Annotated in this window: 60 protein-coding genes, 1 pseudogene and 1 riboswitch (1 of these 62 running past the window's edge); of the genes and pseudogenes, 53 read left to right on the plus strand and 8 right to left on the minus strand. The window is 63.7% G+C overall.

The window, feature by feature from the left end:
- The 32 genes from ACFPTO_RS21040 to dsbD all read left to right on the plus strand — a co-directional run.
- On the plus strand, positions 1 to 87 hold an 87-nt coding region (locus ACFPTO_RS21040), incomplete at its 5' end, for an EF-Tu C-terminal domain-related protein (RefSeq protein WP_080361398.1).
- A gap of 183 nt (positions 88 to 270) precedes the next feature.
- A complete protein-coding gene (gene rpsJ, locus ACFPTO_RS21045; RefSeq protein WP_017777154.1) occupies positions 271 to 582 on the plus strand; it encodes a 30S ribosomal protein S10 in 312 nt (103 codons plus the stop codon).
- A 233-nt stretch (positions 583 to 815) separates the two neighbouring features.
- Entirely contained in the window at positions 816 to 1475 is a 660-nt protein-coding gene (gene rplC, locus ACFPTO_RS21050) for a 50S ribosomal protein L3 (protein WP_296662010.1), read from the plus strand.
- Positions 1475 to 2095 carry a 50S ribosomal protein L4 gene (gene rplD, locus ACFPTO_RS21055; RefSeq protein WP_377714409.1) on the plus strand — a complete coding sequence of 207 codons (621 nt, stop codon included), beginning with the start codon at positions 1475 to 1477 and terminating at the stop codon, positions 2093 to 2095. Before rplC ends, rplD begins: the two co-directional genes overlap by 1 nt.
- Positions 2092 to 2406 (plus strand): 50S ribosomal protein L23, encoded by a 315-nt coding sequence (gene rplW / locus ACFPTO_RS21060; RefSeq protein WP_377714411.1) that lies wholly within the window; start codon positions 2092 to 2094, stop codon positions 2404 to 2406. Before rplD ends, rplW begins: the two co-directional genes overlap by 4 nt.
- A gap of 2 nt (positions 2407 to 2408) precedes the next feature.
- Positions 2409 to 3236, plus strand: a complete 828-nt coding sequence (rplB, locus tag ACFPTO_RS21065) for a 50S ribosomal protein L2 (RefSeq protein ID WP_377714413.1) — start codon at positions 2409 to 2411, stop codon at positions 3234 to 3236.
- 10 nt (positions 3237 to 3246) lie between these two features.
- Positions 3247 to 3522 (plus strand): 30S ribosomal protein S19, encoded by a 276-nt coding sequence (gene rpsS / locus ACFPTO_RS21070; RefSeq protein WP_027797286.1) that lies wholly within the window; start codon positions 3247 to 3249, stop codon positions 3520 to 3522.
- Positions 3523 to 3534: 12 nt separating this feature from the next.
- On the plus strand, positions 3535 to 3864 hold the full coding sequence (gene rplV / locus ACFPTO_RS21075; RefSeq protein WP_090541985.1) for a 50S ribosomal protein L22: 330 nt from the start codon (positions 3535 to 3537) through the stop codon (positions 3862 to 3864).
- 11 nt (positions 3865 to 3875) lie between these two features.
- Positions 3876 to 4670 (plus strand): 30S ribosomal protein S3, encoded by a 795-nt coding sequence (rpsC, locus tag ACFPTO_RS21080; RefSeq protein ID WP_028213348.1) that lies wholly within the window; start codon positions 3876 to 3878, stop codon positions 4668 to 4670.
- Between the two features lie 2 nt (positions 4671 to 4672).
- Entirely contained in the window at positions 4673 to 5089 is a 417-nt protein-coding gene (gene rplP, locus ACFPTO_RS21085) for a 50S ribosomal protein L16 (RefSeq protein ID WP_293038889.1), read from the plus strand.
- Positions 5090 to 5099: 10 nt separating this feature from the next.
- Positions 5100 to 5294 (plus strand): 50S ribosomal protein L29, encoded by a 195-nt coding sequence (gene rpmC / locus ACFPTO_RS21090; RefSeq protein ID WP_028228156.1) that lies wholly within the window; start codon positions 5100 to 5102, stop codon positions 5292 to 5294.
- Positions 5291 to 5563, plus strand: coding sequence for a 30S ribosomal protein S17 (rpsQ, locus tag ACFPTO_RS21095; protein ID WP_293038886.1), 273 nt, complete (start codon positions 5291 to 5293; stop codon positions 5561 to 5563). The genes rpmC and rpsQ overlap by 4 nt, the downstream gene beginning before the upstream one ends.
- Positions 5564 to 5941: 378 nt before the next feature.
- On the plus strand, positions 5942 to 6310 hold the full coding sequence (gene rplN, locus ACFPTO_RS21100) for a 50S ribosomal protein L14 (protein ID WP_124152989.1): 369 nt from the start codon (positions 5942 to 5944) through the stop codon (positions 6308 to 6310).
- Between the two features lie 9 nt (positions 6311 to 6319).
- Positions 6320 to 6628 carry a 50S ribosomal protein L24 gene (rplX, locus tag ACFPTO_RS21105; RefSeq protein WP_293038882.1) on the plus strand — a complete coding sequence of 103 codons (309 nt, stop codon included), beginning with the start codon at positions 6320 to 6322 and terminating at the stop codon, positions 6626 to 6628.
- A gap of 16 nt (positions 6629 to 6644) precedes the next feature.
- A complete protein-coding gene (gene rplE / locus ACFPTO_RS21110; protein WP_293045914.1) occupies positions 6645 to 7184 on the plus strand; it encodes a 50S ribosomal protein L5 in 540 nt (179 codons plus the stop codon).
- 7 nt (positions 7185 to 7191) lie between these two features.
- A complete protein-coding gene (gene rpsN, locus ACFPTO_RS21115; protein WP_293039551.1) occupies positions 7192 to 7497 on the plus strand; it encodes a 30S ribosomal protein S14 in 306 nt (101 codons plus the stop codon).
- A 14-nt stretch (positions 7498 to 7511) separates the two neighbouring features.
- Entirely contained in the window at positions 7512 to 7907 is a 396-nt protein-coding gene (gene rpsH / locus ACFPTO_RS21120; RefSeq protein WP_293039549.1) for a 30S ribosomal protein S8, read from the plus strand.
- 18 nt (positions 7908 to 7925) lie between these two features.
- Positions 7926 to 8456, plus strand: coding sequence for a 50S ribosomal protein L6 (gene rplF / locus ACFPTO_RS21125; RefSeq protein WP_296662016.1), 531 nt, complete (start codon positions 7926 to 7928; stop codon positions 8454 to 8456).
- Between the two features lie 12 nt (positions 8457 to 8468).
- Complete coding sequence (gene rplR, locus ACFPTO_RS21130) at positions 8469 to 8834, plus strand: 50S ribosomal protein L18 (RefSeq protein WP_028228149.1); 366 nt, start codon at positions 8469 to 8471, stop codon at positions 8832 to 8834.
- Between the two features lie 14 nt (positions 8835 to 8848).
- Positions 8849 to 9367, plus strand: a complete 519-nt coding sequence (rpsE, locus tag ACFPTO_RS21135) for a 30S ribosomal protein S5 (protein WP_010092941.1) — start codon at positions 8849 to 8851, stop codon at positions 9365 to 9367.
- Between the two features lie 11 nt (positions 9368 to 9378).
- A complete protein-coding gene (gene rpmD, locus ACFPTO_RS21140; protein WP_004202755.1) occupies positions 9379 to 9561 on the plus strand; it encodes a 50S ribosomal protein L30 in 183 nt (60 codons plus the stop codon).
- A gap of 30 nt (positions 9562 to 9591) precedes the next feature.
- Positions 9592 to 10026 carry a 50S ribosomal protein L15 gene (gene rplO / locus ACFPTO_RS21145; protein ID WP_296662197.1) on the plus strand — a complete coding sequence of 145 codons (435 nt, stop codon included), beginning with the start codon at positions 9592 to 9594 and terminating at the stop codon, positions 10024 to 10026.
- A 59-nt stretch (positions 10027 to 10085) separates the two neighbouring features.
- Positions 10086 to 11432 carry a preprotein translocase subunit SecY gene (gene secY, locus ACFPTO_RS21150; protein WP_296662199.1) on the plus strand — a complete coding sequence of 449 codons (1347 nt, stop codon included), beginning with the start codon at positions 10086 to 10088 and terminating at the stop codon, positions 11430 to 11432.
- Between the two features lie 8 nt (positions 11433 to 11440).
- The gene (gene infA, locus ACFPTO_RS21155) at positions 11441 to 11659 is read left to right on the plus strand and encodes a translation initiation factor IF-1 (RefSeq protein ID WP_004521905.1); all 219 of its coding nucleotides are present in this window, start codon (positions 11441 to 11443) and stop codon (positions 11657 to 11659) included.
- A gap of 20 nt (positions 11660 to 11679) precedes the next feature.
- A complete protein-coding gene (gene rpmJ, locus ACFPTO_RS21160; RefSeq protein ID WP_027819338.1) occupies positions 11680 to 11796 on the plus strand; it encodes a 50S ribosomal protein L36 in 117 nt (38 codons plus the stop codon).
- A 35-nt stretch (positions 11797 to 11831) separates the two neighbouring features.
- Positions 11832 to 12197 carry a 30S ribosomal protein S13 gene (gene rpsM / locus ACFPTO_RS21165; protein ID WP_028228144.1) on the plus strand — a complete coding sequence of 122 codons (366 nt, stop codon included), beginning with the start codon at positions 11832 to 11834 and terminating at the stop codon, positions 12195 to 12197.
- A gap of 28 nt (positions 12198 to 12225) precedes the next feature.
- A complete protein-coding gene (gene rpsK / locus ACFPTO_RS21170; RefSeq protein WP_017777173.1) occupies positions 12226 to 12630 on the plus strand; it encodes a 30S ribosomal protein S11 in 405 nt (134 codons plus the stop codon).
- Between the two features lie 163 nt (positions 12631 to 12793).
- A complete protein-coding gene (gene rpsD / locus ACFPTO_RS21175) occupies positions 12794 to 13417 on the plus strand; it encodes a 30S ribosomal protein S4 (protein WP_296662563.1) in 624 nt (207 codons plus the stop codon).
- A gap of 126 nt (positions 13418 to 13543) precedes the next feature.
- Positions 13544 to 14521 carry a DNA-directed RNA polymerase subunit alpha gene (locus ACFPTO_RS21180; RefSeq protein WP_293039530.1) on the plus strand — a complete coding sequence of 326 codons (978 nt, stop codon included), beginning with the start codon at positions 13544 to 13546 and terminating at the stop codon, positions 14519 to 14521.
- 141 nt (positions 14522 to 14662) lie between these two features.
- The gene (gene rplQ / locus ACFPTO_RS21185) at positions 14663 to 15058 is read left to right on the plus strand and encodes a 50S ribosomal protein L17 (protein WP_377714420.1); all 396 of its coding nucleotides are present in this window, start codon (positions 14663 to 14665) and stop codon (positions 15056 to 15058) included.
- 225 nt (positions 15059 to 15283) lie between these two features.
- Positions 15284 to 15595 (plus strand): divalent-cation tolerance protein CutA, encoded by a 312-nt coding sequence (cutA, locus tag ACFPTO_RS21190; protein ID WP_377714530.1) that lies wholly within the window; start codon positions 15284 to 15286, stop codon positions 15593 to 15595.
- Entirely contained in the window at positions 15588 to 17507 is a 1920-nt protein-coding gene (dsbD, locus tag ACFPTO_RS21195) for a protein-disulfide reductase DsbD (protein WP_377714532.1), read from the plus strand. Before cutA ends, dsbD begins: the two co-directional genes overlap by 8 nt.
- Positions 17508 to 17599: 92 nt before the next feature.
- Here dsbD and hemB read toward each other — a convergent pair whose 3' ends face one another.
- Positions 17600 to 18598 (minus strand): porphobilinogen synthase, encoded by a 999-nt coding sequence (hemB, locus tag ACFPTO_RS21200; RefSeq protein WP_377714422.1) that lies wholly within the window; start codon positions 18596 to 18598, stop codon positions 17600 to 17602.
- A 321-nt stretch (positions 18599 to 18919) separates the two neighbouring features.
- Positions 18920 to 19591 carry a ribosome biogenesis GTP-binding protein YihA/YsxC gene (gene yihA, locus ACFPTO_RS21205; RefSeq protein ID WP_377714423.1) on the minus strand — a complete coding sequence of 224 codons (672 nt, stop codon included), beginning with the start codon at positions 19589 to 19591 and terminating at the stop codon, positions 18920 to 18922.
- A gap of 246 nt (positions 19592 to 19837) precedes the next feature.
- Between yihA and ACFPTO_RS21210 the strand changes: the two genes are divergently transcribed.
- From ACFPTO_RS21210 to msrQ, 5 genes are all read left to right on the plus strand, one after another.
- Positions 19838 to 20506, plus strand: coding sequence for a c-type cytochrome (locus ACFPTO_RS21210; protein ID WP_377714425.1), 669 nt, complete (start codon positions 19838 to 19840; stop codon positions 20504 to 20506).
- 131 nt (positions 20507 to 20637) lie between these two features.
- Positions 20638 to 22899, plus strand: a complete 2262-nt coding sequence (locus ACFPTO_RS21215) for a cytochrome c biogenesis protein ResB (protein ID WP_377714427.1) — start codon at positions 20638 to 20640, stop codon at positions 22897 to 22899.
- A 14-nt stretch (positions 22900 to 22913) separates the two neighbouring features.
- Complete coding sequence (gene ccsB / locus ACFPTO_RS21220; RefSeq protein ID WP_377714429.1) at positions 22914 to 24152, plus strand: c-type cytochrome biogenesis protein CcsB; 1239 nt, start codon at positions 22914 to 22916, stop codon at positions 24150 to 24152.
- Between the two features lie 209 nt (positions 24153 to 24361).
- A complete protein-coding gene (msrP, locus tag ACFPTO_RS21225; protein WP_377714431.1) occupies positions 24362 to 25363 on the plus strand; it encodes a protein-methionine-sulfoxide reductase catalytic subunit MsrP in 1002 nt (333 codons plus the stop codon).
- A 14-nt stretch (positions 25364 to 25377) separates the two neighbouring features.
- A complete protein-coding gene (gene msrQ / locus ACFPTO_RS21230; protein ID WP_377714433.1) occupies positions 25378 to 26124 on the plus strand; it encodes a protein-methionine-sulfoxide reductase heme-binding subunit MsrQ in 747 nt (248 codons plus the stop codon).
- Positions 26125 to 26271: 147 nt separating this feature from the next.
- On the opposite strand, the gene lysA is transcribed toward msrQ, so the two are convergent.
- Together lysA and lptM are read right to left on the minus strand one after the other, a co-directional pair.
- On the minus strand, positions 26272 to 27531 hold the full coding sequence (gene lysA / locus ACFPTO_RS21235) for a diaminopimelate decarboxylase (RefSeq protein WP_377714435.1): 1260 nt from the start codon (positions 27529 to 27531) through the stop codon (positions 26272 to 26274).
- A gap of 9 nt (positions 27532 to 27540) precedes the next feature.
- Entirely contained in the window at positions 27541 to 27888 is a 348-nt protein-coding gene (gene lptM / locus ACFPTO_RS21240) for an LPS translocon maturation chaperone LptM (protein WP_377714437.1), read from the minus strand.
- A gap of 35 nt (positions 27889 to 27923) precedes the next feature.
- Here lptM and cyaY point away from each other — a divergent pair, with 35 nt between their 5' ends.
- Positions 27924 to 28241: an iron donor protein CyaY gene (gene cyaY, locus ACFPTO_RS21245; RefSeq protein WP_293033882.1), complete on the plus strand. Its 318-nt coding sequence runs from the start codon at positions 27924 to 27926 to the stop codon at positions 28239 to 28241.
- 98 nt (positions 28242 to 28339) lie between these two features.
- Here cyaY and ACFPTO_RS21250 read toward each other — a convergent pair whose 3' ends face one another.
- Positions 28340 to 30781, minus strand: coding sequence for a penicillin-binding protein 1A (locus tag ACFPTO_RS21250; protein WP_377714439.1), 2442 nt, complete (start codon positions 30779 to 30781; stop codon positions 28340 to 28342).
- A gap of 249 nt (positions 30782 to 31030) precedes the next feature.
- Between ACFPTO_RS21250 and pilM the strand changes: the two genes are divergently transcribed.
- From pilM to ugpQ, 8 genes are all read left to right on the plus strand, one after another.
- Positions 31031 to 32029: a type IV pilus biogenesis protein PilM gene (pilM, locus tag ACFPTO_RS21255; RefSeq protein WP_377714534.1), complete on the plus strand. Its 999-nt coding sequence runs from the start codon at positions 31031 to 31033 to the stop codon at positions 32027 to 32029.
- Positions 32030 to 32187: 158 nt separating this feature from the next.
- Complete coding sequence (locus tag ACFPTO_RS21260; RefSeq protein WP_377714441.1) at positions 32188 to 32685, plus strand: hypothetical protein; 498 nt, start codon at positions 32188 to 32190, stop codon at positions 32683 to 32685.
- A complete protein-coding gene (locus ACFPTO_RS21265; RefSeq protein WP_377714443.1) occupies positions 32682 to 33557 on the plus strand; it encodes a hypothetical protein in 876 nt (291 codons plus the stop codon). The genes ACFPTO_RS21260 and ACFPTO_RS21265 overlap by 4 nt, the downstream gene beginning before the upstream one ends.
- A gap of 14 nt (positions 33558 to 33571) precedes the next feature.
- Positions 33572 to 35224 (plus strand): type IV pilus secretin PilQ, encoded by a 1653-nt coding sequence (locus tag ACFPTO_RS21270; protein ID WP_377714536.1) that lies wholly within the window; start codon positions 33572 to 33574, stop codon positions 35222 to 35224.
- A 164-nt stretch (positions 35225 to 35388) separates the two neighbouring features.
- Positions 35389 to 35919, plus strand: a complete 531-nt coding sequence (locus tag ACFPTO_RS21275; protein ID WP_377714537.1) for a shikimate kinase — start codon at positions 35389 to 35391, stop codon at positions 35917 to 35919.
- A gap of 1 nt (position 35920) precedes the next feature.
- A complete protein-coding gene (gene aroB / locus ACFPTO_RS21280; protein WP_465262960.1) occupies positions 35921 to 37003 on the plus strand; it encodes a 3-dehydroquinate synthase in 1083 nt (360 codons plus the stop codon).
- Positions 37004 to 37048: 45 nt separating this feature from the next.
- The gene (locus ACFPTO_RS21285; protein WP_377714539.1) at positions 37049 to 38248 is read left to right on the plus strand and encodes a deoxyguanosinetriphosphate triphosphohydrolase; all 1200 of its coding nucleotides are present in this window, start codon (positions 37049 to 37051) and stop codon (positions 38246 to 38248) included.
- A gap of 83 nt (positions 38249 to 38331) precedes the next feature.
- Positions 38332 to 39078, plus strand: a complete 747-nt coding sequence (gene ugpQ / locus ACFPTO_RS21290) for a glycerophosphodiester phosphodiesterase (RefSeq protein ID WP_377714447.1) — start codon at positions 38332 to 38334, stop codon at positions 39076 to 39078.
- 38 nt (positions 39079 to 39116) lie between these two features.
- Here the strand turns inward: ugpQ and ACFPTO_RS21295 are convergent, their stop codons facing one another.
- Positions 39117 to 39503, minus strand: coding sequence for an ElaB/YgaM/YqjD family protein (locus ACFPTO_RS21295; RefSeq protein WP_377714449.1), 387 nt, complete (start codon positions 39501 to 39503; stop codon positions 39117 to 39119).
- A gap of 333 nt (positions 39504 to 39836) precedes the next feature.
- Positions 39837 to 40598: an OmpW/AlkL family protein gene (locus ACFPTO_RS21300; protein ID WP_377714451.1), complete on the minus strand. Its 762-nt coding sequence runs from the start codon at positions 40596 to 40598 to the stop codon at positions 39837 to 39839.
- A 189-nt stretch (positions 40599 to 40787) separates the two neighbouring features.
- Here ACFPTO_RS21300 and ACFPTO_RS21305 point away from each other — a divergent pair.
- The 4 genes and pseudogenes from ACFPTO_RS21305 to thpR all read left to right on the plus strand — a co-directional run.
- Positions 40788 to 41489, plus strand: a pseudogene (locus ACFPTO_RS21305) (transposase); the annotation flags it as partial.
- Between the two features lie 576 nt (positions 41490 to 42065).
- On the plus strand, positions 42066 to 46763 hold the full coding sequence (locus tag ACFPTO_RS21310; protein ID WP_377714452.1) for a glutamate synthase-related protein: 4698 nt from the start codon (positions 42066 to 42068) through the stop codon (positions 46761 to 46763).
- Positions 46764 to 46892: 129 nt separating this feature from the next.
- Positions 46893 to 48359: a glutamate synthase subunit beta gene (locus ACFPTO_RS21315; RefSeq protein ID WP_377714454.1), complete on the plus strand. Its 1467-nt coding sequence runs from the start codon at positions 46893 to 46895 to the stop codon at positions 48357 to 48359.
- Positions 48360 to 48653: 294 nt separating this feature from the next.
- Positions 48654 to 49208, plus strand: a complete 555-nt coding sequence (gene thpR / locus ACFPTO_RS21320; protein ID WP_377714456.1) for an RNA 2',3'-cyclic phosphodiesterase — start codon at positions 48654 to 48656, stop codon at positions 49206 to 49208.
- Between the two features lie 12 nt (positions 49209 to 49220).
- On the opposite strand, the gene ACFPTO_RS21325 is transcribed toward thpR, so the two are convergent.
- Positions 49221 to 50972: an ABC transporter ATP-binding protein/permease gene (locus tag ACFPTO_RS21325; RefSeq protein ID WP_377714458.1), complete on the minus strand. Its 1752-nt coding sequence runs from the start codon at positions 50970 to 50972 to the stop codon at positions 49221 to 49223.
- A 361-nt stretch (positions 50973 to 51333) separates the two neighbouring features.
- Positions 51334 to 51438: riboswitch (TPP riboswitch) on the plus strand.
- Positions 51439 to 51683: 245 nt separating this feature from the next.
- Between ACFPTO_RS21325 and ACFPTO_RS21330 the strand changes: the two genes are divergently transcribed.
- The 3 genes from ACFPTO_RS21330 to ACFPTO_RS21340 form a co-directional block, all read left to right on the plus strand.
- Positions 51684 to 52826 carry an FAD-dependent oxidoreductase gene (locus ACFPTO_RS21330; RefSeq protein ID WP_377714460.1) on the plus strand — a complete coding sequence of 381 codons (1143 nt, stop codon included), beginning with the start codon at positions 51684 to 51686 and terminating at the stop codon, positions 52824 to 52826.
- A 56-nt stretch (positions 52827 to 52882) separates the two neighbouring features.
- Positions 52883 to 53080, plus strand: a complete 198-nt coding sequence (thiS, locus tag ACFPTO_RS21335) for a sulfur carrier protein ThiS (protein ID WP_377714462.1) — start codon at positions 52883 to 52885, stop codon at positions 53078 to 53080.
- An 89-nt stretch (positions 53081 to 53169) separates the two neighbouring features.
- On the plus strand, positions 53170 to 53825 hold the 5' portion of the coding sequence (locus ACFPTO_RS21340) for a thiazole synthase (protein ID WP_377714464.1). Its footprint extends 160 nt past the window's final position; only the first 656 of its 816 coding nucleotides appear in the window; the start codon lies at positions 53170 to 53172; its stop codon lies beyond the right edge, outside the window.

A 53825-nucleotide genomic window follows, 5' to 3' on the forward strand; every position in this document is an offset into this window, starting at 1 on the left:
ATCGCCATGGAAGAAGGTCTGCGCTTCGCAATCCGCGAAGGCGGCCGTACCGTCGGCGCCGGTGTTGTTGCCAAGATCATCGAGTAAAATCGCTGGTTTGCTGTAACAGCAGTAGAAGTTGAAGTCGATGTATCCGGGATCGGGCCGCGGCTCTCCGCCGGTCGACGGGAATTGGCGCTTGAAGCGCCGGCTCCCGCCGCATGGCCCGCTCCTTTGCTCTTTATCTAGTCTGGCGGCGCAAGTCCGCCTCGCTCTTTTCAAGGAATCGTCATGCAGAACCAGAAAATCCGTATTCGCCTGAAGGCTTTCGACTATCGCCTGATCGACCAGTCGGCTGCCGAGATCGTCGACACGGCGAAGCGGACCGGTGCAATCGTCCGTGGCCCGGTGCCGCTGCCGACGCGCATCCAGCGTTTCGACATCCTGCGTTCGCCGCACGTGAACAAGACGTCGCGCGACCAGCTCGAAATCCGTACCCACCTCCGCCTGATGGACATCGTCGACCCGACGGACAAGACCGTCGACGCGCTGATGAAGCTCGATCTGCCGGCCGGTGTGGACGTCGAAATCAAGCTGCAGTAAGGGTCTCAGGCGCTGCCCGGATCGCCGGGCGGCGCTAAGTCTTTGATTGCTTGCGGAAAACGAGAGAGGGCGTTATACTCGACGTCTTTTCGCGCATTTGCGCAAAAAGCTGGTGTGTCCCTTTCACGTGTTATGCACGAAATAACGCGCAGAAGCACGTGAAATGGCGGCGAACAAGCACCGGCACTTTGTAAATTAGCCCCGACCAATCGCAGTCGGGAATGGAGAAAACGATGAGCCTTGGACTCGTAGGTCGCAAGGTTGGCATGACCCGTATCTTCACGGCCGATGGGGACTCGATTCCCGTTACCGTGCTGGACGTGTCCGACAACCGCGTGACGCAGATCAAGACTGTTGAAACCGACGGCTACACGGCCGTTCAGGTTGCGTTTGGTACGCGCCGTGCATCGCGCGTGACGAAGCCGCTCGCAGGTCATCTCGCCAAAGCCGGCGTTCAAGCCGGTGAAATCCTCAAGGAATTCCAGATCGACGCCGCCAAGGCTGCCGAACTGTCCGCTGGCGGCGTGATCGGTGTGGATCTCTTCGCAGAAGGCCAGAAGGTCGACGTGCAAGGCGTGTCGATCGGTAAGGGCTACGCCGGTACCATCAAGCGTTACAACTTCGCTTCGGGCCGTGCTTCGCACGGTAACTCGCGCTCGCACAATGTGCCGGGCTCGATCGGTATGGCGCAGGATCCGGGCCGCGTGTTCCCGGGTAAGCGCATGACCGGTCACATGGGTGACGAAACCGTAACGGTGCAAAACCTCGAAATCGCACGTATCGACGCAGAGCGCAAGCTGCTGCTCGTGAAGGGTGCCGTTCCGGGCGCCAAGGGCGGCAAGGTTTTCGTGACGCCGGCGGTCAAGGCCCGCGTGAAGAAAGGAGCGCAATAATGGAACTGAAGCTCCTGAATGCCAATGGTCAGGAAGGTGCTGCGGTCAACGCGTCGGACGTCGTGTTCGGCCGTGACTACAACGAAGCCCTGATCCACCAGATCGTCGTCGCCTACCAGGCGAACGCACGTAGCGGCGACCGCGCTCAGAAGGATCGCGAGCAGGTCAAGCACACCACCAAGAAGCCGTGGCGCCAGAAGGGTACGGGCCGTGCTCGTGCCGGTATGTCGTCGAGCCCGCTGTGGCGCGGCGGTGGTCGCATCTTCCCGAATTCACCGGAAGAAAACTTCTCGCACAAGGTCAACAAGAAGATGCATCGCGCAGGTCTCTGCTCGATCTTCTCGCAGCTGGCCCGCGAAGGCCGCATCTCGGTCGTCGAGGATCTCTCCCTCGAAGCGCCGAAGACGAAGCTGCTGGCCGAAAAGTTCAAGGCCATGGGTCTCGAATCCGTGCTGGTCATCACCGACACGGTCGACGAGAACCTGTATCTCGCGTCGCGCAACCTGCCCCACGTGGCAGTCGTTGAGCCGCGTTACGCCGACCCGCTCTCGCTGATCTACTTCAAGAAGATTCTGATCACGAAGGCTGCGGTCGCCCAGATCGAGGAGTTGCTGTCATGAGCGAGATTCGCAAGAACGATCATCGTTTGATGCAGGTCCTGCTCGCGCCGGTGATCTCCGAAAAGGCGACGCTGGTGGCGGAGAAAAACGAACAGGTAGTGTTCGAAGTCGCGCCGGACGCGACCAAGCAGGAAGTCAAGGCTGCTGTCGAGCTGATGTTCAAGGTGGAAGTCGATTCCGTCAACGTGCTGGTCCAGAAGGGCAAAAACAAGCGTTTTGGCCGTTTCGTGGGTCGTCGCAAGGACGTGAAGAAGGCGTACGTCTGCCTGAAGCCCGGCCAGGAAATCAACTTTGAAGCGGAGGCCAAGTAATCATGGCAATCGTGAAAGTTAAGCCGACTTCGCCGGGTCGCCGCGCGATGGTGAAGATCGTCAACAAGGATCTTCACACGGGTGCACCGTACGCGCCGCTGCTCGAGAAGCAATTCTCGAAGGCCGGCCGCAACAACAACGGTCACGTGACGACGCGTCACCAGGGTGGCGGTCACAAGCATCACTACCGCGTGATCGATTTCCGTCGCAACAAGGACGGCATTCCGGCAAAGATCGAACGTCTCGAGTACGACCCGAACCGTAGCGCGAACATCGCGCTGGTTCTGTACGCAGACGGCGAGCGCCGCTACATCATCGCTCCGAAGGGTGCGACGGTTGGCCAGCAACTGATGTCGGGTTCGGAAGCTCCGATCCGCGCAGGCAACACGCTGCCGATCCGCAACATCCCGGTCGGTACGACGATCCACTGCATCGAGATGCTGCCGGGCAAGGGCGCGCAAATGGCGCGTTCGGCTGGCACGTCCGCCATGCTGCTCGCACGCGAAGGCGTGTACGCGCAGGTTCGTCTGCGTTCGGGCGAAATCCGCCGCGTGCACGTCGAGTGCCGCGCGACGATCGGTGAAGTCGGCAACGAAGAGCACAGCCTGCGCCAGATCGGCAAGGCCGGCGCGAACCGCTGGCGCGGTATCCGCCCGACGGTGCGCGGCGTTGCAATGAACCCGGTCGATCACCCGCACGGTGGTGGTGAAGGCCGCACGGCTGCAGGTCGCGATCCGGTGAGCCCGTGGGGCACGCCGACGAAGGGCTATCGCACCCGCAGCACCAAGCGCACGACGAGCATGATCGTCCAGCGCCGTCACAAGCGTTAAGGAGTAGGCAATGGCACGTTCTATCAAGAAAGGTCCGTTCTGCGACGCCCATTTGCTGAAGAAGGTTGAGGCGGCTGCAGCTACACGCGACAAGAAACCGATCAAGACCTGGTCGCGTCGTTCGACGATCCTGCCGGACTTCATCGGCCTGACGATCGCCGTTCACAACGGCCGTCAACACGTTCCCGTGTATGTCACGGAAAACATGGTCGGCCACAAGCTTGGCGAGTTCGCACTGACCCGTACGTTCAAGGGTCACGCGGCCGACAAGAAGGCCAAGAAATAAGGGGCAATCAAGATGGAAGTGAAGGCAATTCATCGCGGTGCCCGCATCTCGGCGCAGAAAACGCGTCTTGTGGCTGACCAGATCCGCGGTCTGCCGGTCGACAAGGCACTGAACGTTCTGACGTTCTCGCCGAAGAAAGCGGCTGGCATCGTGAAAAAGGTTGTGCTCTCGGCGATCGCCAATGCTGAGCACAACGAAGGCGCCGATATCGACGAGCTGCGCATCAAGAGCATCTATGTCGACAAGGCTGCTTCGCTGAAGCGTTTCACCGCACGCGCTAAGGGTCGCGGTAACCGCATCGAGAAGCAATCCTGTCACATCACTGTGACGGTCGGGAATTAAGGAGCCATACGATGGGACAGAAAATTCATCCGACTGGCTTCCGTTTGGCCGTCAGCCGCAATTGGGCGTCGCGCTGGTACGCGAACAACAACAATTTCGCGGCGATGTTGAAGGAAGACATCGGTGTTCGTGAATACCTGAAGAAGAAGCTGAAGAACGCTTCGGTGGGCCGTGTTGTGATCGAGCGTCCGGCAAAGAACGCGCGTATCACGATTTACAGCTCGCGTCCGGGTGTGGTGATCGGCAAGAAGGGCGAGGACATCGAACTCCTCAAGGCCGAACTGCAAAAGCGCATGGGCGTGCCCGTTCACGTCAACATCGAAGAAATCCGCAAGCCGGAAACCGATGCGCAACTGATCGCCGATTCGATCACGCAACAGCTCGAGCGCCGGATCATGTTCCGCCGGGCGATGAAGCGCGCGATGCAGAACGCGATGCGTCTGGGTGCCCAGGGCATCAAGATCATGAGCGCCGGCCGTCTGAACGGTATCGAAATCGCGCGTACCGAGTGGTACCGCGAAGGTCGCGTGCCGCTTCATACGCTGCGTGCCGACATCGACTACGCAACCTCGGAAGCGAAGACGACGTACGGCATCATCGGCGTGAAGGTTTGGGTCTACAAGGGCGACACGCTCGGCCGCAACGACGCACCGGTGGTGGAAGAAGTCGCCGAAGAAAAGCGTCCGCGCCGCAACGCGCGCCCGGGCGATCGTCGCCCGCGTCGTGATGGTGAAGGCGCACCGGGCGCCCGTCGTGGCGCACCGCGCCGTGGCGCGGCTGGCGGTGACGGCAAGAGTGGAGAATAACGATGCTGCAACCGAAACGCAGGAAGTACCGCAAAGAGCAGAAGGGTCGTAACACCGGCGTCGCAACGCGCGGCAACGCAGTTTCGTTCGGTGAATACGGTCTGAAGGCTATCGGTCGCGGCCGCCTGACCGCGCGTCAAATCGAAGCGGCGCGTCGTGCAATGACGCGTCACATCAAGCGCGGCGGCCGCATCTGGATCCGCATTTTCCCGGACAAGCCGATCTCGCAAAAGCCGGCTGAAGTACGTATGGGTAACGGTAAGGGTAACCCGGAGTACTACGTCGCCGAGATCCAACCGGGCAAGATGCTGTATGAAATGGATGGTGTGACCGAGGAACTGGCCCGTGAAGCCTTCCGTCTGGCTGCAGCGAAGCTGCCGCTGAAGACGGTCTTCATGGTTCGCCAGCTCGGCTCCTAAGGAGTGAATGATGAAGGCTTCTGAACTTCACCAGAAAGACAAGGCCGCGCTCAACCAGGAGCTGTCGGACCTCTTGAAGGCGCAATTCGGCCTGCGCATGCAACTCGCGACCCAGCAGCTCACGAACACGAGCCAGCTGAAGAAGGTCCGTCGCGACATCGCACGTGTGCGGACCGTCCTGACTGAGAAGGCGAACCAGAAATGAACGATAGCGTGAAAACCTCGCTTAAGCGGACGCTGGTCGGCAAGGTCGTCAGCAACAAGATGGACAAGACGGTCACCGTCCTGGTCGAGCGCCGCGTCAAGCACCCGATCTACGGCAAGTACGTCGTGCAGTCGAAGAAGTACCACGCGCACGACGAGTCGAACACGTACAACGAGGGTGACCTCGTCGAAATCCAGGAAACCCGTCCGCTGTCGAAGACGAAGGCCTGGACCGTGTCGAAGCTGGTCGAAGCTGCTCGCATCATCTAAGGGAGCAATCCCTTCGAAGCGCCTCATCCGGGGCTTCATGCCCCGGCCTGATGCGCGGTAGTAGAAGTTGTTGAAATCGCTACAGATTTCGCTTGCAAGTCCAAGATTGTCTCGATACAATCTTGGACTTCCCTCTTTATGGGTTTGCTGTTGGCAAAGCAGCAGGCGAAAGTAGGTGGGAATCTGTAAAACGCGGGTGCGGGCGCCAGTCCGGATCTGCAAGATTCACCGGAATGCGATGGCCGGTTTCGTTTGCCGTCGCTGCTGTTCTTACCCAAGCAGCTGAGCGGTCGTTCTAGTGGCGGCGCGGCTGACGGGACCAAGACTGACCGGGTGTGCCATGGTGGCGCAGCCGGATTAAGTTGGGAAAGATAAACCATGATCCAGACCGAATCTCGGCTTGAAGTGGCCGACAACACGGGTGCGCGTGAAGTCATGTGCATCAAGGTGCTCGGCGGCTCGAAGCGTCGTTATGCCAGCATTGGCGACATCATCAAGGTGACCGTCAAGGAAGCAACGCCGCGCGGGCGCGTGAAGAAGGGCGAAATCTACAACGCTGTTGTGGTTCGTACCGCCAAGGGCGTGCGCCGTCAAGACGGCTCGCTGATCAAGTTCGATGGCAACGCCGCCGTGCTTTTGAACACCAAGCTTGAGCCGATCGGCACCCGTATTTTCGGGCCGGTCACGCGTGAGCTGCGTAGCGAGCGATTCATGAAGATCGTTTCGCTCGCGCCGGAAGTGCTGTAAGGAGTCGCGATGAACAAGATTCGCAAGGGTGACGAAGTCATCGTCATCACCGGCAAGGACAAGGGCAAGCGCGGTGTCGTGCTGGCCGTTGGTGAAGAGCGCGTGACCGTCGAAGGCCTCAACATCGCTAAAAAGCATGTGAAGCCGAACCCCATGAAGGGTACGACTGGTGGCGTGGAAGCCAAGGCGATGCCGCTGCACATTTCGAACGTCGCACTCGTCGACGCGAATGGCAAGGCTTCGCGTGTCGGCATCAAGGTCGAAGGGGACAAGAAGGTTCGGTTCCTGAAGACGACCGGTGCTGTCCTGAGCGCCTGACGCTGCGGAGTAAAAAATGGCACGTTTGCAAGAATTTTATAAAGAGAAGGTCGTTCCGGGCCTGATCGAGAAGTTCGGTTACAAGTCGATCATGGAAGTGCCGCGCCTCACCAAGATCACCCTGAACATGGGTGTTGGTGAAGCCGTCGCCGACAAGAAGGTCCTCGATCACGCTGTTGGCGATCTCACGAAGATTGCTGGCCAGAAGCCCGTCGTGACGAAGTCGCGCAAGGCAATCGCCGGTTTCAAGATCCGCGAAAGCTATCCGATCGGCACGATGGTCACGCTGCGTGGCCAGGCCATGTACGAATTCCTCGACCGTTTCGTGACGGTTGCGCTGCCCCGCGTGCGCGACTTCCGTGGCGTTTCGGGCAAGGCGTTCGACGGCCGCGGCAACTACAACATCGGTGTGAAAGAGCAGATCATTTTCCCCGAAATCGACTACGACAAGATCGACGCGCTGCGTGGGCTGAACATCAGCATCACGACGACTGCGAAGACCGACGAAGAAGCAAAGGCACTGCTCGCCGGCTTCAAGTTCCCGTTCAGAAACTGAGGTTACCGTGGCTAAACTGGCACTGATCGAACGTGAAAAGAAGCGCGCCCGTCTGGCGGCGAAGTATGCACCGAAGCGCGCAGCGCTGAAGGCAGTCATCGACGACCAAAGCAAGTCGGACGAAGAGCGTTACGCAGCTCGCCTCGAACTGCAACAACTGCCGCGCAACTCGAGCCTGACCCGCAAGCGTAACCGCTGCGCGCTGACGGGCCGTCCGCGTGGCACGTTCCGCAAATTTGGTCTCGCACGCAACAAGATTCGTGAAATCGCGTTCCGTGGTGAGATCCCTGGCGTCACCAAGGCGAGCTGGTAATAGGAGAAACATAAATGAGCATGAGTGATCCTATCGCCGATATGCTGACTCGCATCCGCAATGCGCAGATGGTCGAGAAGGTTTCGGTGCAAATGCCCTCGTCGAAAGTCAAGATTGCGATCGCGCAGGTCCTGAAGGACGAAGGTTATATCGACGACTTCGCAGTGAAGAGCGAAGGCGCAAAGTCGGAATTGAACATCGCGTTGAAGTACTACGCTGGCCGTCCGGTCATCGAGCGCCTTGAGCGCGTCTCGAAGCCTGGCCTGCGCGTGTACCGCGGCCGCAACGACATCCCGCAGGTCATGAATGGCCTCGGCGTTGCGATCGTGTCGACGCCGAAGGGTGTGATGACGGACCGCAAGGCTCGCGCCAATGGCGTGGGCGGCGAAGTCATCTGCTACGTCGCTTAACGCCGAAGGAGAAGAAACATGTCTCGAGTAGGTAAGAGCCCGATCGCGCTGCAAGGCGCAGAGGCGACGCTCAGCGACGAGAAGATTACCGTCAAGGGCCCGCTGGGTACGATTTCGCAGGCTGCGAACAGCCTCGTCAAGGTGGTGAACGACAACGGCACGTTGAAGTTCGAGCCGACCGACGAAAGCCGCGAAGCCAATGCGATGTCGGGCACGATGCGCGCGATCGTCGCGAACATGGTGCAAGGCGTGACGAAGGGTTTCGAGCGCAAGCTGACGCTGGTTGGCGTCGGCTACCGTGCTCAGGCGCAAGGCGACAAGCTGAACCTGTCGCTGGGTTTCTCGCACCCGGTGGTGCATCAGATGCCCGAAGGCGTGAAGGCCGAAACCCCGTCGCAAACGGAAATCGTGATCAAGGGGATCGACAAGCAGAAAGTCGGCCAAACCGCTGCCGAAGTGCGCGGTTATCGCCCGCCTGAGCCCTATAAGGGCAAGGGTGTGCGTTACGCCGACGAGGTTGTGATCCTCAAAGAAACGAAGAAGAAGTAAGGGTGCGCAATCATGGATAAGACTCAATCTCGCCTGCGCCGCGCTCGTCAGACGCGTCTCAAGATCGCTGAGCTGCAGGTCGCGCGTCTGGCCGTGCATCGCACGAACACGCACATCTATGCGCAAGTGTTCTCGCCGTGCGGCACCAAGGTGCTCGCCAGCGCGTCGACGCTCGAAGCCGAAGTGCGTGCGCAACTGGCTGACCAATCGGGCAAGGGCGGCAACGTCGCCGCTGCCACGCTGATCGGCAAGCGTATCGCAGAAAAGGCCAAGGCCGCCGGCATCGAATCCGTCGCCTTTGACCGCTCGGGTTTCCGCTACCACGGCCGCGTCAAGGCGCTGGCTGAGGCTGCGCGCGAAGCCGGGCTCAAGTTCTAAGGAAGGAATTCGTCATGGCAAAGATGCAAGCGAAAGTTCAGGCTGACGAGCGCGACGACGGCCTTCGCGAAAAAATGATTTCGGTCAATCGCGTGACCAAGGTCGTGAAGGGTGGCCGTATTCTCGGCTTCGCCGCACTGACCGTGGTTGGCGATGGTGATGGCCGCATCGGTATGGGCAAGGGCAAGGCGAAGGAAGTGCCGGTCGCTGTCCAGAAGGCAATGGAGCAGGCTCGCCGCAACATGTTCAAGGTGCCGTTGAAGAACGGCACGCTGCAACACGAAGTGCACGGCAAGCACGGCGCGTCGGCAGTCCTCCTCGCTCCGGCGAAGGACGGTACTGGCGTGATCGCCGGCGGCCCGATGCGCGCAGTGTTCGACGTGATGGGCGTGCAGAACGTCGTGGCGAAGAGCCACGGTTCGACGAACCCGTACAACCTCGTTCGTGCGACGCTGGACGGCCTGCGCAAGCAGTCGACCCCGGCTGACATCGCGGCGAAGCGCGGCAAGTCCGTCGAAGAAATTCTGGGCTAAGGGTGGGCACCATGTCTGAAAAAACTGTCAAGGTTCAGCTCGTCAAGAGCCTGATTGGGACCCGCGAATCGCACCGCGCCACCGTGCGCGGCCTCGGCCTGCGCCGCCTGAACTCGGTCTCCGAGCTGCAGGACACGCCGGCCGTGCGCGGCATGATCAACAAGGTCTCGTACCTCGTTAAGGTCATCGGCTAAGCGGTCGACCAAAGTCTCCAGGAGTTGAAAATGGAATTGAATAACCTGAAGCCGGCAGAAGGCGCGAAGCACGCAAAGCGTCGCGTCGGTCGCGGCATCGGCTCCGGCCTCGGCAAGACCGCTGGCCGTGGTCACAAGGGTCAGAAATCGCGTTCGGGCGGTTTCCACAAGGTCGGTTTCGAAGGCGGTCAAATGCCGCTGCAGCGTCGTCTGCCGAAGCGTGGCTTCACGTCGCTCACGAAGGAATTCGTGGGTGAAGTGCGCCTCTCCGACCTGGAAACGCTGCCGGTCGACGAAATCGATCTGTTGGCGCTGAAGCAGGCTGGCCTCGTGGGCGAACTGACCCGCAGCGCGAAGATCATCGCCACCGGCGAGATCAAGCGCAAGGTCGTCGTGAAGGGTCTGGGTGCGACGAAGGGTGCGCGTGCTGCGATCGAAGCAGCAGGCGGCTCTTTTGCCGAGTGATTGTGAGTGGTGCGTGCGGGCTTGCCCGCCGTCCCTAGCATCTGCATCGGAGAAGCTACTTGGCTAACAGTCCGAGTCTCGCAAAAACCGGTCGCAGCGCACCGAAGTTCGGCGACCTGCGTCGGCGTGCAGTGTTCCTGCTGCTGGCGCTGGTCGTTTATCGCATCGGCGCGCATATTCCGGTTCCGGGCATCGACCCGGAGCAGCTGGCGAAGCTCTTCCAGAGCCAGTCGGGCGGCATCCTTGGTATGTTCAACATGTTCTCGGGTGGCGCACTGCAGCGGTTCACGATTTTCGCGCTGGGTGTGATGCCGTATATCTCGGCGTCGATCATCCTGCAGCTGATGGCGATCGTCTCGCCGCAGCTGGAAGCGCTGAAGAAGGAAGGGCAGGCTGGACAACGCAAGATCACGCAGTACACGCGGATCTTCACGGTGGTACTGGCGACGTTCCAGGCATTCGGTATCGCGATTGCACTGGAAAACCAGCCGGGCCTCGTGATCGATCCGGGCATGGTGTTCCGCCTGACGACGGTCGTGACGCTCGTGACCGGCACGATGTTCCTGATGTGGCTCGGTGAGCAGATCACGGAACGCGGCCTTGGCAACGGCATCTCGATCATCATCTTCGGCGGCATCGCGGCGGGCTTCCCGAATGCGGTGAGCGGGCTGTTCTCGCTGGTCCAGACCGGTTCGATGGGACCGTTCTCCGCGATCCTGGTCGTTGTGCTGATCGCTGCGGTGACTTACCTGGTGGTGTTCATCGAACGCGGCCAGCGCAAGATCCTCGTGAACTATGCGAAGCGTCAGGTCGGCAACAAGATTTACGGCGGGCAGTCGTCCCACCTGCCGCTGAAGTTGAACATGTCGGGCGTGATTCCGCCGATCTTCGCATCGTCGATCATCCTGTTCCCGGCAACCATCCTGAACTGGTTCAGTTCGGGGTCGCGATCCAGCTGGTTCGCAGACACGCTGCACAACGTGGCCGAAGCTCTCAAGCCCGGTCAACCCGTGTATGTGTTGCTGTACGCGTTGGCGATTGTGTTCTTCTGCTTCTTCTACACCGCACTGGTGTTCAACAGCAGGGAAACGGCCGACAACCTGAAGAAGAGTGGCGCGTTCGTGCCGGGCATCCGCCCTGGCGACCAGACGGCACGCTATATCGACCGCATCCTCACGCGTCTGACGCTGGCCGGTGCGCTCTATATCGTGTTTGTTTGTCTGCTACCGGAATTCTTGGTGCTGCGCTGGAATGTGCCGTTTTATTTTGGTGGAACGTCGCTGCTGATCATTGTCGTCGTCACAATGGATTTCATGGCGCAGGTGCAGTCGTACGTGATGTCGCAACAATATGAATCGCTGCTCAAGAAGGCAAACTTCAAGGGCGGCGGCGTCCCGATGCGTTGAAAGGACCTATGGCCAAAGACGATGTAATCCAGATGCAGGGCGAGGTGATCGAAAACCTCCCCAACGCGACCTTCCGGGTGAAGCTGGAGAACGGCCATGTCGTGCTGGGTCATATTTCCGGAAAGATGCGGATGCACTACATCCGCATTCTTCCGGGCGACAAGGTGACGGTTGAATTGACGCCTTACGATCTGTCGCGTGCGCGGATCGTGTTCCGGGCGAAGTGATTTAGAAAAAGGGTAATATCATGAAAGTGATGGCATCGGTAAAGCGCATTTGCCGCAACTGCAAAATCATCAAGCGCAACGGCGTCGTTCGCGTGATCTGCAGCTCGGACCCGCGCCACAAGCAGCGTCAAGGCTGATCAGCGCGCTTGCGCTTTTTGTTTGAGGAAAAACAATGGCTCGTATCGCAGGGGTTAACATCCCGAACCACCAGCACACCGAAATCGGCCTGACCGCAATTTTCGGTATCGGCCGCACGCGTTCGCGCAACATCTGCGTGTCCGCTGGTGTGCCGTTTGACAAGAAGGTCAAGGACCTGAACGACGCGGATCTGGAAAAGCTGCGTGAGGAAGTGGGCAAGTTTGTCGTCGAAGGCGATCTGCGCCGTGAAGTGACGATGAACATCAAGCGCCTGATGGACCTCGGCTGCTACCGCGGCGTGCGCCATCGCAAGGGCCTGCCCCTGCGTGGCCAGCGTACGCGCACCAATGCGCGCACGCGCAAGGGTCCGCGCCGCGCAGCACAGTCGCTGAAGAAGTAAGCGGATCTGATAGTTACAGGAAAACGTAATGGCTAAGGCTTCGAACAACACCGCGGCGCAACGCGTTCGCAAGAAGGTTAAGAAGAACGTCGCCGAGGGCGTGGTTCACGTTCACGCGTCGTTCAACAACACCATCATCACGATCACCGACCGTCAAGGCAACGCACTTGCCTGGGCAACCTCGGGCGGTCAGGGCTTCAAGGGTTCGCGCAAGTCGACCCCGTTCGCAGCTCAGGTCGCAGCCGAATCGGCTGGCCGCGTGGCGATGGAATACGGCGTGAAGAACCTCGAAGTGCGTATCAAGGGCCCCGGCCCGGGCCGCGAATCGGCGGTGCGCGCGCTGCATGGTCTTGGCATCAAGATCACCGCGATCTCCGACGTGACGCCGGTTCCGCACAACGGCTGCCGTCCGCCGAAGCGCCGCCGCATCTAAGGCGTCGCTTTTGCCTTGCGCCTGTGACGCCGGCAACGGCGCCCGCAGGCTCTCGGCGTTATTGAATTGACTAAGCCCACCGTTCGGTTCAAAGAACCGGACTAGCGTGAAGGCGGGGTTTTCCCACCGGCTCTCGCGTGATCAATTATCGAAGGAAAATAACGTGGCACGTTATATCGGCCCGAAGGCCAAGCTGTCCCGCCGTGAAGGCACCGACCTGTTCCTGAAGAGCGCCCGCCGCTCGCTCGCCGACAAGTGCAAGCTCGACAGCAAGCCGGGTCAGCATGGCCGCACCTCGGGTGCGCGCACGTCGGACTATGGCACGCAGCTGCGCGAAAAGCAAAAAGTGAAGCGCATCTACGGCGTGCTCGAGCGCCAGTTCCGCCGCTACTTCGCGGAAGCTGACCGCCGCAAGGGCAACACCGGCGAAAACCTGCTGCAACTGCTCGAATCGCGTTTCGACAACGTCGTCTACCGCATGGGCTTCGCCTCGACGCGCGCTGAAGCGCGTCAGCTCGTGAGCCACAAGGCGCTCACGCTGAACGGCGTCGTCGCGAACGTTCCGTCGATGCAAGTGAAGGCAGGCGACGTCGTTGCCGTGCGCGAAAAGTCGAAGAAGCAGGCTCGTATCGTCGAAGCACTGTCGCTGGCTGAGCAAGGCGGCATGGCGAGCTGGGTCGCAGTCGACGCGAAGAAGTTCGAAGGTACGTTCAAGAGCGTGCCGGAGCGCAGCGATATCGCTGGCGACATCAATGAAAGCCTGATCGTCGAATTGTATTCGCGTTAATCGGATTGACAGCCGGGGTTGCCTCTTTGCTTTATGCGAGAGGTGTCCTCGGCTGTTCATTTTCAGGTTGTTGCCATTCTCAGCCTTATCGGTGTAACGAGCCGAGGGTATTGAAAAGGAAAACCTATGCAAACCAGTTTGTTGAAACCCAAGATCATCGCTGTGGAATCGCTCGGCGAGAACCACGCGAAAGTGGTCATGGAGCCGTTCGAACGCGGTTATGGCCACACCTTGGGTAACGCGCTTCGGCGCGTGCTGCTGTCGTCGATGGTGGGCTACGCGCCGACCGAAGTGACGATCGCAGGCGTCGTGCACGAATACTCGACGCTCGACGGTGTGCAAGAGGATGTGGTCAACCTGCTGTTGAACCTGAAGGGCGTGGTGTTCAAGCTGCATAACCGTGACGAAGTGACGGTTACGCTGCGCAAGGAATCGGAAGGCGTCGTGACGGCGGGCGACATCGAACTGTCGCACGACTGCGAAGTCATCAACCCGGATCACGTGATCGCGCGTCTGACGAAGGGCGGCAAGCTCGACGTCCAGATCAAGGTCGAAAAGGGCCGTGGCTATGTCCCGGGCAACGTGCGCCGTTATGGCGACGAATCGGCCAAGATCATCGGCCGCATCGTGCTCGACGCATCGTTCTCGCCGGTTCGCCGCGTGAGCTACGCCGTGGAAAGCGCGCGTGTCGAACAGCGTACCGACCTCGACAAGCTCGTGATGAACATCGAAACCAACGGCGTGATCTCGCCTGAGGAAGCGATCCGCCAGTCGGCGCGCATCCTCGTGGATCAGCTGTCGGTGTTCGCTGCCCTGGAAGGCACGGAAACGGCTGCGGAAGCACCGTCGCGCGCACCGCAGATCGACCCGATCCTGCTGCGTCCGGTGGACGATCTCGAACTCACGGTTCGCTCGGCGAACTGCCTGAAGGCCGAGAACATCTACTACATCGGCGACCTGATCCAGCGCACCGAAAACGAGCTGCTCAAGACCCCGAATCTGGGTCGCAAGTCGCTCAACGAGATCAAGGAAGTGCTCGCTTCGCGCGGTCTCACGCTCGGCATGAAGCTCGAAAACTGGCCGCCGGCCGGGTTGGACAAATAAGCCGACAAGCAAGCAATGTGGCACGGACGCGGATTTTCCTTTAGAATCCGCGTCTTGCCTTTTTCACGTACCGGCCCGTGTCTCACTTGATGTTGAGGCGATAGAAGAGCTGGACAAAAACTCTGTTTCAAGGAAACTGAAATGCGTCACCGTCATGGTCTGCGGAAACTGAACCGCACGAGCAGCCACCGTCTGGCAATGCTCCGTAACATGTCCAACTCGCTGATCGAGCACGAAGTCATCAAGACGACGCTGCCGAAGGCGAAGGAACTCCGTAAAGTTGTCGAGCCCCTCATCACGCTCGGCAAGAAGCCGTCGCTCGCAAACCGCCGTCTGGCATTCAACCGTCTGCGCGATCGTGACTCGGTCGCGAAGCTGTTCGACGTGCTCGGCCCGCGTTTCGCGAACCGTCCGGGCGGCTACCTGCGCATCCTGAAGTTCGGCTTCCGCGTCGGCGACAACGCACCGATGGCGCTCGTCGAGCTGCTCGACCGTCCGGAAGTTTCGGAAGAAGAGAACGTGCAAGAAGCGGCATAAGCTTCCTGCGGCGTTCGAGCCGTATGCAAAAAAGCCAGGCAACGCCTGGCTTTTTTGCTTTGGACGGGGAATAAGGGCGCGCAGGGGCTGTTTGCCGACTGTTCGTCCCTTGCGAGCGCGACTTGTCGCACCAGCCACTAACGGAACGGGTGTGGCCCCGGTGGTACGATAACGTTCTGTTTACGCCTCGCGCCGGAATTCGCCGTGACCCTCAATGCGACCCTGATGCTGACGACGGTGCCCGACACCGCGACCGCCGACCGGCTGGCCGCGCAGGCGCTCGCGCAGCGTCTGGCGGCATGCGTCACGCGTCTCGGCGCAGTTCAATCGCAGTATCACTGGCAGGGCAAAGTCGAGTCCGCCGACGAAATTCAGTTGCTCTTCAAGACGAGCGTCGCCCGTGCGGCCGAGCTCGAAGAGTTCATCCAGGCACAGCACCCGTACGACACGCCCGAAATCCTTTCGTGGCAGGTCACGGCGTCGAACGCTTACGGGCAGTGGATCAATGCCGAAACTCAGCGTCCCATTCATGTTTAACCGCTTCGAACGGCGCCTGCGCGCCGGGTTCTCCTTCCTCGTCGCGCTGCTCTCGCTCCTCGCGTTTACGCCGCTCGCCCATGCCGACGGCGACCTGCTCGAACCCGATCAGGCGTTTGGTTTCAGCGCCTCCGAGCAGCCGGGCGGCGTTGACGTTCACTTTAAGGTCGCCGATGGCTACTACCTGTATCGCGAGCACTTCGTGTTCGCGACGCGCGGCGGCACGGCGACGCTCGGCACGCCCGAAATGCCCGCGGGTCACATCAAGTTCGATCCGACCTTCCAGAAGAACCTGGAGATTTACCGGGGCCAACTGACGATCCGCGTGCCGGTGAAGGACGCGAGCGGGCCGTTCGATCTCGCGGTGACGTCGCAAGGCTGCGCGGACGCTGGCATCTGCTATCCGCCTGCCGTGCATGTCTTCCATGTGAGCGGTGCGGCGCTGCAATCGGCCGGAGCCGGGACGGCGGCCAATGCCGCGCAGTCCGCCACGGACTCGCCGGATACACAAAGCAATGCATCAGACAATGCATCCGGTAACGACGAACCGTGGTACGTGCGCGCGACCAGCGCCGATTACGCGCAGTCGCTGCTCCAGGGCGGCCGCTTCTTCGCCGTGGTGGGCCTGTATTTCCTCGCCGGGATGGTGATGAGCCTCCTGCCGTGTTCGTATCCGATGATCCCGATCCTCTCGGCGATCATCGTTGGCGAAGGCGCACGCGTGACGCGCGCGCGCGGTTTCGCGCTCTCGTTCACCTACGTGCTCGGCATGGCGCTCGTTTATACGGTGCTGGGCATTGCCGCGGCGATGGTCGGCCAGGCCCTTGGCGCGTGGCTGCAAAACCCGTGGGTGCTCGGCGCGTTCGCCGTGCTGCTCACCGCATTCGCGCTCACGCTGATCGCCGGTTACGACATCGCCTTGCCGCAGCGCTGGCAGGACGGCGCATCGCGCGCCTCGCAGGGGCGCTCGGGCGGCAAGTTCGCCGCCGTCGCCGCGATGGGTGCGCTCTCCGCACTCGTCGTGGGCGCGTGCATGACCGCGCCGCTCTTCGCCGTGCTCGCGTTCATCGCCCATACGGGCAACGCCGTGCTCGGCGGCGCCGCGCTTTTCGCCATGGGCATCGGCCTTGGCGTGCCGCTCATGATCATCGGCTTCGGCGCGGGTACGCTGCTGCCGCGCGCGGGCGGCTGGATGGACGGCGTGAAGGTGTTCTTCGGCGTGGTGCTGCTTGCAGCTGCGCTGTGGATCGTGTGGCCGGTGCTCGGCGCAACCACGAAGATGCTGCTCGCCGCACTCTGGCTGCTGCTTGCCGCCGCGGCGCTCGGGCTGTTCACGCCGAATGCCGGAAGCGCGACCGTCTGGCGCCGGCTCGGACGCGGCGTCGGCGCCGCGTTCGCGATCTGGGCGGCGACGTTGCTGGTCGGCCTGGCGGCGGGTTCGACTGATCCGCTGCGCCCGCTCGGCGTGCTCGCCATGCGCGCGGGTGGTGCGAGCGCCACGGCGTCCACGACGGCAGGCGCACCGGATGCGAACACGCTGCCGTTCGCCAGTGTGGCCTCGCCCGCGCAGCTCGATGCCGCGCTCGGGACGGCGGGCAGGCCGTCGATGCTCGATTTCTACGCCGACTGGTGCGTGAGCTGCAAGGAGTTGGAGAAGTTCACGTTCAGCGACCCGCGCGTCGCGGCGCGTCTGAAGCAACTCGGCCTGATGCGCGCAGATGTGACGGCGAACAATCAGGACGATCAGGCGCTGCTCAAGCGCTTTGGCCTGTTCGGGCCGCCGGGCATCATCTTCTTCGATGCGAAGGGGCACGAAGTGTTGCGCGTCGTGGGTTACGAGCCTGCGGACCGTTTCCTCGCGCGACTGGATCAGGTGGCCGCGCGGATGGCGCCGCCTGTGCCGCAGTCGTAAAACACGCAGCGAGCGGATACGAAAAAGGCACGTCGATCGGACGTGCCTTTTTTACAGCAGCTGCGCTCCGGTGAACCGGGGCGCCGCGCGACTTACTTCTGCTCGCGCAACAGACGCGCAGCGTCGAGCGCGAAGTACGTGAGAATGCCGTCCGCGCCTGCGCGCTTGAACGCGAGCAGCGATTCCATCATCACCTTGTCGTGATCGAGCCAGCCGTTTTGCGCGGCGGCCTTGAGCATCGCGTATTCGCCGCTCACCTGATACACGTACGTCGGGAAGCGGAATTCGTCCTTCACGCGGCGCACGATGTCGAGATACGGCATGCCCGGCTTCACCATCACCATGTCGGCGCCTTCCTCGATGTCGAGGCGCACTTCGCGCAGCGCTTCGTCGCTGTTGGCCGGATCCATCTGGTAAGTCATCTTGTTGCTCTTGCCCAGATTCGATGCCGATTGCACCGCATCGCGGAACGGGCCGTAGAACGCTGAAGCATACTTGGCCGAATACGCCATGATCTTCGCGTGGACGTGGTTCTCGCTTTCCAGCATCTCGCGGATGGCGCCGATGCGGCCGTCCATCATGTCCGACGGCGCGACGATATCGCAGCCCGCCTCGACCTGCGTGCGCGCCTGCGCGACGAGGATCTCGACCGTCACATCGTTGATCACGTAACCATTCTCGTCGAGCACGCCGTCCTGGCCGTGGCTCGTGTACGGATCGAGTGCGACGTCGCACAGCACGCCCAGCTCCGGGAAGCGCTTCTTCAGTTCGCGCACGGCGTTCGGAATCGTGCCTTCGGGGTTGGTGGCCTCGATGCCGTCGGGCGTCTTGAGCGACGGATCGACAGCCGGGAACAGCGACAGCACCGGCACGCCGAGTTCGACGCATTGCTCGGCGACGCCCATCAACAGATCGACCGAGATGCGTTCGACGCCCGGCATCGACGGCACGGCTTCGCGCACGTTGTTGCCGGCGACGACGAACACCGGGTAGATCAGATCGTTCGTGGTCAGGATGTTTTCGCGCATCAGGCGGCGCGAGAAGTCGTCACGGCGCATGCGGCGCGGACGATGATGCGGATAGAAGCTCATGTCGGCGGATTTTCTGAGTCGAAGTGGGTTCCCGGCGGCCCCGGAAACTTTTCAGGACAATGGTATATCATACCGATCGAGCGAGGCGCCCTGCGCCGGACTCCCCGCTTCTCCTCCCTGAGCGGGTGCCTGTCGTTTTTCGATAAGGCTGTTTAACCCGCCGGCACTAACGGCGGGTTTTTTTATGTCCGCCTGAAACGGACTGCGACGCCCGCCAATGTGCGACAACGTGAATCGGCCGGATCTTCGCCGTGATGTCCCCAAAAAGGACGCGAGAGGCGAGTCGCATGCGGTGCTCTCTGCCCGCATGCGGCAACCACTTTATTTCACGGGGCTTTCAGCGGCTCCGCCCGCGTCGCCCTGGTCGGCGGGCGGTACGAGCCAGTTTTCGATCTGCGTGTTCGCCTCTTCCAGCCCGACGCGCTTGAGCGCCGAGAAAAGTTGCGCGCTCAATTCGCCTTCGAAGCCCTGCTGACGGTATTCGTCGAACGCCTTTTTCGTCGCACGCAGCGCGAGCACAGACTCCTGTCGAGTCAATTTGTCGCATTTGGTCAGCAGTGCGTGGATCGGCCGGCCCGTCGGCGCAAACCACTCGATCATGCGGCAGTCGAGGTCGGTCAGCGGACGGCGCGCGTCCATCATCAGGATCAGGCCGCGCAACTGCGCGCGCGACTGCAGATACTGGGACAGCAGCGCTTCCCAGTGCGCCTTCGAGGCCTCCGGCACTTCCGCATATCCGTAGCCGGGCAGGTCGACGACATAGCCCGTGGGAGCGTCGGCCGGGCCGACCGCAAAATAGTTGATGTGCTGGGTGCGCCCCGGCGTCTTCGACGCGAATGCGAGCCGTTTCTGGTTGCACAGCAGGTTGATCGCCGTGGATTTGCCGGCGTTCGAGCGGCCGGCAAACGCAATTTCCGGCCGCGCCGTGGCGGGCAGATCGCGCAGATGGTTTACCGTCGTGAAAAAGCGGGCTTGGTGCAGCAGGAAGGCCATCTGGAAAACCACAATATGAGACAACTTGGCGGCTTTGCCGCAGGCCCGGAGGCGGCCGGGAAGGAATTCAGGATATCGGGAGGAGGCCCGACTGGCGCGGTTGCGTCCACCGCGCTATTGTACAATGGGACGATTTACTGAATACCTGTGAGGCCTGCGCGGACCTTTCGGGGCAGTTCGGGGGCAGTTCGGTCTCTGACGTACTTTGCAGAACCTTATTCCCACAAGACGAAACAAGGTGCGCGAATGAATCGACTGTGTAAGTCCTTGAAGGTGCACGAATTTTGGGCGGTGGCAGGTTTTGCGGCAGGTCTCTCGATGATGTCGGCGTCGGCGCTGGCCGATGCGGCCAAGCCGAATGCGGCGAACGCAGCGCACGGCCAGGCCATTGCGGCGCAGGTGTGCGTGGCCTGTCACGCCGCAGACGGCAATAGTCCGGCGGCCACGTATCCGAAGCTCGCTGGCCAGCATGCCGACTATCTCGTCAAGCAGCTCGCGGACTTCAAATCGCAGGGCGGCAAGCCGCCCGCACGTAGTAATCCGATCATGAGCGGCCTCGCTGCGACGCTGTCGGATCAGGATGCAATCGACGTTGCTGCCTGGTTCGCCTCGCAGACAACCAAGCCCGGTTACGCGCGCGACGCGAAGACTGTGCCGCTTGGTCAGCGCATCTGGCGCGGCGGCATTGCGGAGAAGGGCGTTCCGGCCTGTGCGGCGTGTCATGGGCCGACCGGTCAGGGCATTCCGGTTCAGTATCCGCGTCTGTCGGGCCAGTGGGCGGACTATGTCGCGGCGCAGCTCAACGCGTTCCAGCAAGGCACGCGCAACAACAGCGAGCCGATGCGGCAGATTGCGCGCCGCATGTCGGACGATGAAATCAAGGCCGTGGCCGATTACGCCGCCGGTCTGCACTGAATAGGCGTGGCGCACAGCGGGTGCGCCAGCCGGTCGAAGAATAAGAAGGGGGAGGGCGCCGCCGGTGTTGCGGCGCAGCCCCCTTTTTGCTGTCCGGTGACGATCGAGTTGCCGTTTGATGTGGAGTTGGAATGAGCGTCACCCCGTCGGGTCTGCAGTCGAACGTGCGCCAGAAGGCGTTCAGGAACGCCATCGAACTGCTCAGTTCGATGCGTTTTGCCATCGCGCTGCTAGTCGTGCTTGCGATTGCGAGCGTCATCGGCACCGTCCTCACCCAGGACGATCCGTATCCCAATTACGTGAACCAGTTCGGCCCGTTCTGGGCCGACGTCTTCCGGTCGCTGAGCCTCTATACGGTCTACAGCGCCTGGTGGTTCATGACGATCCTCGGTTTTCTCGTCGTGTCGATCTCGCTCTGCGTGATTCGCAACGCGCCGAAGATGATCGCCGACGCGAGGAGCTGGAAGGACAAGGTCCGCGAAGCCAGCCTGCACGCGTTCCACCACAAGGGCGAATTCGTGCACGAGGGCGCCACGCGCGCGCAGACGGCCGCGACGCTCGGCAAGCTCACGCAGCGCCTCGGCTACCGGTTCGTCACGCGCGAGACGGAGGGCGCGACGCTCATCGCCGCCAAGCGCGGCGCGCTCACGAAGGTCGGCTATATCTTCGCTCACCTCGCGATCGTGGTGATCTGCCTCGGCGGGCTGCTCGACAGCAATCTGCCGATCAAATTCCAGATGTGGCTCTTCAACAAGACGCCGATCCGCACCGACGCCGTCATCAAGGACATCGCGCCCGAGCATCGACTTTCGGCGTCGAATCCGACCTTCCGCGGCAATGCGTGGGTGCCCGAAGGCCAGAACGTTTCGACGGCTATCCTCAATCAGCCCAACGGGATGCTGGTCCAGGATCTGCCTTTCTCGATCCAGCTGAACAAGTTCCGCGTCGATTACTACTCGACCGGCATGCCGAAGCTGTTCGCGAGCGACATCGTCGTGATCGACCACAAGACGGGCAAGCGCACGCCGGCGCGCGTCGAGGTGAACGCACCGTTCGAGTACGACGGCGTGTCGATCTACCAGTCGAGCTTCCAGGACGGCGGCTCGCACATGCAGATGACCGCGTGGCCGATGTCCGGCGCGAGCGCCAAGAGCTTCCCGTTCGGCGGCACGATCGGCTATTCGGCGCCGTTGCTCGCCCCGGCGGGCGACACGGTGCCGGGCATGAACGGGCAGAGCATCGAATTCGCCGATTTTCGCGCGATCAACGTCGAGAACATGACGAACGCCAACGGCGCGAATGACGCACGCGGTGTCGCGCACACGTCGATCAAGCAGGCTTTCGACGAGCGCCTCGGCTCGGGTGCGAAGTCCTCGAAGCCGACCGATCTGCAGAACATCGGGCCTTCGGTGCAGTACAAGGTGCGCGACAAGGATGGCCAGGCGCGCGAGTACGACAGCTACATGATGCCCGTCGAGGTCGCCGGTTCGCGCGTGTTCCTCGCGGGCGTGCGCACGACTCCGGAGGAACCGTTCCGTTACCTGCGCATTCCGGCCGACAGCGGCGGCACGATCAAGGAGTGGATGCTGCTGCGCGCGGCCTTCGCGGATCCCGCGTTGCGCGAGCAAGCGGCGCAGCGTTTTGCCGCACGTGCGGTTCCCAATGCGAACAAGGAACTGGAACAGCGTCTGGAAGAAAGCTCGCTGCGTGTGCTGACCCTGTTTGCGGGCAATGGCCAACCGGGCGTGAACCCCGCCAGGCCGGAGGACGCGGGCGGCTTCCAGGCGGTGGCGGCGCTCATCGACAAGTCGGTGCCGAAGGATCAGCAGGAAAAGGCGGCGGACACGATGCTGCGCATGCTGAACGGCCTGACGTGGGATCTCTGGCAGCTCGCGCGCGAGCGCGCAGGCGAGCCGGATCTCAAGCCCGACGCCACGTCCGGGCGCTTCGTGCAGGATTCGATCAACGCGGTTTCGGACAGCTTCTTCTACGGTGCGCCGGTTTTGCTCCAGCTCGATTCCTTCAGGCAGGTGCAGGCGTCGGTATTCCAGTTGACTCGCGCACCGGGCAAGAAAGTCGTGTATCTTGGCAGCTTGTTGCTCGTGACCGGCATCTTCTGCATGTTCTACGTGCGCGAGCGACGGATGTGGTTCTGGCTTAAGGACACCAACGGGGACAATAGCGGGGACAACAACGGTCGCGGCGTGAGTGTGACCATGGCGATGTCGACCGCACGCCGGACCCTCGACTTCGAAAAGGAGTTCGCCCGTACCCGTGACGCGGTAGGCCGCGCACTGGGATCCCCACCGGCAGGCCACGATGGCATGGAAGGCGGACGGGACGGCGAAAGCGGGTCGGACCAGGCGTCACGGTCCACGGTTACTCACGATTAATAGCGGAACGCTTCATGGATTTGAGTCAGGTTTCCCCTTCCGCGAACGCACGGCGTGCCAGCCGTGCGTCGAATGCGGACACTGTGCGCAACGCTGCGAATGCGCACGATTCCCTTCAATACGCGCTCTTCGACGAACGCCCGTTCCTGCGCCGACTGACGCTGGTGGACTGGGTGTTCGCGCTCGCGCTCGTGGCTGGCGGGGTCTTCGCGTTCTCGCATTACCACGCGTACATGCATTACTACGACAAGCTGGTGCTGGGCTGCACTGTGCCGGCGCTTGTCGTGCTCGGCTGGCGCTGGAAGCCGTCGCGTCTGCTGATGGCCTCGATCGCGGTGCTGTCGATCGGCGCGATCCAGATCTATCAGGGCAACCTCGCGCGCGCCGAATCCACGTTCTTCCTCAAGTACCTGCTGTCGAGCCAGTCGGCCATTCTGTGGATGAGCGCGCTGTTCGTCTTCGCGACGTTCTTCTACTGGGTCGGACTGCTCGCGCGCTCGGAGACGGGCGGTGCAATCGGCATGCGGCTCACGTGGGTGGCGGTGCTGATGGGCTTCACCGGATTGATGGTGCGCTGGTACGAGTCGTACCTGATCGGCGCGGACGTCGGCCACATTCCCGTCTCGAACCTCTACGAAGTCTTCGTGCTGTTCTGCCTGATCACGGCGCTCTTCTATCTGTATTACGAAAAGCACTACAACACGCGCGCGCTCGGCGCGTTCGTGCTGCTGGTGATCAGCGCGGCGGTCGGCTTCCTCATGTGGTACTCCGTCTCGCGCGACGCCCAGCAGATCGAGCCGCTCGTGCCCGCGCTGCAGAGCTGGTGGATGAAGATCCACGTCCCGGCCAACTTCATCGGTTATGGCAGCTTTGCGCTGTCGGCGATGGTCGGCGTCGCGTACATCCTGAAGGAACGCGGCATGCTGGCGGACCGCCTGCCCACGCTCGATGTGCTCGACGACGTCATGTACAAGTCGATCGCCGTCGGCTTTGCGTTCTTCACGATCGCGACGATCCTCGGCGCGCTGTGGGCCGCGCAGGCCTGGGGCGGCTACTGGAGCTGGGACCCGAAGGAAACCTGGGCGTTGATCGTCTGGCTCAACTACGCGGCCTGGCTGCACATGCGGCTCATGAAGGGGCTGCGCGGCGGCGTGGCCGCCTGGTGGGCGCTCACGGGCCTGCTCGTGACGAGCTTCGCGTTCCTTGGCGTGAACATGTTCCTTTCGGGGCTGCATAGTTACGGCAAGCTGTAACTTTCGCGGCCCTCGGGACGAACTAACCGTCGGATGCTTTGCACCGGCGGTTTTTTTTCGTCTGGCGGGGAAGATTCGGGTACCGCGTGTGTTTGTTCCGGTGAGGACCTGAATTCACCGCCGCTGTCGCCACTTTTGCCACCGTTTTTGTTGTATGAACGCAGTGCGGCGGGTGCAGGTCCAACTTCTGTTCTGATCGGAGCGGCATCATGTGGACGAGGCGCAGCAGCAGGATCATCCTCAACGGCGACGACATCGCCGCAAGCGAAATCACCCCCCAGCGGATCTTCGAACAGCGCCGGCGCGTACTGCAGGCGGCCGGGGCGATGGCGCTCGGCGGCGTGGCGGGCACGTTCGGCGCGCAGAATGCGTTCGCCGAATATGCGTCGCCGGATCCGAAGGCGCTGAAACTCGCCGCGAAAACCGACACGAAGTTCGTCGCGCTCGACAAGGTGACGCCGTTCAAGGACATCACCACGTACAACAACTTCTACGAGTTCGGCACCGACAAGAGCGATCCCTCCGAGCATGCGCACACGCTGCGGCCGCGTCCGTGGCGGGTGAGCGTCGAGGGTGAGGTGAAGAATCCGAAGGTCTATGACATCGACGAGATCCTCAAGCTCGCACCGCTCGAAGAGCGCGTGTACCGGCACCGCTGCGTGGAGGGCTGGTCGATGGTCATTCCGTGGATCGGCGTGCCGCTTTCCGAACTGATCCGCCGCGCGCAGCCCACCGGCAACGCGCGCTACGTGCAGTTCGTCACGCTCAACGATCCTTCGCAGATGCCCGGTCTCGCCGATCCGATCCTCGATTGGCCGTACTCCGAAGGTTTGCGCATGGACGAGGCGATGAATCCGCTGACGCTGCTCACGGTCGGCGTCTACGGGCAGGTGCTGCCGAACCAGAACGGTGCGCCCGTGCGCGTGGTCGTGCCCTGGAAATACGGCTTCAAGAGCGCCAAGTCGCTTGTCAAGATCCGCTTCGTCGAGGCGCAGCCAAAGACCAGCTGGAACACCTACGCGCCGAACGAATACGGCTTCTACTCGAACGTGAACCCGAGCGTCGACCACCCGCGCTGGAGCCAGGCGACGGAGCGGCGCATCGGCGAGGACGGCTTTTTCACGCCCAAGCGCAAGACGCTGATGTTCAATGGTTACGGCGAGCTGGTCGCGTCGATGTACCAGGGCATGGATCTGCGCAGGAACTTCTAGGGCGCGAGGCCGCGATGGAGCAACCGATGGAAACGACGACGACTTCCGGCGTCGTGCCGCGCCCCGCGAGTTCGAGCGCGAGTTCAGGCGTAATTACGCGCGCCGCGATGAAGCGCGACGCCGCGACGGCTGCCGTAACTGGGCCGCGCTGGCTTGGCTGGGCGAAGATCGTCGTCTTCGTGGCCGCGTGGTATCCGCTCGCGCGCCTCGTGCTTTTCGGCGTGACCGGGCGGCTCGGTGCGAATCCGATCGAGTTCATTACCCGCTCGACCGGGCTCTGGACGCTCGTGTTCCTGTGCATCACGCTGGCCGTCACGCCGCTGCGCAAGCTGACCGGATGGCCGACGCTGATCCGCTTTCGCCGCATGCTCGGCCTCTATGCGTTCTTCTACGTGTCGCTGCACTTTGTCACGTATATCTGGTTCGACAAGTGGTTCGACCTCGTGGAGATTTTCAAGGATGTCGGCAAGCGGCCGTTCATCACCGTCGGCTTCACGGCGTTCGTGCTGCTTCTTCCGCTTGCCGCGACCTCGCCGCGCGCGATGGCGCGGCGGCTTGGGCGGCGCTGGCAGACGCTGCACCGCCTGATCTATGCGATCGGCGTGCTCGCGATACTGCACTTCTGGTGGATGAAGGCCGGCAAGCACGACCTCGCGCTGCCCAAGCTCTATGCGGCGATCATGATCGTGCTGCTCGGCTGGCGGATCGGTGCCTGGTTGCTGGCGCGCTATCAGTTGCGTGCTGGCGGGCGCACGACGTAGAACTTGCCGCTGGCGGGGTAATGAAAAAGGCGACGCTTCGAAAGAAGCGTCGCCTTTGTTTTGGCGCTGTGCCGTGTTGTACCGCGCTGTGCTGCGTTGTACCGCGCGTTGTACCGATACTTGCGGCAGCGTCTGCGTGCGCGAGCCTTAATCCGGCAGCAGGTTTTCACCCGCAAAGAGTTGCGCGACCGTCTCTCGCGCACGCGCGACGTGAATGCGCGAGCCGTCGACCATCAGCTCGGCCGCACGCGGACGCGTGTTGTAGTTCGAACTCATCGCGAAGCCATACGCGCCCGCCGAGCGGATCGCGAGCAGGTCGCCCGGTTCGATCGCAAGCGTGCGCGCGCGGCCAAGCCAGTCGCCGCTCTCGCACACAGGACCGACCACGTCATAGGTCTGCGCGGGCGTGCTGCGCTCGGCCACCGGTTCGATCGCGTGATACGCGTCGTACATCGCGGGGCGCGCGAGGTCGTTCATCGCGGCGTCGACAATGGCGAAGTTCTTTTCCGCACCCGGTTTCAGGAACTCGACGCGCGTGAGCAGCAGGCCCGCATTGCCCACGAGCGAGCGGCCCGGTTCGAAGAAGACTTCGCGCTGGCCGCCATGCGCGTCGATGCGATCGAGCACCGTCCGCACGAACGCGCCGATCTCGGGCGGCGTCTCGTCGTCGTAACGGATGCCGAGGCCGCCACCGACGTCGATATGATGAATCTTCACGCCATCCGATTCGATCTGGTCGACGAGTTCGAGCAGCTTTTCGATGGCGTCGAGATACGGCTCGATTTCGGTGATCTGCGAGCCGATGTGGCAGTCGATGCCGACCACCGCGAGATGCGGCATCGCCGCGGCGGCGCGATAGGCGGCGCGCGCGTCTTCGAACGCAACGCCGAACTTGTTCGCCTTCAGCCCCGTGGAAATGTAGGGGTGCGTTTTCGGATCGACATCCGGGTTCACGCGCAGCGAAACCGGCGCTTGCTTGCCGAGCGCGCCCGCCACGGCGTTCAGGCGGTCGAGTTCGGGAATCGATTCGACGTTGAAGCACTTCACGCCCGCTTCGAGCGCGACGCGCATTTCGTCGGCGGTCTTGCCGACGCCCGAGAACACCACGTTCTCGGCTTTGCCGCCCGCAGCCAGTACGCGGGCGAGTTCGCCGCCCGAAACGATGTCGAAGCCCGCGCCGAGACGCGCGAACAGATTGAGCACCGCGAGGTTGCTGTTCGCCTTGACCGCGACGTGGACCGAGGCGCGCCGGCCGGCGCATGCGTCGGCGTAGGCGTGCCATGTGGCGGTGAGCGCCGCGCGCGAGTACACGTAGAGTGGCGTGCCGAACTGCTCGGCGAGATCGCTGGCGCGAACGTCTTCGACGTAGAGCGTGCCGTCGATGCGGTGAAAAGCGGGCTGGGTCATACGGGCATCTTATTCGGTTGGCGTGGCGCTGGCAGGCGCAGGCGGACTTGCCGGCGTGGACGGCGTCGCGCCGAGTTCGGTATCGGGAGACAGCGTGAGCGGATTGCCCGACGTGTCGGGAATCGATTCGGCCTCCGCGCCGGATGCACCCGTTGCTGCGGCGGGCGCAGCTCGTCCGGTGTCTTGCGTCTCGAAATTGGGCTTGGCCGGAAGCGGCGGAACGGTGGGCAGGTAGAGCGGGCCGCGCTGCCCACAGCCGGTAAGGGCAACGGCAGCAAAAACCGCTGAAACAGCTAAAATTGCGCCGCGCGTTGCAACGCCAGGCGCCGCTGCGCGCATCCTGAAAATGACACGCATAATTGTTCCTGAATGAATAACCGGTGGAGTTTAGCATGACCGACAGTGACTACCTGAGCCGGGCGGAAGCCGTGCTGGCGGCGGTGGAGCGTGCCGTCGACGAGGCCGATGCCGATATCGAACTCGAACGCAGCGGCAATGTTCTGACGCTTGAATTCCACAACCGGACCAAGATCATCGTCAATCTGCAACCGCCGATGAGCGAGATCTGGATCGCAGCCAAAGCCGGTGGTTTTCACTACCGCTTCCGGGACGGCGAATGGCGCGACACGCGCTCGGACTCGGAGTTCTTTTCGGCGCTCTCGGCCTACGCGACCGAGCAGGCGGGCGAGCCGGTTCGCTTTACACCCTGATCCGCCCTGACCGACACTGACTGGCCGTGAGTGGCACCCGACCGGTGCCCCGGGGCAGGCGGGCTTCGAGTCGCGGATTTTGCGCCTCGAATCTCAAGTCAGTGCCCGCGAAACAGCTTCATGATGTCCTCTTTCTCCTGCGCATTGACATGCTCGGGTTCGGGCGCCGCGGCTGCATCTGCGGCTGCGGCTTCGCCCGGCACGCCGCTTGCCGTCGTATCGAGCGTGGCCTGACTGATCCCCACTGTCGACACGAACCCGTGCCCCGGCGTGACATCGGCGTAATACAACTCGTCGCCTAGCGTGACGACGCCTTCCGGCATCGGCATCTGGTAAGTCGGCACGCCCTTGAGTGCGCGGGCCATGTAGTCGATCCAGACCGGCAGTGCGAGGCCGCCGCCTGTTTCCTTGTCGCCGAGGCTGCGCGGATTGTCGTAGCCGAGCCAGGCGATGGCCGTGAGCGTGTGCTGGTAGCCGGCGAACCACGTGTCGCGCGAATCGTTCGTCGTGCCGGTCTTGCCGGCGAGGTCGGTGCGCTTGAGGACGTTCGATTTCGCGCCCGTGCCGTGCTGCGCGACGCTCGTCAGCAGACTGTTCATGATGTACGCATTGCGCGGGTCGATCGCGCGCGGCGCGTTCTGCTCGGCGATGATCGGCTGCGCCTGCGCGATCACGATGCCGCGCTGGTCCGTGACTTCGGCGATCAGATACGGATTGATGCGATAGCCGCCATTGGCAAAGACGGAATAGCCCGCCGCCATCTGCAGCGGCGTGACCAGACCGGCGCCGAGCGCCATCGGCAGATAGGCGGGATGACGATCTGCGTCGAAGCCGAAATGCGTGATGTACTGCTGCGCGTACTTCGTGCCGATGTGGCTGAGGATACGGATCGACACGAGGTTTCTCGACTTCTGAAGCGCGGTGCGCATGGTCATCGGACCGTCGAAGCCGCCGCCATAGTTCTTCGGCTCCCACGCCTGGCCGCCTGTTTCCGCCGCACTGAAGTAGAGCGGCGCGTCGTTGATGACGGTGGCTGGACCGAGCCCCTTGTCGAGCGACGCCGAATAGACGAACGGCTTGAAGCTCGACCCCGGCTGACGCCACGCCTGGGTGACGTGGTTGAACTTGTTCTTGTTGAAGTCGAAGCCGCCGACGAGTGCGCGGATTGCCCCGTTCTGCGGCACCACCGAGACGAATGCCCCTTCGATCTGCGGCAACTGCGTGATCGACCATTCGCCCGAGTCGCTCTCGTTGCTGTTGTGCGCCACGCGAATGATCGCGCCTGGCCGGATGCGCTGCCGAGCCGACGCACGCGGACCGAGCGCGAACTGCGCAAAGCGCAGGCCGTCGCCGTGAAGCCTGGCGACGTTGCCGTCGATGAACGTGACCTGCACCTCTTTCGGGCTCGCGGCAGTCACGACCGCCGCGACGAGCTCGCCGTTGTCCGGGTGATCGAGCAGGGCGTCCTCGATGGCCTGCTCGCGCTCGCCCGCATCGGCGGGCAGCTCGATGAACGCTTCGGGCCCGCGATAGCCGTGGCGCCGCTCGTAATCGAGCAGGCCCTTGCGCAGCGCGCGGTACGCGACGTCCTGATCGGCTGAGTCGATGGTGGTGACGACGTTCAGTCCGCGCGTGTAGGCCTCTTCGCGATACTGCGTGTACATCAGCTGCCGGACCATTTCGGCGACATATTCCGCGTGGACGCTGAATTCCTTGCTCGTGCCCTTCACGACGAGCGGCTGCCTCACCGCCTCGTCGTACTGCGCCTGCGTGATGTAGTGCAGTTCGAGCATGCGCTGGAGGATGTAGTTCTGGCGCACCTTCGCGCGCCGCGGATTCACCACCGGGTTGTAGGCGGACGGCGCTTTTGGCAGGCCGGCGAGCATCGCGCACTCGGCGAGCGAGAGGTCCTTCAGATTCTTGCCGAAATAGATGCGCGCCGCGCTCGCGAAGCCGTACGCGCGCTGCCCGAGGTAGATCTGGTTCATGTAGACCTCGAGGATCTGGTCCTTCGAGAGCTTCGTCTCGATCTTGTAGGCCAGCAGCATCTCGTAGATCTTGCGCGTGTAGGTCTTCTCACTCGTCAGGAAAAAATTGCGCGCGACCTGCATCGTGATCGTGCTCGCGCCCTGCGTGGCGCGCCCGTTGGTGAGCGCGACAAAACCCGCCCGTGCAATACCGGCGAGGTCCACGCCGCCGTGATCGTAGAAGCGGGCGTCCTCGATCGCGAGCACGGCCTTTTTAAGATTGTCCGGCACATCCTGAATGTGGACGACGTCGCGCCGCTCTTCGCCGAATTCGCCGATCAACACGTGGTCGCGCGTGTAGATGCGCAGGGGAACCTTGGGCCGGTAATCGGTGAGTGCGTCGAGCGACGGCAGCCTGGGGAGAGCGAAGATCAGCGCGTAACCGGCCACCAGCGCGACACAGACGGCGCCCGCCACGCTCAACCCGGCAAAGCCGATGAACAGCTTCGCCCACCATGGGCGCCGACGCTTTGGCGGCGGTGGCGTGGACGACGAAGACGAGGTTTCTTGCATACCGGCACCGAAAAAACAGTCCCGCGATTATAGCTGTCCGGCTGGTAATCTTTCTAAATGCTTACGCAGGCGGTGCGGGACGCGACGAGCACATATCTGCACTGTAGACGCCGCTTTCGCGTGTGAACAGGACGCAAACCGAGGTTTGGCCGTTCGGACGAGTATTCGTGCGTGCCGCCGATTCGCACAATGTTCCTTACCGCACGCTTTCGAATGGTTCGTGGCGTGCAACGCAAAAGAGGGATTGCGATGGGCCTCATGAAGCCGGTTTTGTTGGGTGCACGCCGTTTTGCAGCAGGTATCGACGTGGCGGCGCGCGGAGTCACGCTGGCGGTGCTGAGCCGGCGTCTGTTCGGCGCGGCGCCGGTGCGCCTCGAGTGTCTCGCCAGCGCGCCGTTGCCGCGCGAGGCGATGGCAGGCGTCGAGATCGTCGACCGGGCTGCGGTGGTCGAGGCGCTGCGCGGTGTGTTCGGCGAGTTGCCGCGCCAGTGCGCGGGCGTGCCGATGCGCTGTGCGATGGCGCTGCCGGCGAGCGCGACGCTCGTGGCCACGATGCCGCTCGCGCGGCTCTCACCGGCTGCGAGCGGCGTCGACGCTTCGCAAATCCATGCCGAACTCGAACCGCTCGTGCTGGCGCAAGCCGAGCGCATGGCGGGCGTCGAGCGGCACGAACTTGCGGTCGACTGGCACGTGATGCCGCCGGGCAGCGCGTCGGCTCGCGAGATCGAAGGCGGAACGCAAGTGACGATCGCCGCGGCGGCGCGTGCGCATCTGGAAGCACGCATCGAATGCGCGGCCATGGCCGGCATCGCGTTGTCCGCAGTGGACGACGAAGCGCACGCGGCATTGCGTGCGATGCGCTATGCAGCCGGGTTCGAGTTGCAGCCGCACGAACGGTATCTGGCGCTATGGATCGGCGCGGAGGGCATACGCGGCTGGGCCATGGTCGACGACGCGATCGTGCGCGAGATGCGCTTTCCCGCGCTGGAGCACGCGGATCTTGTCGAAGCGTTGCGCGATCTCACGCAGGGCGAGCCGGCGAGCTGCGCGCTCGTGGCGGGCGACATCGGCATGTTGCGCGGCGTGCAGTTCACGCTTGCGGATATTGGCGAGGTACTCGGCTGCCCGGTCTTGCCGTTCGAGTGCGCTGCGCTCGCCGATTCCGAGCGGCCGCTTCCCATGCTCCTCGCGCATGATCCGTCGTGCGCGGTCGCATTCGGCCTTGCGTTGCGCGGGGTGAGCGAATGAGGCCAATTTGCAGGGGGACGGCGAGTGCGCGAGTCGGCTTCAATCTGCTGCCATGGCGGCGGCGCGAGATACTGCGGTTGCGTCGCCGTCGCATGATCGAGTGGGGCGCGGCGCTCATGTTGGGGTGCGCCTTTTCGGCCCCGGTGGTGGGTTGGCAGATGTGGCAGCGCAGTCGCGTCGAAGCGCATCGCCTTGTCGTTGAGCAGTCGATGGCGCCATTGCGGGCGCCGTATGCCGAAGCGCAGCGCCTCGCCAGCGCAGCCGCGGCGCAGCAGGCAGCCGCGCGACTGACCGAACAGCACGGCAAGCCGCTGATACGCATGGTTGCGCTGCTCGACGCACTGGCCAGTGCGGGAACGGTTGGCGTCGCGCTGCACCAGATCGAGCATCGCGGCGACGAAACCCATCTACACGCCGCACTCGCAAGCGAGAACGTCATCGCCGATTGGCTCGAGCGTCTGCGCCAGGTGCCTGATGTCGAGTCAGTGAACGTGCGTGAATTCAAGCGCGCGCAGCAGGCCGGGAATGCGAAGCCGCGGACGAGCGCCGACGACGATCCGATTCGCGTGATCACCCGGCTCGCCTGGCACGGCACCGCCGCCCCGGCGCAATCGGCGGAAAGCACCTCGCGAATGAAAGTGAGGAATCCGGAATGAGTGGCGTGCTGATGACGCATCACGGCTTAACGGCGTACGTGGGCTTCGAGGCGCTGCGCGACTGGATGCGTGTGCACGCGTGGAGCGTGCGGCGGCGCACTGGTGTTGCGGCTGCGCTTGCGCTTACGGCGGCGTTGAGCGCCGGTGTCGCCTGTGTCGCCGTGGATTTCGTCGGCGTGCGTGCGGCCCGAAGCGAGCTGCACGAGGCCGAACATGCGCTGGCCGACGCGCAACGCGCCGTTGCACGCTTGCCGGTGCTCACTCAATCGCTCAGGCAAGCAGGATCGGGGGCGACGTATGGAAATCTCAAGAACTCGGCAGCCGACGAGGTGAGGCGGGTTTCCGGGTTGACCGCGAATGCTGGACTGGCCCTGTCAACGCTTGAGCCTTCCGGTTCGGGCGGCGCCGGTGCGGAAAGCTTCCAGGCAATGAAACTCGTCGCGCAAGGAAGCTTTTCGCAAGTGCGAGCGTTTCTCGCCGGTCTCTCGATGCAGCCGGAGCTTGTCGTGCCGGGTGAACTCACGATCAAGCGCAACGGTGAGCGTCTTTCTGTTGCCGCGACGTTGCAAGTATTCGACGGTCTGCCGCCCGCGCAACCCGGCACAACAGGCAGCGTCTCGGACCGGGTGACGTTCGATCCGTTTGCGAACAGCATCGCCGATGGCACGGGCGACGGCTCGCTGCGGTTGACCGGCGTGCTTCAGGACCGCGCGGGCCGTATCGCGCTTATCGAATCCGCGTCCGGCACAAAGGCCGTGCAGGTCGGGCAGATGTTCGCGGGCGCTCGCGTCGAACGTATCGAGACATCGCGTGTGGTTCTCACCTCGGGTGGGACGAGTCAGACCTTGACCTGGGCCGAGGAGGTGAAGTGAAGGTCGTGCGAGCGATGGTGTTGATGTTCTGTGGCACGTGCTTTGCGGCTGATGCGATTTCCGCCGTCCCGCTTCCGCAGCCGGTGTCGTCACTGGACGCGGGGGCGGCGGTCGAACGCCACGTCGCTGCGCCGCTGCCTGCGCCGGGCGATTCTCGCGATGCGTCGGGATGGACCGCAAATCCGTTTGTCGCTAAGGGCGACGGTGAAAATCCGTCTGCCGCCGGGTTGAGCGAGGCAACTGAAACGCCGCGTAATTCACAGGCGGTTCCGCCCGCCACCGCATCAGAAGCAAACAGTGGCGCAGCCCAGGCGGCGACGCAGCTCGAAGGTCCGCCTGTGCCGTTACGTGCTCCGCTGCGGCTCGGCGATCCCGCGCAGTCAGACGACGGCCTTCCGCCCGATCGCCCGATCACGCTGAATTTTCAGCGCGCGGAGCTTTCCGCCGTGCTGAATACATTCGCGGCATTCACGAAGCTGAATATCGTCGCGAGCGAGCGCGTGCGCGGCCAGGTAACGCTGCGGCTGGACCGCGTGCCGTGGCGCACCGCGTTCGATCTGCTGCTGAAGGCGAACGGCCTCGCGATGGAACGCGCTGGCGGCGTGATCTGGGTCGCGCCGACCGCTGAACTCGCTGCGCGCGAGCGGCAGCGCTTCGAGGCGCACGCCCGGGCTGCGGAACTCGAACCGCTGGCGAGCCGCGCGTTCGAGCTGCACTACGCGCGCGCCGAGGATCTGCGGCGTCTGCTGACCGGCTCGGGCGCCCAGCGCGCGTTGTCGAAACGCGGTGCGGCAGTGGCAGACGCCCGCACCAACCTGCTGTTCGTGACGGATCTGCCCGCGCGCCTCGACCAGATCGCCGAACTGATTCCGATGCTCGACGCGCCTGCGCGCCAGGTGCTGATCGAAGCGCGCATCGTCGAGGGCGACGAGGGGCTCTCGCGCGAACTGGGGGTACGCCTCGGCGTGACGCCGGCCAATGCGGATGGCGGCGCGAACGGAAGCACGAACGGCAGCGCGCAGGCCACCTCGCAGGCCACCTCGCAGGCCACCACGCACGGCGTGCAAGGCGGGAAGGACGGCACGGCCTACGATCTCTCCGCAGGCCCGCTTGCAGGCTTCGACGCAGCGCAACTCGGCCTGTCGCTGCTTGCGGCGCGCGCGACACGCCTGCTCGACATCCAGCTGAGCGCTCTCGAAGCCGAGGGACGCGGGCGAGTCGTGTCGAGTCCACGTGTCGTGACCGCTGATCGCACGCGCGCCGTCGTCGAGCAGGGCACCGAGCTGCCGTATCAGGCTAAGGTCGGGCAGGGCGTCTCGGGCGTGCAGTTTCGCCGCGCAAGCCTGAAACTGGAGGTCGAACCGCGAATCACGCCGGACGGCCGTGTCATCCTCGATCTCGATGTCGCGAAGGACAGCGTCGGCGAGCAGACCGCCGCCGGGCCCGCGATCAACACGAAACACGTTCAGACGCGCGTCGAGATCGAAGACGGCGGCACGGTGTCGATTGGCGGGATCGATGCGACCGGCGACCGGGATGATGTGACGCGCGTGCCGCTCCTGGGCAAAATACCCATCCTGGGCGCGCTTTTTTCGCACCGTGCACATCGCGGCCAGCGCAGCGAGCTTGTGGTGTTCATTACGCCGCGCGTCATTGAACCGGATTGACCCGGCGAACTGACCCCGGCGAACTGACCCCCAGCGAATCGGCCCCAGTTACGAGCCGCAGGCTCGACAACCCCGCAGCTTTGCCAGTAAGCTGCGGCACCAACCCTATCGAGGAAACGCAGCAAGTGCGGGATGCAAACGCCAATGTTTTTTTTGTCGGGCTCATGGGCGCCGGTAAGACGACCGTGGGCCGGGCAGTCGCGCGCCGGCTGGGGCGGCCGTTTTTCGACTCCGACCATGAGATCGAGGCACGCACCGGTGCGCGCATTCCCGTGATCTTCGAACTGGAAGGCGAAGCGGGCTTTCGCGAGCGCGAAGCCCAGGTGATCGACGAACTGACTGCCCGCGAGGACATCGTACTGGCGACCGGAGGCGGCGCCGTGCTGCGGCCAGAGAACCGCGCGGCGCTCAAGGAACGCGGCTTCGTCGTCTATCTGCGTGCCAATCCACACGATCTGTGGCTGCGTACGCGGCGCGACAAGAACCGCCCGCTCCTGCAGACCGAAGATCCCAAAGCACGGCTCGAAGCGCTCTATGAAGTCCGCGATCCGCTTTACCGCGAAATCGCCGACTTCGTGATCGAAACCGGCCGGCCTTCCGTCAACGGGCTCGTCAACATGGTGCTGATGCAGCTTGACATGGCCGGCGTCATCCGAACCCCGGCGCGCCCAGGGCGCGTCAGCGATAATGGCTAGCATGATTACTGTCAACGTCGAACTGGGCGAGCGCGCCTACCCCATCCATATCGGTGCCGGCCTGATCGGCCAGACGGCGCTGTTTGCGCCGCATATCGCAGGCAAGTCGGTAACGATCGTGACGAACACCGTCGTCGATCCGCTGTATGGCGACGCGCTACGCACGGCGCTCGCGCCGCTCGGCAAGGACGTCCATACCGTCGTGCTGCCCGATGGCGAGGTGCACAAGAACTGGGAGACGCTCAACCAGATTTTCGACGCGCTCCTCACCTCGCGCGCCGACCGCAAGACGACGCTGATCGCGCTCGGCGGCGGCGTGACCGGCGACATGACCGGGTTTGCCGCCGCGTGCTACATGCGCGGCGTGCCGTTCATCCAGGTCCCGACCACGCTGCTTTCGCAGGTCGATTCGTCGGTGGGCGGCAAGACGGGGATCAATCACCCGCTCGGCAAGAACATGATCGGCGCGTTTTATCAGCCGCAGGCCGTGATCGCGGACATTGCCGTGCTGCGTACGCTCCCGGCGCGCGAGCTGGCGGCGGGTATCGCCGAAGTGATCAAGACGGGCGCGATTGCCGATGCCGAATTCTTCGACTGGATCGAAACTCATGTCGATGCGCTGAACCGCTGCGAACCAGAGGCGCTCGTTCACGCGGTGAAGCGCTCGTGCGAGATCAAGGCGTCGGTGGTGGCCGCCGACGAGCGCGAAGGCGGCCTGCGCGCCATTCTCAATTTCGGCCACACGTTCGGCCACGCAATCGAGGCGGGCCTCGGCTACGGCGAATGGCTGCACGGTGAAGCGGTCGGTTGCGGCATGGCGATGGCGGCGGACCTGTCGGTGCGGCTCGGTCATCTGGACGAAGCTTCGCGTGCGCGCCTCGTGCGCGTGATCGACGCGGCGAAGCTGCCCGTGCGCGCGCCCGCGCTGGGCGCTGCGCGCTATGTCGAGCTGATGCAGGTCGACAAGAAGGCCGAGGGCGGTGCGATCAAGTTCATCCTGCTGAAACGGTTCGGCGACACGCTGATCACCCGCGCACCGGACGAAGCCGTTCAGGCCACACTCGCTGCCACGACGGTGGGCTGAGCGCCGCCGGTCTGCCCACTCTTGCGGAGAACCCTGGTGAGCGACATTCGCAACGACACGCGCAACGACACTTCAAACGGCCCGGCTGACGTCGCGTACGCGTCGCGGGTCGCCATGCTGGAGGCAGGTCTCGCGCCGTACGCAGCGCACGCGTCACAGTCGCGCGGACGGCGCTATCCCGAGCCGCCGCCCGCCGCGCGCAGCGAGTTTCAGCGCGATCGCGACCGCATCGTTCATTCCACGGCGTTTCGGCGGCTCGAATACAAGACCCAGGTGTTCGTGAACCATGAGGGCGATCTCTTTCGCACGCGGCTCACGCACAGCATCGAAGTTGCCCAGATCGCCCGTTCGATTGCGCGCAACCTGCGCGTGAACGAGGATCTTGTCGAGGCAATCTCGCTTGCGCACGATCTTGGGCATACGCCGTTCGGCCATGCGGGACAGGACGCGCTCAACGACTGCATGCGCGGCCACGGCGGCTTCGAGCACAACCTGCAGAGCCTCGCCGTTGTCGACGAACTCGAAGAGCATTACGGTGCGTTCAACGGTCTGAACCTCTGCTTCGAGACGCGCGAGGGCATTCTCAAACACTGCTCGCGCGAGAATGCGCGGCGGCTCGGCGATCTCGGCGAGCGTTTCCTGCACGGGCGTCAGCCGTCGATCGAGGCGCAGATCGCCAACATTGCCGACGAAGTCGCCTACAACAATCACGACGTCGACGACGGTCTGCGCTCGGGCCTGATCACCATCGAGCAACTGGCCGAAGTCGAGCTCTGGCAGACGCACTACGAAGCCGCGCGCGGCGAATTCCCGAAAATCGAGGGACGCCGTCTGATCCACGAGACCGTGCGGCGTGTGATCAACACGCTGATCGTCGATCTCATCGAGCAGACGAGCCGCAATCTGGCCAGATACACGCCGCAGTCGCTCGACGAGGTGCGCGCCGCGCCGCCACTCGTCGCGCACAGCGAGGGCGTCGCGGTGCAGGCAACCGCGCTCAAGCGCTTCCTGTACGCAAACCTCTATCGCCACTATCGCGTGATGCGCATGGCGAACAAGGCGCAGCGCGTGGTGAAGGGGCTGTTCGAAGCGTTTTCCGACGATCCGCGCCTCTTGCCGCCCGATTACCAGTCGCCGGAGACCGAGGCGCAGCCGCGCCTGATCGCGCATTACATCGCCGGGATGACCGACCGGTATGCGCTGAAGGAGTATCGGCGGCTCTTCGTCGTTCCGGAGGAAGTCTGACGGCTTCCGATGTCGATTGATGCTGGCCGTTGGTGTTGTCAGATGCCGTCGTCAGATCCGGGAGCCCATGCGATGCCCATCCTATGAAACTCTGGCCGTATCCGCGCGTTTGCGCACACCGTGGCGGCGGCACGCTTGCGCCTGAGAACACGCTCGCAGCCATGCGTACCGGCGCGCGACTCGGACACCGGATGGTCGAGTTCGACGCGAAACTCTCCGCCGACGACATCGTCTTCCTCCTGCATGACGACACCGTCGATCGCACGACGAACGGACACGGCGCGGCAGCGCGGCTGAGCTACGCCGAAATGTCGGCGCTCGATGCCGGACGCTGGCGCGGTGCAGAATATGCGGGCGAGCGGATGCCGACGCTCGCGCAGATTGCTGCGTACTGCCGTGAAGCGGGACTCGCGGCGAATGTGGAGATCAAGCCATGTCCGCGGCGCGAGATCGAAACCGGTCGCGTCGTGGCGGCCGAGGCCGCGCAGTTGTGGGCGGGCGCGATGCCGCCGCCCTTGCTGTCATCGTTTTCGTTCGAGGCGCTTGAGGTTGCGCGCGACGCCGCACCGGACCTGCCGCGCGGCCTGCTGTTCGAGCATGTGCCGGGCGACTGGCGCGAGCGCTGTCGCGACCTGGGTTGCGTCTCGCTGCACGCGAGCCACCGGCATCTGGATGAAGCGCTCGTTGCACGTATCAAGGCTGCGGGCCTGTACATCCTCGCCTACACGGTGAACGACCTCGAGCGTGCGCGGTGTCTCGCGCACTGGGGCGTCGATACGATCTGCACGGACCGTATCGATCTGATCGGCCCGCACGCGCTCGGCGACTGAATTGTCTGAGTCGTCTGAGTCGTCTGAACGGCGAGCCGTCAACCTTCCTGTCGGCCACGCGCGATCAATGCACCCACGATCAACGCCAGACCACCCGCAATGGCAATCGACTGCCAGGGATTGCGATGCACGTAGTCATCTGCGTTGCTGAAGGCTTCGTCGGCCCGCTCGCGCGCCACGGTGCGCGCTACTTCCAGGCGTTCGCGCGCTGCGTCGAGACGCTTGCGCACATCCTCGCGCAGCGCTGCGGCATCGGCCTGGGTGCCCTCGCCAAGCGTTGTTTCCAGCTCGGCGAGCAGGTCGCGCAACTCGTCGGCGATGTCGGCCACCGCATTGCGGCTGCGGCGCGCGATGCGGCGCGCGTGGCGGCCCGTCTTGCTCCAGGACTCCCCGATTGCATCTCGCGTATTTGGGAATGCGCTCATGAATCGCTCCGTTGTTGAAAACGCAGGGTCAATGACTGGCTGCGTCCACGAAATAACTGGACGCGGGAGTTGGAAAGTATTGCGCAATTCCTGTACCCGCCGCGCGAGCGTGCTCACGCGGTCTGGTCGCGTGCGCGCGGCAGACGGCGTTCTTCGGCTTAGTGTGTAATTGGTGATTACGGGGACAGCACGGTTTTTCTCAGAGGCATAGAATCAGAGAAAACTTGCACGATTGTGGTGACAAACCGGTGGGTGGGAGGAGGCGCCTCCGCCGGGCGCCGCAAGGGCAGGGCGGAGGGCTCGCGGATCAGGCAGCGGCTGAAGCAGCGGCGCCTAGAATGCGTAACCGACCTTGAGGTAGGTAACGATCGGGTTCAGGTGGATCTTGGCTTCGGAGCGGACGTGGACGCCCGTTCGGGTGGTGGTGTCGAGCTTGGCGGTCACGTTGACCGGGATGTACGACAGCGAGAAGCCCGCGAACCAGTGCTTCGTGAAGTTGTAGTTGAAGCCCGCGCTAAAGACAGGTGCCCAGGAATTGGTTGTCGTAACGCTGGTCTGAGCGCCCGGGCTCGGTGTGACGCCATAAGGAGCAAGGGCTTGTGTACCCGCGTACCCAATGGTGCCGGTCAAGTTGTTGTTCGTGATCTTGTCGCCCGTGAACCAGGTGTACGTGGCGCCGACGCCGAGATACGGGCGGAACTTCGAGTCGGCCTTGTTGAAGTAGTACTTGAGCAGCAATGCCGGAGCCCAGAGGCGCGCCTCGCCGATCTTGCCGAACGAGGAGAGCGAGCCGGAACCAGAGAGGTCGAATTTCGGAGGAATGCCAAGTTCGGCTTCAGCGGCGATGTTGTCGGTGATGAAGTAGCCGAGGCTCACTCCGGCCGTGTCGGCGTTGCCGATGCTGGCGCCGGTGCCGGGAAGGCTTGCGTTGACGGGAAAGCCAGCAACGCTGTCGATTTTGAGCGGGTCACTGGAGTCCTGCGGTGCGAAATGGAACCACCCGGTCGTGACGTAAAGCGTGTGAGCTGATTGAGCGTGTGCTGCCGACACAACGGCGAGCGCGGCGATACCCGCCAGCGTCTGTTTTAATTTCATTTTGGGTTCTCCTCCATTAAAGGCCCGCACATTATGAACAAAAGGCTTCCATCAGACCATATGCGACCACTAGAAGCATCTCCCTAAGCGCCGCGAGGTTTCCGCCAAAGCCGCACCACGGCGCGACGAGCGTCCGTGCGGCTTGGCGGGTCTGCGGGTATTCACCAACGGACAAATGGAAAATCGAGCATGGCACGGCTTGCACGTCTTTATGTTCCTGATCAGCCGCAGCACGTGATCCTTCGCGGGCTCGACCAACAGCCTGCATTTGTCGATGAACAGGATTACGAGCTTTTCATCGACTGCCTGAAAGCGGCGGCGCGCGATCATCATCTGGCGGTTCACGCGTGGGTGTTAATGCCCGGCGCGGTGCAACTGCTCGTCACCCCATCCGACGAATCGAGTCTGCCGAAGGCAATGCAGGCGGTTGGCCGGCGCTACGTGGCGCATTTCAACCGGCGCTATGCGCGGCGCGGCACGTTGTGGGAGGGCCGCTACCGCGCGACGGTAATCGAGGGCGAGCGCTTTTTCCTGCTGGCGAGCCGCGTCGTCGAACTCGCGCCGGTGCGCAACCATCTCGTCGGGATTCCTGATGACTACCGGTGGTCGAGCTACCGGCATCACATCGGGCTCACCGTCGACAGCCTCATCACCGACCACCCGCTCTACTGGGCACTCGGCAACACGCCGTTCGAGCGTCAGCGCGCCTATCGAGAGTTGTGCGAACAAACGCTCGACGAACGCGAGACCTCGCAGTTGATGCAGGCGACCCTCAAGGGCTGGGTGCTCGGCAGCGATACCTATCGCGATTGGGCGTCCCGCTCGGCGAACCGGCGTGTGTCGCCGCTGCCGCGCGGGCGGCCGCGCAAGGTGCGTGAGGCGCCGCTTCCGGCTGCAGGTGCACCGGTAGCCGCAGCTGCATCGCCGCAGCCTGGACAATCGGGAGCGCATCATGCGCCGTCTTCGACCGCTCCGGGTTCTAGCAGCGCATCGGGCGGTCACCCCGGCAGCGATGCGGGGGCGCATCCAGGCGGACATCAGGGTGTGCATTCGGACAGTTCGGCTGGCCAGTCGAGCGGGACGGCGGCTTCGGGCAGCGGCAGCACGACGAGTTCATCGCCCGCTCACGAGGAGCGCAAACCGGGCGCCGGGCCGCACTGATCGGCTTCAGGATCAACGACTTACGCAAGAAACGGCATCTCCGGATGCCGTTTTCTTTAACTCTATTTAAATATGTCCCCAATAAAATGGTGCACACATGCACCATCTCGATAATTGGGGTTCGACCAAGCGGTTTTATTTGCATGCCCTTGATTCGTCGCGTATATTCGCCTTTCGGCTCTCCTCGGCGCACGACGCGGGAAGCCCGCATCGCCCGCGCAACGCCGTACCGCGGTCACGCAAGCGGCGGGAAACTAAAAGACGGAATCAACGGCCAGCCATTGGCCATTCTTGGACGGCGTCCCTATGAACGATCACCAGCAGCGCGCCGCGGTGCCCGCCGCGCAAGGTCTCTATGACCCGCAAAACGAACACGACGCTTGCGGCGTCGGCTTCGTCGCCCACATCAAGGGCAAGAAGAGCCACGAAATCATTCAGCAAGGGCTGAAGATTCTCGAAAATCTCGACCATCGGGGCGCCGTCGGCGCCGATCCGCTCATGGGCGACGGCGCGGGCATCCTGATCCAGATTCCGGACGCCTTCTATCGCGAAGAGATGGCCAAGCAAGGCGTGACGCTGCCGCCGGCTGGCGAATACGGCGTCGGCATGATCTTCCTGCCGAAGGAACACGCCTCGCGCCTCGCGTGCGAACAGGAACTTGAGCGCACGGTGCGCGCCGAAGGCCAGGTGGTGCTCGGGTGGCGCGATGTGCCGGTCGACCATGCGATGCCGATCTCGCCCACCGTCAAGGCGAGCGAGCCGCTGATCCGCCAGATCTTCATCGGCCGCGGCAAGGACGTGATGGTCACGGACGCGCTCGAACGCAAGCTCTACGTGATCCGCAAGACCGCGAGCCACCGCATCCAGGCGCTCAAGCTCAAGCACGGCAAGGAATACTTCGTGCCGTCCTGTTCGGCGCGCACGGTCGTCTACAAGGGCCTGCTGCTGGCGGGCCAGGTCGGCGTGTACTACCGCGACCTGCAAGACGAGCGCGTCGTCTCGGCGCTGGCGCTCGTGCACCAGCGCTTCTCGACGAACACCTTCCCGGCGTGGGAACTGGCTCACCCGTACCGCATGATCGCCCACAACGGCGAAATCAACACCGTGAAGGGCAACGTGAACTGGCTGAACGCGCGGACCGGCGCGATCGCCTCGCACGTGCTCGGCGACGACCTGCCGAAGCTCTGGCCGCTGATCTATCCGGGCCAGTCGGATACGGCATCGTTCGATAACTGTCTCGAACTGCTCGTGATGGCGGGCTATCCGCTCGTGCACGCGGTCATGATGATGATTCCCGAAGCGTGGGAGCAACACACGCTGATGGACGAGAACCGCCGCGCGTTCTACGAATACCACGCCGCGATGATGGAGCCGTGGGACGGCCCCGCCGCGATCGCCTTCACGGACGGCCGTCAGATTGGCGCGACGCTCGACCGTAACGGCCTGCGTCCGGCGCGCTACATCGTCACCGACGACGAACTCGTCATCATGGCGTCCGAAGCGGGCACGCTGCCGATCCCCGAATCGAAGATCGTCAAGAAGTGGCGTCTGCAGCCGGGCAAGATGTTCCTGATCGACATGGAGCACGGCCGCATCATCGACGACAAGGAACTCAAGGACAACCTGGCGAACGCCAAGCCGTACAAGAGCTGGATCGACGCCGTGCGCATCAAGCTCGACGAGATCGAGCCGAAGGCGGAAGACGTCGCGACCGCGCGCGCCGAAGCCACGCTGCTCGACCGTCAGCAGGCGTTCGCCTATTCGCAGGAAGACATCAAGTTCCTGCTGGCGCCGATGGCGATGGCCGGCGAAGAGGCGATCGGCTCGATGGGCAACGACTCGCCGCTGGCGGTCATGTCCAACAAGAACAAGACGCTCTATCACTACTTCAAGCAGCTCTTCGCGCAGGTCACGAACCCGCCGATCGACCCGATCCGCGAGAACATGGTGATGTCGCTCGTGTCGTTCATCGGCCCGAAGCCGAATCTGCTCGACACCAACAACATCAACCCGCCGATGCGTCTCGAAGTGTCGCAGCCGGTGCTCGACTTCAAGGACATCGCGAAGATCCGTGCGATCGAGCAGTACACGGGCGGCAAGTTCAGCTCCTACGAACTGAACATCTGCTATCCGGTCGCCTGGGGCAAGGAAGGCATCGAAGCGCGTCTCGCCTCGCTGTGCGCGGAAGCCGTCGATGCGGTCAAGCTCGGCTACAACATCCTGATCGTCTCGGACCGCCGCACGGACCGCGACAACGTCGCGATTCCGGCGCTGCTCGCCACCTCGGCGATCCACACGCACCTCGTGTCGCAAGGTCTGCGCACGAGCACGGGTCTCGTCGTGGAAACGGGCTCGGCGCGCGAGACGCACCACTTCGCGCTGCTCGCGGGCTACGGCGCCGAAGCCGTGCACCCGTACCTCGCGATGGAAACGCTCGCGCAGCTGGCCACCAGCCTGAAGGGCGACCTGTCGCCGGAGAAGGCGGTCTACAACTTCACGAAGGCGGTCGGCAAGGGCCTGCAGAAGGTCATGTCGAAGATGGGCATCTCGACGTACATGTCGTACACGGGCGCGCAGATCTTCGAAGCGATCGGCCTCGCGGAAGATCTCGTCGGCAAGTACTTCAAGGGCACGGCGTCGAAGGTCGGCGGCATCGGCCTCTTCGAAGTCGCGGACGAAGCGATTCGCCTGCACCGCGACGCTTACGGCGGCAGCCCGGTGCTCGCGAACATGCTCGATGCGGGCGGCGAGTACGCCTACCGCGTGCGCGGCGAAGACCACATGTGGACGCCGGATGCGATCGCCAAGCTCCAGCACTCGGCGCGCAGCAACTCGTACCAGACGTACAAGGAATACGCGCACCTCATCAACGACCAGACGAAGCGTCACATGACGTTCCGCGGCCTGTTCGAGTTCCGCATCGATCCGATGCGCGCGGTCTCCATCGACGACGTCGAACCGGCGAAGGAAATCGTCAAGCGCTTCGCCACCGGCGCGATGTCGCTCGGCTCGATCTCGACCGAAGCGCACGCCACGCTCGCCATCGCGATGAACCGCATCGGCGGCAAGTCGAACACGGGTGAGGGCGGCGAAGACGAGAACCGCTATCGCAACGAACTGCGCGGCATTCCGATCAAGGAAGGCGATACGCTGCAATCCGTGATCGGCAAGGAAGTCGTGCGGGACATCGCGCTCAAGGACGGCGATTCGCTGCGCTCGAAGATCAAGCAGGTCGCGTCGGGCCGCTTCGGCGTGACGGCGGAGTACCTCGCTTCGGCGGACCAGATCCAGATCAAGATGGCGCAGGGCGCGAAGCCGGGCGAAGGCGGCCAGCTGCCGGGCCACAAGGTTTCGGAGTACATCGGCAAGCTGCGTTACTCGGTGCCGGGCGTGGGCCTCATCTCGCCGCCGCCGCACCACGACATCTACTCGATCGAAGACCTCGCGCAGCTCATTCACGATCTGAAGAACGTGAACCCGTCGTCGTCGATCTCGGTGAAGCTCGTGTCGGAAGTGGGCGTGGGCACGGTGGCCGCGGGCGTCGCGAAGGCGAAGGCCGATCACGTCGTGATCGCCGGTCATGACGGCGGCACGGGCGCGTCGCCGCTCTCGTCGATCAAGCACGCCGGCTCGCCGTGGGAACTCGGTCTCGCCGAAACCCAGCAGACGCTCGTGCTCAACCAGCTTCGCGGCCGCATTCGCGTGCAGGCCGACGGCCAGATGAAGACCGGCCGCGACGTCGCAATCGCCGCGCTGCTCGGCGCGGACGAATTCGGCTTCGCGACGGCGCCGCTCGTCGTCGAAGGCTGCATCATGATGCGCAAGTGCCATCTGAACACCTGCCCGGTCGGCGTCGCGACGCAAGATCCGGTGCTGCGCGCGAAGTTCTCGGGCCAGCCCGAGCACGTCGTCAACTTCTTCTTCTTCGTGGCCGAAGAAGTGCGCGAAATCATGGCGCAACTCGGCATCCGCAAGTTCGACGACCTCATCGGCCGTGCGGACCTGCTCGACACGCGCCGCGGCATCGAGCACTGGAAGGCGAAGGGGCTCGACTTCTCGCGCGTGTTCTACCAGCCGCAAGTGGGCGCCGAAGTCGCGCGTCTGCATGTCGAGTCGCAGGATCACGGCCTCTCGCGCGCGCTCGACCATACGCTGATCGAAAAGGCGCGGGCCGCAATCGAGACCGGCGAGCACGTCTCGTTCATTCAGCCGGTGCGCAACGTGAACCGCACGGTCGGCGCGATGCTCTCGGGCGTGGTCGCGAAGAAGTACGGCCACGACGGCCTCGCCGACGACGCGATCCACATCCAGTTCAAGGGCACGGCGGGCCAGAGCTTCGGCGCGTTCCTCGCGAAGGGCATCACGCTGGACCTCGTCGGCGACGGCAACGACTACGTCGGCAAGGGCCTCTCGGGCGGTCGCATCATCATCCGTCCGACCAACGATTTCCGCGGCAAGTCCGAAGAAAACATCATCTGCGGCAACACGGTGATGTACGGCGCGATCGAGGGTGAAGCCTTCCTGCGCGGCGTGGCGGGCGAGCGCTTCTGCGTGCGCAATTCGGGCGCGACGGCGGTGGTCGAGGGCACGGGCGATCACGGCTGCGAATACATGACCGGCGGCACGGTCGTCGTGCTCGGCGAGACGGGCCGCAACTTCGCGGCCGGCATGTCGGGCGGCGTCGCGTTCGTGTACGACCCGGACGGCACGTTCGCAGGCAAGTGCAACCGCTCGATGGTCACGCTCGATCCGGTGTTGCAGCAGGCCGAGCAGGAGCGCACCGTGGACCGCGCGCTGTGGCACACGGGCCAGACCGACGAGGCGCTGCTCAAGGGGCTCATCGAGCGTCACTTCCAGTTCACCGGCTCGCCGCGTGCGAAGGTGCTGCTGGAAAACTGGGACGCGTCGCGCCGGCACTTCGTGAAGGTATTCCCGACGGAATACAAGCGCGCACTGGCCGAGATCGGCGCGAAGAAGGCGAGCCAGGAAGTGCTCGCCGCCTGACGGCACGACGTAAAGACGTAACGACGATGTGGCGCCCGCCGCGCAGCGCATGCAGAGCATGAAGCGCGCAAAGCGTATGAAGCGCGGGCGCCGATCCCCTCACCGAATTCATGGATAGACGAGAGCCAAATGGGTAAGGTAACCGGTTTTCTCGAGTACGAGCGCCAGCATGAGGCGTACGAAGCACCGCTGACGCGGGTGAAGCACTACAAGGAGTTCGTGGCCGCGCTGTCCGATGCGGATGCGAAGATCCAGGGCGCGCGTTGCATGGACTGCGGCATTCCGTTTTGCAATAACGGCTGCCCGGTCAACAACATCATCCCCGACTTCAACGACCTGGTGTACCGCCAGGACTGGAAGTCGGCGATCGAAGTGCTGCACTCGACGAACAACTTCCCCGAGTTCACGGGCCGCATCTGCCCGGCGCCGTGCGAAGCGGCGTGCACGCTCAACATCAACAAGGAGCCGGTCGGCATCAAGTCGATCGAGCACGCGATCATCGATAAAGCGTGGGCCGAAGGCTGGGTCACGACGCAGATCGCGAAGCACAAGACCGGCAAGAAGGTTGCCGTCGTCGGCTCGGGCCCCGCGGGCCTCGCCGCCGCGCAGCAACTCGCGCGCGCCGGGCACGAGGTGACGGTGTTCGAAAAGAACGACCGCATCGGCGGCCTGCTGCGCTACGGCATCCCCGATTTCAAGCTGGAGAAGTGGCAGATCGACCGCCGCATGCGCCAGATGGAAGCCGAGGGCGTGACGTTCCGCACCAACGTGTTCATCGGCAAGGGCGAGCTGCCGGCCTACATCGGCAACACGGCGCGCGAAACCATCACGCCGGACGAACTGAAGGAACAGTTCGACGCCGTGGTGATCGCGGGCGGCGCGGAAACGCCGCGCGATCTGCCGGTGCCGGGCCGCGAGCTGCAGGGCGTTCACTACGCGATGGACTTCCTGCCGCAGCAGAACAAGGTCAACGCGGGCGACAAGCTGCCCGGCCAGCTTTTGGCGAAGGGCAAGCACGTTATCGTGATCGGCGGCGGCGACACGGGTTCCGACTGCGTCGGCACCTCGAACCGCCACGGCGCGAAGAGCGTGACGCAGTTCGAACTGCTGCCGCAGCCGCCCGAGGCGGAGAACAAGCCGCTCGTGTGGCCGTACTGGCCGGTCAAGCTGCGCACCTCGTCGTCGCACGAGGAAGGCTGCCAGCGCGACTGGTCGGTCGCGACGAAGCGCTTCGAGGGCAAGAACGGCAAGGTCGAGAAGCTGGTCGCCGCGCGCGTCGAGTGGAAGGACGGCAAGATGGTCGAAGTGCCGGATTCGGAGTTCGAAATGAAGGCCGACCTCGTGCTGCTCGCGATGGGCTTCACGCAGCCGGTGTCGCAGGTGCTCGCAGCGTTCGGCGTCGACAAGGACCCGCGCGGCAACGTGCGCGCCTCGACCGAAGGCGAGAAGGCTTACTACACGTCCGTCGACCGGGTGTTCACCGCAGGCGACATGCGCCGTGGCCAGTCGCTCGTCGTCTGGGCGATTCGTGAAGGCCGTCAGTGCGCGCGTTCGGTCGACGCGTTCCTGATGGGCAGCTCGGAGTTGCCGCGTTAATTTGTCTGTTGGCGTGACGTCCTCGCGCCGAAGACGAGCCGTACCAGCGTCGTACCACGAAGCCGGGCACCAGCTTCGCATGGGATCAGGGTAAGCGCCAAAGCGCTGACTCCGGTCGACATGCGAGGAGGGGGGCCCGGCTTCCTCGTTTACGCGCACGATTTCGATGCCCGGCAAGCGCCGCACGCAGCATGGTTCGCCAGCCATTGGCCGCCGACGCGCTACCATGAAGCGAACTGCGCCCGAACTGCGCCCGAACGGCGTGCGAACCGCGCGACCAATGCCGCTCCGACCATGTCAGAAGCCTCGAACAGCGATCCGTGGAAGCGCTGCTTCATCGCCCTCACGCCCGACGCGCCCTCGCGCGACGCACTCGCCGTGCTCGCCGTTCCGCCCAACGCGCGGCGCGTGCCGTACGCGCAGTTGCACCTGACGGTCGCGTTCATCGGGATGCTGGGAAAAGAGCAGGGCGAAACTCTGTCGCACCGCCTGCAGGAGCACGCCGTCTCGATTCCGCCCACGCCGGTCACGAAGATCGAGTGCTGGCCGAACCGTGTGCGTCCCCGTCTGATGGTCGCCGTGCTGGCGATGTCCGATGCGTTCGTCGCGCTCGACTGGCGCGTGCGCTCGTTGATGTTCGACGTGGGTTTGCCGCTCGACGCACGCGCGTTCCGTCCACACGTCACGGTTGCGCGCTTTACGCACGACGCGACGTCGGCGACGCTCGCGTGCGATGCGCAGGCACTGCCGCCGCTGCGCTTCACGTCTCTCGTGCTGTATTCGAGTACGCTCGCCCGCCAGGGCGCGCGCTACGAAGCGCTGGCGAGCGTGGCGCTCGCCAGCGCGTGAACCCGTCCATCCTTATGCGGCGATCCGCTCTTCGGGCATGCGCGCGATGTCGAGTGTTTCGTCGTGGAAGGAAGCCAGCGACTCGCGATGCGCGACGCTCACGATGGCCGCTTTCGGCAGGCGATCGTTGAAGAGCTTGTAGAGGCGGCTTTCGTTGTCGGGGTCGAGTGCGCTCGTCGCTTCGTCGAGGAACAGATAGTCGGGCTTGTGCAGCAGCACGCGCGCGCCCGCAAGCCGCTGCTGCTCGCCCGGCGAAAGCACGCGCGTCCAGTGCGCCGATTCGCCCAGCCGATCCACGTAACTTTCGAGACGGCAGGCGCGCAGCGCCTCGCGGCAGTCGTCGTCGCTATAGGTGTCGGGGGCGGAAGGGTACGTGAGCGCCGCCTTGAGCGTGCCGATCGGCAGATAGCTCTGCTGCGGGATGAACATCATGCGCGCGTCGACGGGCGCGTCGATCGAGCCCTCGCCGAACGGCCAGAGACCCGCGAGCGCGCGCATCAGCGTGCTCTTGCCCGCGCCCGAGGGGCCGCGCACGAGCCAGCGCGAGCCCGGCTTGATGGCGACGTCGCGCACTTCGGAGAGCGTTTCGCCGTTGGGCAGCGCGAGCTTCAGGTTGTCGGTGGAGAGCGCATTGGCGTCGACGAAATGCAGATTGATGCCGCCGTGCTCGGTCGCGGGCGAGACGGTTTCCTTCAGGCGCGGCGAGTGGACCACGCGCCCGAATTCGCGCAGACGGTTGACGGTGGCGCGCCATTCGACCAACGTCGAATAACTGTTGATGAACCACGAGAACGAATCGCTCACGGTGCCGAATGCGCCGGCGATCTGGGTCACCACGCCGAACTCGATCGCACCGGCGAAATAACGGGGGGCAGCGACGACGAGCGGAAAGATGCCCGATACCTGGCCGTAGAACGCCTGCACGAAGATGAGCCGCCGCGTGTACTTCATGACCAGCCACCAGTTATCGCGGATGTGCTGGAACAGACCTTGCGCGCTCTTCCGCTCGATTTCCATGCCGTGGTACAGCGCAATCTGCTCTGCGTTTTCACGCAGACGAATGAGACCGAAGCGGAAATCGGCTTCGACGCGCTGTTGCTGGTAGTTGATCGACACGAGCGGGTGATTCACTTTGTGCACGATAAACGAGCCGATGGCTGCATAGAGCGCGGCGATCCAGACCATGTAGCCCGGAATGCTGATCGGATGCCCGGCCAGCGTAAAAGAGACCGCGCCCGAAACGGTCCACAGGATGGTGATAAACGAGAAAAGCGTGACGACCGTGGAAAAAAGATCCAGCGTGAGCGAAAGCGTGGTGGTCGCGAAGGATTGCAGATCGTCGCTGATCCGCTGGTCGGGGTTGTCGGTGAGGCGGTCTCGCTCGATGCGGTAAAAGGTGCCTTCGCCAAGCCAGTCGCCGAGAAAACGCGTGGTGAGCCACTGACGCCAGCGGAAGCTGAGCATCTGGGTCAGATAACGTTTGTAGACGGCGAGAATGATGTAAGCGAACGCGAGGCTGGTGAAGACGAGCAACAGATGCCAGAACTGTTTCGCCTGTTTGGCTTGCAGCGCGTTGAAGAAATCGCGGTTCCAGAAGTTGAGCCGGACGTTGATCCACACGATGAGCAGATTCATCACGACGATCGCGACGAGCAGGCCCCAGGCGATCAAGCGTTCCTCGGACACCCAATAGGGCTTGATCAGGCGCCAGGCCGAGATCCGCTCATCCTGATCCGGCGTGTCGCGGGGAGAAAGGTTGGTCATGTATGTCCCGATGGGTGGTCCGGCCAGCAGCCGGTATGAGCCAGGCGTGCAGCGAGGCGCGCGGTGCAGCGATTCTGTCGGGGCGCGCTTAAGCGGAGCTTAATCGGAGATCGATTGCGAAGCTCATTGTTTCACTGACGCAGAGCGTCCGACGTATCGCGCTGTCAGAAGGCATTGTGCCAGACCGCGTGCGCAGATTAGCGTGCGCGCTTGCACCAACCCGGCAGCAACCGGGCAGCAGCAGGGCAGCAATCGGGCCGCAAGCGGGCGCCGACCGGGCGCCAATCAGGCACCAATCGCGCGGCGAAGGCCGCGCCCGTGCGGGTTTGCTGGGCTCGCGGCTTTTATGGTCTAATGGGCGCTGACGAAACAGGGGTGCTTTGCTGGCATGTCGCAGCGAGGCTGAGAGAGACCCTTTGCACCCGATCCGGGTAATACCGGCGAGGGAAGTTTCTGGAAGATCTAGCTGGAACCCGATCCAGCTCTCCGCCGGGCAAGCGCGGGACCAGCGTCCCATCTGTGCATCGCCTGTCCGGCCGGCCTTGCCAGCCGGTTTCGTCCTTGGGTACGTTCGTTGTTACCGTACGGAAAGGATGCGATGACCGCTTATTTCTCGATTCAATCAACCCGTCCCGCGTGCTTCGGCGTGTGCTTGGGCGCGCCGTGCAGCCTTGCGTTCGCGCGTGTCGGGTCGTCCATCAGGGTGCCGTCATGAACGACGCTCGATCCCCCTCCTCAATGCCCGATTTCGCCGTCCTCGGCGGCGGCCTGTGCGGGCGTCTCGTCGCGTGGCGCCTCGCGGGCGCGGGCCATCGCGTCGCGCTTTACGAGCGCGGCGGCGCCGACGGTTCCAACTCGGCGGCCTGGGTGGCCGCCGCGATGCTCGCGCCGCTCGCGGAGTCCGCCGTCGCCGAGCTGCTCGTCACCGAGCTGGGCGTCGCATCGCTCGAAAGCTGGCCGCGCATCCTTGCGGAACTGCCCGAGCCGGTCTTCTTCCAGCGCAACGGCACACTCATCGTCTGGCATCGCGCCGACCGCACCGAAGCCCCGCTGTTCGAACGCCACATGCGTGCGAACGCGCCGCACTGGCTCGCCGACGAGCGCTTCATCGCGCTCGCGGGCGCGCAGCTCGACGCGGCGGAGCCCGCGCTCGCCGGGCGCTTCGGGCGCGGCTGGCTGCTGGCGGGCGACGGCCAGCTCGACAACCGCCAGGCGTTGCGCGCGCTGGCGGCGGGGCTGGCGCAGCGGGGCGTCGAAACGCACTGGAACACCGCAGTCGACGACGCCGATCCGCCGCGCGCACGCGTAACCATCGACACGCGCGGGCTGGGTGCGAAACCCGCCCTGCCCGCGCTACGCGGCATCCGCGGCGAGGTCGTGCGCGTCCACGCGCCCGGCATCGGGCTGACGCGGCCGGTGCGCCTGCTGCATCCGCGTTACCCGATCTACGTCGCGCCGAAGCAGAACGATGTCTACGTGATTGGCGCGACCGAGATCGAGGGCGAGGACCTGTCGCCGATGAGCGTGCGCTCCGCGCTCGAATTGCTGAGCGCGGCATATGCCGTGCATCCGGCCTTCGGCGAGGCGCGCATTCTCGAACTCAACACGCAGTGCCGGCCGACCTTGCCCGATCACCTTCCCGCGCTGGTCTGGGACGGCGCGCGGACGTTGCGCGTGAATGGCCTCTACCGGCACGGCTTCATGATCGCGCCCGAAGTGGCCGACGAGGCGGTGCGGTGCGCGCAGGCGCTCTTCGAGGGCCGCATTGCCGATGCCGATGCGTTCGAGGTACTGCGCCGCGAATCGCGCTGGAGTGCGATGCTGCACGCGAAGGGTGCGTGCGAGCCCGATTGAGCGCAGATCGGCAGAGTCAGAAACACATTCAGCAATCCACATTGAACAGAATCGACATGGACATAGACGTCAACCAGCAGCGGCTCACGCTGCCCGAAGGCGCGACGGTAGCCGACGCGCTCGCCGCGTACGGTGCGCGGCCGCCCTTTGCCGTGGCGGTCAACGGCGACTTCGTCGCGCGCGCGCAGCATGCCGCGCGCACGCTCCAGGCGGGCGACCGCCTGGACGTCGTGAGCCCCGTCGCGGGCGGCTGACCGGGCGCCGGACACATCCAGGCGTATCGAATCACATCGAAGCACATCCAGATACATCCAATAAATCAGACTCCAGGAATCCCATCTCCATGACGACCACTCTTCCGAGCGCCGACGCGCTCACGCTGTACGGCGAAACCTTTGCAAGCCGCGTGCTGCTCGGCACGTCGCGCTATCCGTCGCTGCAGTCGCTCTCCGATTCGATCGACGCCGCGCGCCCCGGCATGGTCACTATCGCGCTGCGCCGCCAGTTGGCCAACGGTGCGGCCACCAACGGCTTCTTCGATCTGATGAAGCGCCACGGCGTGCCGCTCTTGCCGAATACGGCGGGCTGCTACTCCGTCGACGAGGCGGTGACCACCGCGCACATGGCACGCGAAATCTTCGAAACCGACTGGATCAAGCTCGAAGTGATCGGCGACGATTACACGCTGCAACCTGATCTGGTCGGCTCGATCGAAGCGGCCTCGCGGCTCGTGCGCGACGGCTTCAAGGTGCTGCCGTATTGCACCGAAGACCTCGTGATGGGCCGCCGCCTGCTCGATGCGGGCTGCGAGGCGCTGATGCCGTGGGGCGCGCCGATCGGCACCGGCAAGGGCGTGATCAATCCGTACGGTCTGCGCGTGCTGCGCGAGCGCCTGCCGGATGTGCCGCTCATCGTCGATGCGGGGCTCGGCGTGCCGTCGCACGCGGCGCAGGTGATGGAGTGGGGTTTCGACGGCGTGCTGCTCAACACGGCGGTGTC

This window comes from Paraburkholderia denitrificans, assembly GCF_042655705.1.
Taxonomy (GTDB): domain Bacteria; phylum Pseudomonadota; class Gammaproteobacteria; order Burkholderiales; family Burkholderiaceae; genus Paraburkholderia; species Paraburkholderia denitrificans.

What these genes read in the sequence shown, in the direction of transcription:
- rpsJ (WP_017777154.1), top strand. Translation starts at nt 271, where the DNA reads ATGCAGAACCAGAAAATCCGTATTCGCCTGAAGGCTTTCGACTATCGC.
- rplC (WP_296662010.1), top strand. Translation starts at nt 816, where the DNA reads ATGAGCCTTGGACTCGTAGGTCGCAAGGTTGGCATGACCCGTATCTTC.
- rplD (WP_377714409.1), top strand. Translation starts at nt 1,475, where the DNA reads ATGGAACTGAAGCTCCTGAATGCCAATGGTCAGGAAGGTGCTGCGGTC.
- rplW (WP_377714411.1), top strand. Translation starts at nt 2,092, where the DNA reads ATGAGCGAGATTCGCAAGAACGATCATCGTTTGATGCAGGTCCTGCTC.
- rplB (WP_377714413.1), top strand. Translation starts at nt 2,409, where the DNA reads ATGGCAATCGTGAAAGTTAAGCCGACTTCGCCGGGTCGCCGCGCGATG.
- rpsS (WP_027797286.1), top strand. Translation starts at nt 3,247, where the DNA reads ATGGCACGTTCTATCAAGAAAGGTCCGTTCTGCGACGCCCATTTGCTG.
- rplV (WP_090541985.1), top strand. Translation starts at nt 3,535, where the DNA reads ATGGAAGTGAAGGCAATTCATCGCGGTGCCCGCATCTCGGCGCAGAAA.
- rpsC (WP_028213348.1), top strand. Translation starts at nt 3,876, where the DNA reads ATGGGACAGAAAATTCATCCGACTGGCTTCCGTTTGGCCGTCAGCCGC.
- rplP (WP_293038889.1), top strand. Translation starts at nt 4,673, where the DNA reads ATGCTGCAACCGAAACGCAGGAAGTACCGCAAAGAGCAGAAGGGTCGT.
- rpmC (WP_028228156.1), top strand. Translation starts at nt 5,100, where the DNA reads ATGAAGGCTTCTGAACTTCACCAGAAAGACAAGGCCGCGCTCAACCAG.
- rpsQ (WP_293038886.1), top strand. Translation starts at nt 5,291, where the DNA reads ATGAACGATAGCGTGAAAACCTCGCTTAAGCGGACGCTGGTCGGCAAG.
- rplN (WP_124152989.1), top strand. Translation starts at nt 5,942, where the DNA reads ATGATCCAGACCGAATCTCGGCTTGAAGTGGCCGACAACACGGGTGCG.
- rplX (WP_293038882.1), top strand. Translation starts at nt 6,320, where the DNA reads ATGAACAAGATTCGCAAGGGTGACGAAGTCATCGTCATCACCGGCAAG.
- rplE (WP_293045914.1), top strand. Translation starts at nt 6,645, where the DNA reads ATGGCACGTTTGCAAGAATTTTATAAAGAGAAGGTCGTTCCGGGCCTG.
- rpsH (WP_293039549.1), top strand. Translation starts at nt 7,512, where the DNA reads ATGAGCATGAGTGATCCTATCGCCGATATGCTGACTCGCATCCGCAAT.
- rplF (WP_296662016.1), top strand. Translation starts at nt 7,926, where the DNA reads ATGTCTCGAGTAGGTAAGAGCCCGATCGCGCTGCAAGGCGCAGAGGCG.
- rplR (WP_028228149.1), top strand. Translation starts at nt 8,469, where the DNA reads ATGGATAAGACTCAATCTCGCCTGCGCCGCGCTCGTCAGACGCGTCTC.
- rpsE (WP_010092941.1), top strand. Translation starts at nt 8,849, where the DNA reads ATGGCAAAGATGCAAGCGAAAGTTCAGGCTGACGAGCGCGACGACGGC.
- rpmD (WP_004202755.1), top strand. Translation starts at nt 9,379, where the DNA reads ATGTCTGAAAAAACTGTCAAGGTTCAGCTCGTCAAGAGCCTGATTGGG.
- rplO (WP_296662197.1), top strand. Translation starts at nt 9,592, where the DNA reads ATGGAATTGAATAACCTGAAGCCGGCAGAAGGCGCGAAGCACGCAAAG.
- infA (WP_004521905.1), top strand. Translation starts at nt 11,441, where the DNA reads ATGGCCAAAGACGATGTAATCCAGATGCAGGGCGAGGTGATCGAAAAC.
- rpmJ (WP_027819338.1), top strand. Translation starts at nt 11,680, where the DNA reads ATGAAAGTGATGGCATCGGTAAAGCGCATTTGCCGCAACTGCAAAATC.
- rpsM (WP_028228144.1), top strand. Translation starts at nt 11,832, where the DNA reads ATGGCTCGTATCGCAGGGGTTAACATCCCGAACCACCAGCACACCGAA.
- rpsK (WP_017777173.1), top strand. Translation starts at nt 12,226, where the DNA reads ATGGCTAAGGCTTCGAACAACACCGCGGCGCAACGCGTTCGCAAGAAG.
- ACFPTO_RS21180 (WP_293039530.1), top strand. Translation starts at nt 13,544, where the DNA reads ATGCAAACCAGTTTGTTGAAACCCAAGATCATCGCTGTGGAATCGCTC.
- rplQ (WP_377714420.1), top strand. Translation starts at nt 14,663, where the DNA reads ATGCGTCACCGTCATGGTCTGCGGAAACTGAACCGCACGAGCAGCCAC.
- cutA (WP_377714530.1), top strand. Translation starts at nt 15,284, where the DNA reads ATGCTGACGACGGTGCCCGACACCGCGACCGCCGACCGGCTGGCCGCG.
- dsbD (WP_377714532.1), top strand. Translation starts at nt 15,588, where the DNA reads ATGTTTAACCGCTTCGAACGGCGCCTGCGCGCCGGGTTCTCCTTCCTC.
- hemB (WP_377714422.1), bottom strand. Translation starts at nt 18,598, where the DNA reads ATGAGCTTCTATCCGCATCATCGTCCGCGCCGCATGCGCCGTGACGAC.
- yihA (WP_377714423.1), bottom strand. Translation starts at nt 19,591, where the DNA reads ATGGCCTTCCTGCTGCACCAAGCCCGCTTTTTCACGACGGTAAACCAT.
- ACFPTO_RS21210 (WP_377714425.1), top strand. Translation starts at nt 19,838, where the DNA reads ATGAATCGACTGTGTAAGTCCTTGAAGGTGCACGAATTTTGGGCGGTG.
- ACFPTO_RS21215 (WP_377714427.1), top strand. Translation starts at nt 20,638, where the DNA reads ATGAGCGTCACCCCGTCGGGTCTGCAGTCGAACGTGCGCCAGAAGGCG.
- ccsB (WP_377714429.1), top strand. Translation starts at nt 22,914, where the DNA reads ATGGATTTGAGTCAGGTTTCCCCTTCCGCGAACGCACGGCGTGCCAGC.
- msrP (WP_377714431.1), top strand. Translation starts at nt 24,362, where the DNA reads ATGTGGACGAGGCGCAGCAGCAGGATCATCCTCAACGGCGACGACATC.
- msrQ (WP_377714433.1), top strand. Translation starts at nt 25,378, where the DNA reads ATGGAGCAACCGATGGAAACGACGACGACTTCCGGCGTCGTGCCGCGC.
- lysA (WP_377714435.1), bottom strand. Translation starts at nt 27,531, where the DNA reads ATGACCCAGCCCGCTTTTCACCGCATCGACGGCACGCTCTACGTCGAA.
- lptM (WP_377714437.1), bottom strand. Translation starts at nt 27,888, where the DNA reads ATGCGTGTCATTTTCAGGATGCGCGCAGCGGCGCCTGGCGTTGCAACG.
- cyaY (WP_293033882.1), top strand. Translation starts at nt 27,924, where the DNA reads ATGACCGACAGTGACTACCTGAGCCGGGCGGAAGCCGTGCTGGCGGCG.
- ACFPTO_RS21250 (WP_377714439.1), bottom strand. Translation starts at nt 30,781, where the DNA reads ATGCAAGAAACCTCGTCTTCGTCGTCCACGCCACCGCCGCCAAAGCGT.
- pilM (WP_377714534.1), top strand. Translation starts at nt 31,031, where the DNA reads ATGGGCCTCATGAAGCCGGTTTTGTTGGGTGCACGCCGTTTTGCAGCA.
- ACFPTO_RS21260 (WP_377714441.1), top strand. Translation starts at nt 32,188, where the DNA reads ATGTGGCAGCGCAGTCGCGTCGAAGCGCATCGCCTTGTCGTTGAGCAG.
- ACFPTO_RS21265 (WP_377714443.1), top strand. Translation starts at nt 32,682, where the DNA reads ATGAGTGGCGTGCTGATGACGCATCACGGCTTAACGGCGTACGTGGGC.
- ACFPTO_RS21270 (WP_377714536.1), top strand. Translation starts at nt 33,572, where the DNA reads ATGGTGTTGATGTTCTGTGGCACGTGCTTTGCGGCTGATGCGATTTCC.
- ACFPTO_RS21275 (WP_377714537.1), top strand. Translation starts at nt 35,389, where the DNA reads ATGGGCGCCGGTAAGACGACCGTGGGCCGGGCAGTCGCGCGCCGGCTG.
- aroB (WP_465262960.1), top strand. Translation starts at nt 35,921, where the DNA reads ATGATTACTGTCAACGTCGAACTGGGCGAGCGCGCCTACCCCATCCAT.
- ugpQ (WP_377714447.1), top strand. Translation starts at nt 38,332, where the DNA reads ATGAAACTCTGGCCGTATCCGCGCGTTTGCGCACACCGTGGCGGCGGC.
- ACFPTO_RS21295 (WP_377714449.1), bottom strand. Translation starts at nt 39,503, where the DNA reads ATGAGCGCATTCCCAAATACGCGAGATGCAATCGGGGAGTCCTGGAGC.
- ACFPTO_RS21300 (WP_377714451.1), bottom strand. Translation starts at nt 40,598, where the DNA reads ATGAAATTAAAACAGACGCTGGCGGGTATCGCCGCGCTCGCCGTTGTG.
- ACFPTO_RS21310 (WP_377714452.1), top strand. Translation starts at nt 42,066, where the DNA reads ATGAACGATCACCAGCAGCGCGCCGCGGTGCCCGCCGCGCAAGGTCTC.
- ACFPTO_RS21315 (WP_377714454.1), top strand. Translation starts at nt 46,893, where the DNA reads ATGGGTAAGGTAACCGGTTTTCTCGAGTACGAGCGCCAGCATGAGGCG.
- thpR (WP_377714456.1), top strand. Translation starts at nt 48,654, where the DNA reads ATGTCAGAAGCCTCGAACAGCGATCCGTGGAAGCGCTGCTTCATCGCC.
- ACFPTO_RS21325 (WP_377714458.1), bottom strand. Translation starts at nt 50,972, where the DNA reads ATGACCAACCTTTCTCCCCGCGACACGCCGGATCAGGATGAGCGGATC.
- ACFPTO_RS21330 (WP_377714460.1), top strand. Translation starts at nt 51,684, where the DNA reads ATGAACGACGCTCGATCCCCCTCCTCAATGCCCGATTTCGCCGTCCTC.
- thiS (WP_377714462.1), top strand. Translation starts at nt 52,883, where the DNA reads ATGGACATAGACGTCAACCAGCAGCGGCTCACGCTGCCCGAAGGCGCG.